The following is a 51,861-nucleotide window of genomic DNA, read 5'->3' on the forward strand; positions in this document are numbered from 1 at the left end:
TGGCGGAACCGGAGGGAGCGAGGTTCTCAATGAAATCAGGCACTTAGGCGGCTCGTACCCTATGCCGTGCCATGGTTCGGCGCCGGCTGGCGCACGGGCGGGAATCCGAACGGCTGCGCTATTCTGCCGGCATGTTCTTCGCCGAAGTCACCCTCCTGATGCGCGAGGGCGAGCGCCTCAAGAAGCGGGACCGCGCGCCCGCGCAACGCGTCACCGTCACGATCTTGGAATCAGACCGCGACACGAACAATTCGAATCGGAACCTCACCCAAGCCAGCCTATATGTCAGCTACGGCACGGCCCAGAAGGCGGGTCGCGAAATCCTGATCGATCCGGTCATCCTGCCCTACGACGGGCCAGGGTTCCTCTGGTCGGGCATCGAGCCGCACGCCGTGACGATCGACGGCGAACTGCGGGTCTTCGAGCACCGGCAGGTCTGGCACGTGCTGCCGGTCGAGAAGCGGCCGGGGGAGTAGGCCCGCTCAGCGCGGCCACGCCTCCAGCAGCCCGGCGCGCTTCGAGCGCTCGCACCCATAGGCGCCTATCCATCCCGCCGCCCAGCTGGCCAGGTCCTGCGCCGTGGCCGCGGGCGCCAGATCAGCCGGGGTTTCGCACTCCGTCGCCAGCGCCACAGGAGGCGGGTCGATCTTTGCGGGCGCACTCGGCCGCGTCGTTGAGCAGCCGCACAGCAGCAGGAGGCACAGGGCAGCGGGAAAGGTCTTGCGCGGCATGGTCGAGCTCCTTGACGGTGCGGGTGATGAAGCGGTCGCGGTAGACCGTGCGCACCGCCTGCTGCTCCTCGGCCTGCCGGGCGCGGCCGCGGTTGGTCTCGCGCTGGTATTCGGCGAGCGCCTGATACTCGGCCTGCGAGCGGGCGTAGCCCGCGGCGTCAGCCGCCGAGATCTTCCCGCGCACCCAGAAGAAGGCCCCGGCCACCAGCAGCGCCAGCGCGATGAGGCGCCAGTTCTTGAGCAGCAGGGTCAGCCAGGTCACGCGACCCCCAGGGCGGCGCGGGCCTTGAGCGTCAGTACCTGCACCTCGGCGAGGCCGTTGCGCCCACCGTTCACGCGCTGGCGGATGGCGGTCGTCTCGCCGAGCATGCTGTCGGGGATGCGGTCTTCCCACCAGGCGATGCAGGCTTCGAGCGCATAGCGCTTCTGGCTCAGCAGGTCGGGAATGCCGACGAGGTTCTGACCCACGAGATCGCCCACGCGCAGGTAGTTCTGACGGCCGGTGATCTGGATGGGCGAGCGGCCGCGGTAGGTCCAGCCGTCGTCCGGCAGGATGTTCCCCAGGTGCTTGCGGCCCCACTCGCCGCCGTAGACGATGTTCGCGATCGCGCGCTGGTCGGCGGCCTGCTTTCCGTTGATGCGGCCGAACTGTCGCGCCTGCGCGGGCGTGATGCGGTGCGCACCGAACACCGCGACCAGCCGATCGGCCGCATAGTTCAGGCTCTCCTCCATCTGCTCGAGCATGGCGCTCTCGTGCAGGATGTTGGGCAGGAAGTCGGCGAGGTCATCCTCGTCCTGGCTGAAGGTGTCGGCGCGCACCTCGTCGGCGAACACCTGGCCCCACAGTTCGGCCGTAGGTGGGGCCACGCCGCATGCGCGCAGCACGGCGGTCCATTCCGGCGCGCTGCGCTTCATCGGCGCGCCCTCCATCCGGTGAGCCGATCCAGCAGGAGCGCGCAGCGCACGCGCAGCCGGAGCCATGCGAGTTCCGCGCGCTGCCGCCGGGTCAGACCTTCGAGCGGCGCGTGGTCGGTGGCCGTCTGCGGCGGGTGGTCGCCGCGCCAGGCGTTGCTGCTGGTGAGCAGCATCACGAGGATCAAGGTAGTGGTCGCGAGGGTTGCGTAACCGGGCCACTCGCCGATCATCGGCCGCAGCGAAGAGAACATGAGCACGCCGACGCCCAGCGCGTATTCCAGCTTCACCCGCATCAGGGTGTTGCGGCCCATGGTGTTGAGCCGGCAGATGCAGATCACGATGCTGGGCACGCTCAAGGCGAGGTTCACCAGAGCCAGCAGGTGCTGCTTGCTATCCATGACCGCCCCCGCCCTTGAGCTTAATGAGCACGTCGACGAAGGCGCTGACCTTCCGGCCGGCCCAGAGCGCGAGCGCGCCCCAGTCGTTGCCCACGAGACCGATCGCGAAGCTGACCGGGGCAAGCAGGCTGCGCTCGGTCAGGCCTGGGTGCAGCTGGGCGATGCCGTATGCGCACGCGGCGCCCAGGATCACGGCCACGCCGCAGACCCGCGCGAAGTAGCCGACGGCGCGCAGCCGCGTGGTCTTCTCCTGGCGGATGAGCGCGAACGACGCGCCGACCGAGGCCGCGGCGATCATGAGCATGTACGGGCCGACGGCCGCGGCGACGTCGGCGCTGAAAATCCACGCTGCGATGAAGACAAAGAAGCCGACAGCGTCGAGGACGGGGGAAGGCTGCCCGTTCACAGCGCGTTGAACCGCTTGTAGACCCCGACCGCAAGCGACCCCGCGGGGATGCCGCTGACTTCTGCGCCGGTGTCGTTGCGCGCGTACACCGTGACGGTGTCCGGCGCTGTCACTTCACCCCAGACGTTCAGCATCAGGATGTTCTGGTCGAAGGACACTCGCACGAAATCCCCGATGGCCGCCCCGGCCGCCGTCACTGTCGTCGACGCTACGGCGCCGGCCGCCAGAGTGGGGATCGTGTGCGCCTTCCGCCCGTAAGAGTCGAACGACGGATGCAGCACCCAGATGGTCAGGGGCTGCTGCGCGAAATTGCGCACCGATGCTGTCGGGTTGACCAGCAACACTGTCACCACACCGGCTGCAGAAACATAGGACCGCAGGATGAGACCCTGCAATGCGCCGGTGCTGGTGACGACGAACATCGCGTCGACGAAGTCGCCGACGTTGGCGCCATGCACCGGCACATCAAACTTCTGCGTGGCGCCTGCCGCAACGCTCGTCGGATCCCAGAGCAGGACTCGCTTGATGCGGACATCACTGGGCAGGTACTGCCGGTAGCGCACGCGGCCAGCACCGAGAGCCACATCGGCGCCGGTCTTGTTCGTGATCGCTGCAGTACCGCTCGAAAATCCCGATGCCCGGTAGCCACTGAGCATCAACCCGTTGAGCGGCTGCGAATAGGAGAGCAAGAAGGGCTCGCCGAACGGCAGCGGGAAGTTGGTGAGCGAGAAGGATTCGAACGAGTCGTTCGTCACCGCGAGCGCGGCCCTGGGCAAGCTGCGGACCCGGAACACTGCGTTCTGAATCGGTGTCGCCGCCGCATACGTGGGCTCTTCCCAGTCGATCAGGCCATCGGTGTTGTCGCCGACGCTGATGAGGCCGTTCACACTGCCCTGCACCTTCGGTCGCACGAAATGCAAGTCGGAGACGCGCGAGTTGTCTTCGAGCCGAATGCTCGCCGACGTCGCCATCGTGCTGGCATGGTTAAAGAGGCTCAGATCCTCGACGACGAATCCGCGCGTGGGGGAGGTCGCAGAAGTGCCTTCTTTGAACGCGAACACGCGCTGGCCGCCGGCGCCCTCGTGTGCATTGCAGACCAGCTTCGGCGCAATCAACTGAATGTTGGCCCCCGAATGCACTTCAACGCAGGCGGCTCCGTCGCTGCCATTCGCGCGCCCCGACCCCACGCCGATCTCGGCCATGAAGTTGAGCAAGGTGATGTCTTGCACGTTCCGCTCGTCAGCCAGCACCGAAGTGCCGAAGCGCAGCGGCGCGTCCATGCCGTACATGCGAACGAGGTGGAAGTAGCTCTCGATGCATCCCTCGAGCCAGAGGCCGCAGGGAATTGGGATGCCGCCGGGGATCGGAACACCGCCGGTGTCTTGCTGGACGGCTCCCCGGAACTCGATGTCCCAGATGAGCATGCCCTTGCTATAGGAAAGCCCACCGCCCGACTCGAATTTCCACACGGCCTCCGTCGGGCGGCCGTGGATGGTTCCGCGCAGGTGCTCGACGCAATCGGCCGTCGAGCCGTTCTCCACCCAGAAATAGGTCTTGCAGAACGTGCCCGGCGCCATCTCCAGATTGAACCCGCTGAACCGGCGACCTCGGCGGAAAGTCCCGAGGTTCCCCGTGTCGCGCCGGCCCGATGCGAGCTCCAGAGCGTTGATCGAAGTGTCGTTCCCAACCCATCGGAGCGTGGCAGTGTTCATGCCTTCGCTGAAAAATCCCTGCCCCGTGGTCATCGTTTTGATGGTCGTGTTGTGCAGGTAGATGCCGTCGGGCACAGACACGTTTTTGCCCGTGTTCAGCGCCGCCTGGATCGCCACCCCATCCAGCTCGTCGGTCAGAGCGGCAGCATTCGCATAGACAACCTGCGCCAGCGCCAGCGAGGGAAAGAAGGCCGAGAGTGGGTGACTTAGGCCGTCGCCGATGGCTCCGAAGTCCTTGACGCTGATCTGCTCGCTGAGCTTGGCGAAGAGGAGCCGATATACCGCACTCGCATAGTTCAGCTTGTAGCCGACCATGTTCGAGCCGCTGCTGGCGACAAGATCCGCACCGCTGACACCTTGGATCAGGCGAAACTTTGACGCCTCGAAGACGCCGCTGGTGACAAAGGGGATCTCGTTCTGGATCGGCGCGTAGGTCTGGCCGTTGTAGCTCACCGTCTGATTCGGGGCCGACATGCTCAGGCCAGGGCCGTACGGGACCGGCGGGAGATACCCCAGGCCCGCCAGCACTGCCCGAGCGTTGCTATCGATCGCCGCTCGCTGAGCAGCTGCGGCCTGTTCGGTCTGTGTGAGCAGCTGCGCGCCGTCGGCACTGAAGCCGTCCAAAATCGCGTCACCCTCGGTCTGGATCTCATCAAGCCTAGCATTGGCCTGGTCCGAGAAGTGGATCGAGATGTTCACCACCTCGTCACGGGCCACCTGCACATCGTGCGCGTTCTGGACGAATTCCTGCAGGAAAAAGCGGGGGTCGGTGTCGCTGGAGACGGGAACCTTGACGGTTCGCAGGCTCTGCTCGACGAGCTGCTGCACCTGAATGGTGGTCCGGTCCAGCGTCTGTTCGATGACGTTTGGGTTGAACCGCCCCACGTTCGTGATGTCCGTCACCTGGTCGTAAGGCGTCGCGCCCACCACGGTCAACTTCCAGCCCGTTGGCAGTACGGGCGGCCCCACATAGGTCACCGTGCCGCCGGGCGCCGCGTCCTGATCGGCATTCAAGATCACCGTGTAGTCGGAATCGAGCACCAGGTCGGTTTCGATGCCGATGTCGCTGGTCCGCACGACGGCAAGGTCGGTCTTCGCGAAGACCTTGAAGTCGAAGGGGAAACTGGTGGTGACGCCGTTCCCGTCGAACGGCCCGGCTTTTCGAGAGGTGTCGGCTACGGTCATTGCTTGGATTCCGGGCTGGGTGTTCCTGTGACCAGCCCGCGCGCGGCGTCCACGGGTCCGGTGGGCGCGATTCTGTTTTCCTGCAGCCCGGCTATGTACCCCACCGGCCTCGCGATGGCGGTGGCCGGCAGGCCCGTGGTGAGGGTGATGAGCGTGGCAACGTCGCGCACAGCGGTGCGCGCGCTGCCCTCGCCGATCATGGCCTTGTAGACCTCCCTCGGCGCCTTGACCGCGCTCTCGATCATCGATACCGCAGGCGACGTGCTGATGCGGTCGTCGTACGGCTTGCTGTTGAACGTGTTGATGACCGCGTTCGCTGCCTGCCCGACGCCCGGCACCATGGCCAGGCCGGCCCGCACGTTGCCCATGAGCAGCACGGCCGAGAGCCAGTCGTCGATCGTGCTGCCGTCATCGTCCTCGTCGTCGGGGCCGCCCTTGAAGGACTGCGAGATCAGTTCGGCCACCATGTTGGGCACGAAAAAGCCCAGCACGAAGATGTAGAGGCCGCGGCCCATGCCGCGCCGCAGGCCCAGCTCGTTGTAGGTGCGGCCGAACTCGGTGCCCAGCAGGTTGGCCTGCATGTTGAAGTAGCCGGCGAACTGCGTGAACATCCGCACGAAGGCATTACCGGTCTCGATGCGCGACACGTCCTCCGGCAGCGTGGAGCCCTGCGTCTCGCGCACCGCCGAATCGGCCAGCCGGATGGCGTTCTTCACGTCGTGGCCCTGCTCCAGCGCCTGGTTGTAGGCACCGTTCCACACGATCGGGCTCAGGAAGTTGTCGACCGCCGATTGCATGAAGTAGGCGTGCTGGGCCGTCCAGTTCTGCGCCTTCTCGTAGACGCCCGGGTTCAGCAGGATCTGGTTGATCGCGTCCGTCATCTGCGCGACCTCGGCGTCCATGCGGTTCGCCATGTAGGTTGAGGCAGCCGCCACCGTCTTGGCGGTCTGCCGCGGCGAGATGATCGAGTCGGCCAGGGCGCTCATGAGGTACCGCGGCTTCACCTTGACCGCGGCGATGCTCAAGCCGGTGATCTGCTGCGCGGTGTTCGACACGTTGGCGAACATGGCGGCCAGGCCGGCGCGCTGGCGGGCCTTGCTGAAAAAACGCATCAGGCCGTTGTCGCCCGGCACCTTCTGCTCGACCGTCTGGCGTGCCGCGCGGTTGAGCCACGGCGTGAGGAGGCCATCGAAGGCCTGGGGGTCCACGCGGTGCAGCGGCTCGGAAACGTCCTTGCTGCCCAAGATCTTGCGCACGTCTCGCACCGGCTGCTCCATGTGGGAGAACAGCAGCACCTTGTCGATGTGCGACGACAGCGTGCGCAGGTCGAGCAGCAGCGGCTTGTTGTACTCGACGCGCGCCTTGGTGAAGCCCTTCGCCGTCGACGGGAAGGCATAGGCGAGGGTCTGGTTCTCATCTTCCTGCAGCGAGCGCGTGGCGGCGTCCTTCACCACCTCGGCGTCGGTCATGGCCGGCACGTATCCGCCGGCGTAGGTGCCGAACTTGTTGGTGAAGCTGTCGGCCGTCACCTCGTCGAAGTAGCGCCCGAACACGTCGCGGTGCGCCTTCTGCGCCAGCGCCTTGGTCTCCTCGAGAAGGTTCCAGACGCCCTGGGCGAAGTCGAAATCGGTCTTCGTCAGCACGCCCTGGTCGATCATCCGGTTCACGAACGCATCCCAGCGCCGCGTGTCGAGCTCGCCGGTGATCTCGTTCTCGGTGGCCCAGCCGCGGCCGAGCAGGAGCTTGCGCTTGTTGCTGGCGTTGCCGGTGTGCAGGATGGCGTGCAGGATCTCGGCCTTGCCGCTGCCGCCGCGCGAGAAGCCGAAGGTGTAGCCCAGCTCGGGGGCGTCGATGCGGGCCTCGCCGAGGTCGAGGGTGTCGAGCAGCTCGCGGTACCGGCGGATGTACTTGGCCTTGTCGGCGCGGTACCGGTCGGCGGCTTCCTTCACCGGCTGCCAGATGTACTTGCGGAATGGGCCCATGGCCTCCGTTCCGTCCTTGAGGCCGGCCCAGGACTCGACCCGACGCAGTGCCGCGCGCACGGTCTGGATCCGCGTCAGGCGCCGCTCGGCGTCCGTGACCGCCTGCCCCTCGCCGGCGACGCGCGCCGGCACGCCGATCTGCTGCAGACGGGCGACGAGATCGCCCTGGATTTGCGTGCGCTCCACGAGCCGGCCATCGACCTCAATCTGGCGCGAGCGCCGCGCCATGTACCAGAGGCCTTTGATTTCCTCGGCGAGGCCGCGGAATTCCTCGACCGTCATCTCCTTCACCGGCTTGGCGCTGGCGGTCAGCGCGTCGACCTTGTCGCGCAGCACGGCGTACATGCCCGGGTCGTCCTGCGCCATGGTCTCGAGGTAGCGCTGCGCCGGCTCGCCCTTCGTGCCGATGCCGTACTCGGCCAGGATGGCGCGGGCGGCCTGCACGGTGCCTACGTCGCGCGTCTCGCCGATCTTCTTGATGCTGCGGCCGATGATCTTCTTGAACAGCTCATTGGCTGCCGTGACCTCGGCCTGCGCGTCGTAGGCCGCGCGCGCCGCGTAGTTATTCACCAGCTGGTTGCGCTTGTGCATGGCCGCCTCGGCCGTGTTGCCGAGCGACTGCTGCGCGAGCTTGGCGCTGCGCGCCTCCGCGGCCGCGTAGGTCTTCGGCCGCAGGTCCTTGAGCCTGACCCGCGCCACCACGCTCTCGGCATACTCGCGCGCCGCGCGCGCCATGACGTCGACCGTGCCGCCGGTGTAGAGGCTGTCGCTCGTCTCGCGCACGGTGGTGGCCCTGGCCAGCGCCTTGAGCTCCGTCGCGATCACGCGGGCGCGCACTTGGTTGTGGATGGCTTCGTCGGCCGCACGCTCCAGCGCCTGCCGGCTGGCGATGTCGCCGTGCTGCTCGAGCATGCGCTGGTCGGTCAGCTCGTCAATGACCTGGGCCGGCGGGTCGGCCGCAGCGAGCGAGGCGATCAGCGCCTGGCCGGACTCGTAGCCGAACAGGTCGGCCACGATGTCGGGGTGCATTCCCTCTTTCTCGCTGGTCATCCGGCGGCGTGCCAGCGTCTCGGCCGAGAACTCGTCGATCTCCTTCACCAGCGAGGTCCGCAGGCGTCCGGATTCCTGCACAGTGTCGATGTCCTCGGCGGCGCGTGTGCCCGGCGCGACCTTGTCCTGCTTGCCGGTGAGAAACTGCCACGCCTGATACACCGGCCGCGCCATGACCTCGCGCTGCGCCTCGCTGCGGATCTCCAGCCGGATGGCGGCGACCTCCTGCTGGCGCGCCTTCAAGGCCCGGTCGCGCGCGCGGCTCATCCACTTCATGTCCTTGAGCAGCCGGGCGTCGAGCTCGGCGTCGGCCGCATCCGTGGCGCGCTGGCCGAGCGCCTGGTAGTCGGCGTATTCCTCGGGCGTCATGCCGGCCTGCTCGGACGTCTGGAACAGCGGGCCCATGTTGCGCGCGTCCTGCGCCTGCTGGATGGCCTCGTCGCTGGCCAGCATGCGGCTCATCACCGCGCGCACGTCGTCGGTGAGGTCGGCGTTCAGGTTCGCCAGCGCCTTGTAGATCGACACGAGCCACGCGCGAAAGCGCTGGAACAGCGCCGCGAGATCCTGGCTGGGCGCGACGCCCTCCATCGCGTAGCGCTCGAAGCCGCGGGCGAAGGTCTCGTGGTACTCGCGCTTCTCTTCGAGGCTCATGGCCTGCCACTCGGTGAGCGGCGATCGGTCGGGCGAACCGGTGATGCCGAACCACGCGAGCAGCGCGTCCATGTCGGCGACGATCTGGCGCTCGCCTTCGGTCACGGTGTCGCCGTCGGCGATGCGGCCCTGGATGCGCGCGGCGAGATCGCTCTGCACCTCGAGGAAGAAGTGCCCGCTCTCGTGGATGAACGTCGAGAGGTCGGCGCCCTCCAGCAGCGCGATCACGCTCGGCGCCTGGGTGATGTCGGCGCCGAAGTTGAGCGCGCCGCGCGCGCCTTGGTTCACGGTGTTCGGGGGGCGCTCGGCCGGCGCGGTGGCGGCGGGCGTATTGCCTGCGCCGACGTTCCCCATCAGCGCGCCGACCGCGCGCTCCACGGCCCCGCGCACGCGCGCGACGATGGTCTGCTCGCCGGGCGCTTCGTCCTGATCGAGCCGCTGCCGGCCGGCGGGCTCCTGAGACGACACCCCCAGCTGGTAGCGCTGCATCATCTCGTCGGGCGTCATGCCGGCGCGCTGCGCCTGCGTGGCGTAGAAGTTGCCCAGCAGCGTGGCGTAGGCGGTGTTCACCTCCGGGCGGAACTTGCCGGCGGCATCGAGCTGGGTCTGGAACTGGTCGCGGATCTGGTCGGCCTGCTGCTGGAACAGCGCGCGGCTGTCGGCGCGGGAAAGCTCGGTCTCCACCTCCTGCCGGATCGCATCGCCGCGCTGCTCGATGAATGCGGCCGCCTCGGCGCGGCTCATGGACTCGGGCGTGGCGCGCAGGTGGTCGACGAGCGTCGCGCTGATGTCGGCGGGCGCGGCCAGCAGCTCCGACACCGGGATGCGCAGATCGGCGCCGGGCACAAAGTTCTCGGCCTGCATCTGCTCGGTGACGCTGGGCGCCATGGCCTGCAGTTCGGCCATCGTCACGCCCGACTGGTTGAGCGTGTTCGCCAGCTGCTCCGCGCTGATGTAGAGCTCGTTCGGCACGTCGCCGCCATCGGCCACCTGTTCGACGAAGGCCTTGAAGGTCTCCGGGTCCCGCGCGCGCACCTTGCTGGCCTCGACCGCCTGCGCCAGTTGCTCGACACGTGCAGCCGTGGCTTCCGCCGCCCTGCCCTCGGCGACGCGCTGGCGCACCGTTGTGGCCGCGATGCTGGCGACCTCGGCGGGCGCGGTGAAGGCCTCGCCCACGAACTCGGCCAGGATGTTGCCCGGGTCGAGCTTCTGGCCCGCGGCCACCTGCCCGCTTGCCTCACCCGCGGCGCCGAGCGCACCCTGGATCGGCACCTGCGCGGCGACGTTCGCCAGCTCGCGCGCCACCGGCTGCGCCGCCAGGCGAGTGGCCGCTGCGCGCGGCAGCGCCAGCTTGCTCGCCACGCCTCCGCTGACGGCATCCACGCTGCCCACGACCGCCGCGTGCGCCATGGCCTGGGCCGCGACGCTGCGCATCAGCTTCTCGTCCTTCACGGCAGCCGCCAGCGCAGCCTCGTTGGAGACATCCACACCGGCGCGCGTAAGCGCCTCGACGATGCTGCTGCCGTAGTCGGTGGCGAAGGAGCCCGCGCCCAGCGTCGTTGCCGCAGCGGGCGGACCACCGATGAAGCCAGCCGGGATCGCGGCGATCAGGCCGGGCGCGTTGGCGACAAGGCTCTCGGGGCCGATGCTCGCAATGAACTGCACGGGTGCCTGCAGGAAGGCGCTGAACGCCTGGCTGAAGGTTTCGGCCTTCATGACCTCGCCGACCACGTCCGGCGCGGGGATCGCCTGGCGCTCGCGCTGTGTGCGCGCGATGGTCGTGATGTTGCCGGCGAGCGGCGCCGTGATCGACGCGCGGAAGGTGGCGCGCTGCTCGGGCGTCATGTAGGCGACACCCAGGGGGTCGTCTGCAGCCAGGACGGTGCGCGGGTCCGCGCCGGCATCGATCTGCCCGGCCACTCGGTCGAACTGCTCAAGCGAATTCACGTTCGACCGCAGCGCGGTGGCGGCACCGAACTGCTGCAGACCCGGCCAGCCGCGGCGGAAGCTGTTGGCCAGCGTCTCGATCAGGCTCATGTTGCCGGTGTCGTCGTGCGCGATTGCTGCGTTCACCGGGTCCATCAGGAAGCCGGCCGTGACCGGGTTCATGCGCGCCAGGGCGCTGGTGTCGATCTGCGCGAGTGCGGCCTGCTGCTTGCTGAAATCGGGCAGCGCCTGCGCCGTGTCGAACGGCACGCCGATCGTGGCGGCCGTGCGGCGCCAGTCGGCGGCCTGGTCGGGGTTCTGGCCCACCGCCGTCTCGAGCGAGGCGCGCAGGCTGGTTTCTGGCGTGGCGGCGGCGCCGCTCAGGTAGCGGTCCACGGCCGCGGCGGCGTCGAATTCATCAGCCATCAGAAACTTCCGGTTCGGGGGTCGCGCGGCGCTGCCGCAGAATTAGCTGCCCAGTAGGCGCCGAGCACATCGGCGTCGGTCGGGTTGTCGTTGCCGCGGGCCTTGAAGGCCTTGCGGATGCGGTCGGCCTGCTCGCTCGGGATGTCGCTGACCTTCATGCTCAGCTGCGGCCCGGAGGCGCCGCCGCCCAGGCCGAAGAAGGTCTTGCGGAACGTCACGTTCTTCGCGAACAGCCCGTCGACGTGGGCCTGCACCTCGGCATCGTTGAACTTCTTGCCGGCCTGGCGCTGCGCGTCGATCAGCGACGAGTCGATGAAACGGCGGATGGCGCCGACCCGCTGGGCATCGGCGGTGCCGTCCTTCGGCGTCGGGTCGATGCCGATGCTGGCGAGCCGCTGATTGGCGACGCGGGAAACTGCGTTGTCGTTCAGATCGCCCGGCGCGTTGGCGCTCGCGCCCGAGAGCAGGTCCGCGCGCTTCTGCGTGAAGTGCGCGAAGTCGGCTTTCGACAGCCCATTGCGCAGCTGGAAAAACTGCGCATCCGACATGGTGGCCAGCGCCTGGGGGTTGGTCACCAACCGTAGATAGAGGCGGTCGTCCGTGGTGTCGTCGCCGAGCGAGATCTTCTTTCCGAAGCTCATGACCTCGTCGATCTTCTCGGGGGCGTGCTGCTGCAGCTGGGCGCGCATGTTGGCCGGCAGGTCGCTGTATCGGCCACCGTTCTGCGCCAGCGCCTGCATGGCGGCCGCGACGGTCTCGTCCTTGCGCTGCTCTATGGCCTTGTTCTGCGCCTCGAAGCGCTGCGCGACGGCATCCACTGCGGTCTTCACGGCCACCGGGCTCGCGTTCGGCCCGAGGCGCTCGCGGGCGGCTTGCTGCAGCTGGTCGAGGGTGGGACGCTGGGGCATGCCGCCGGCGGGCGCGTTGAGTTGCTGCAGCACGCTGGCCACGTAGTTGCGCGTCTCGGCGGGCGCGCTCGCGAGCCATGCGTCAGGGGCGACAGCTTCGCCCTTTCCTGCGTTCGCCTTGGCGGCCTTCACCGCCTTGTCGACATTGCCCTCGCCCCAGTTGTACGCGGCCGCGGCCTTGGCCACGTCCCCGTCGTACATCTTCACCAGCACGGCGAGCTTCTGTTGGCCAACCCGGCGCAGTTCGGCGGCCTGCTGCACAGGTGTGCCGCTCATGTCGGCCGGCTTGATGCCGTAGCCGGGGTCCGCGGCTGTCGACGGCATGACCTGCATGTCGCCCTGCGCGCGCTCGCCGCTGCGCGTGACCGGCCCCTGCAGCAGCTTGCCGTCGGCGCCGAACGTGCGGCCGCGGCTCTCGACGTTCTGGATGATGTTCGTGAGCCGATCGAAGTTCGTCGGGTTCACGGTCGACTGGGTGCTCTGCACGATCTGGTCGGCCACCGCGGCGCCCTGGCGCACGTCGTAGTCGCGCTGCAGCACGCCGTCGATCTGGATCATGTCGGACGCGGTCATCCGCTCGCCGTAGCGCTTGCGGTAGGCCATGGCGCCATTGATGTTGCCGGCCTCGAGCGCCGAGCGGATGGCGCCGAGGTGCGCGCCGCTCACTGCTTCCGCAGCCTTCTCCTGCGCCCAGGTGGCCGACTTGCCCAGCATCTGGGCGGTGCCGGGCACGAAGACCTTGGAATCGGGATCGACCCCGCCCATGATGCTGGCGCGGATGCGCGTCTCCTGCATCTCGACGTTGCGCGGGTCGGTGTAGTTCAGCACCAGCGCGTTGGCCGCGTTCTTGACCGTGCCCTCGCGCACCGAGAGGTTGTAGTCCTGCGCTTCCTTGCCCTCGTACTGCAGGGCGCTGCCCATGAACTGCGTGCGGATGTTGTTCGCTCGCATCTGGAACATCTGGCGCTGCCGCTCGTTGCCCAGCTCGCCGCCGATGCGCGAGAGCTCGCTGTCGAGCTTGCCGGTGTATTCGTCGGCCAGCGGCAGGCCGCTTTCTCGGTTCAGTGCGTCGTAGCCCTTGAACGCCGTGAAGCCCTCCTTCGGGTCATGCTGCAGGCGCAGAGCGATCTCGGTCGCCTTGTTCAGGGCGTCGTCGACGCGCAGCGCGTTGGCCTGCTCGACAGCCTCATAGCGAGCGCGCTCCAGCAGGTCGCCGCCCTGGCTAAGCGCCTGGCCCGCCTGCTGCATCTGGCGTGCGCCGATGGTCATCAGCCCAGCGGTGTTGGGGTTCTGGAGCTGGATGTTCGGCGCCGCGGTGGGGCCGACGTTGCGCTGGGTGACTCGTGCGATGGTTGCCATTCGTCAGTCCCCTGCGCCGCGGTTGCTGCGGAATGCCCAGGCCGAGAACCCGTCGGCGCTCGGCGCGGTGGTGTGCGACCCGCCGGAGTACCACGTGCGCGCTGCCTGCGTGGCGCTGGTGAGCAGGGAGGTGCCAGCGGACAGCCAGGGCCGGATCTCGTCGGCGCCGCGGCTGGCAGCCCTTGAGCGGTCGGTGGCCTGCCGCGCCTGCATGCGGTACCCCCAGGCCTCGCGCGCTGCGTTCTGCTGCAGCTGCGTGGCGTCGATCTCGGTGAGGTAGTCGGTGTCGGTGAGCACCTGCAGGGCCGAGCCGAAGCCCAGGTCGACACCGCTGGCGGCGAAGGCCGCGCGCTGCTGGCCCTTGATCTGCCCGCCGCGCCGCATGGCTTCCATCGCCGACATCTCGCCGCGCTCGACGGCATCCTCGGCTTGCCACTCCGACAGCTGTGCGTTGTTGGCTTCGACCTGGGCCTGCGCGCGCAGCGCAGACTGCTCGCCCTTGGCTTGGTTGTAGGCGCCCACCGCCTGCACGCCGGCGCCGAGGCCTTGAAAGAGTTGCCCGACTTCAATTCCCATCGTCTTTCACCATCGTGTAGCCCGCCAATCGGTAGCCCATGCGCTCGTAGGCGCGCACGGTCTGCTCTGCGTGGATCTCGGTGCTGACCCCGAGCACGGGGCCGGTGACACCCTGCTCGCGGGCCCAGCCTTCGAGCGCCGCCACCAGTCCCTTGAAGGCCTTGCCTCCGGCGAGTGACCCTCGCACTTCGGGCCTCACGTACATCGTCAGGTCGGTGAGGTATCGCTCCTCGGAGAACCAGCGCGAGGCGATGATGCCGACCGTCATCCCGGCGATGTACCCCCCCGCGTCGGCCACGAATGCACAGCCGGCGGGCACGAGCAGCGTGCCCTTGAGCTGCGCGAAGGCCTCGGTGAGCTTGCGCGGGCTGAACCCCATGCCCTGGTAGCGCGGGCTCTCGTCGTGCAGCGCGCGGCCCATCTCGATCATTGCGGGCAGGTCGGCGTCGGTGGCGCGGCGGATCAGCATCTCAGCCTCCCACCGCGACGTCGAGCGTCATGCCCAGCACCATCAGGCTCACCGGGTTCTGCTGCCGCACGCAGACCTGGCCATCGGTGTTCCATGACGGATCGGTGAGGATCTCGGCCTCGCCGGTGAACAGGTCGGGCGGGCTGCCGAAGGGCTCGGTGGTGCGGGTGCGGAACGGCCGCATGCGATCGAAGCTCGGGCCCGCCTCGAAGCCGTTGGACGACAGCACGCGCAGGTGCACGCTGTTCACGTTCTTCTGCGTGCCCTGCCCGGCCGCGGGCGCCTGCTGCATCGAGAACGGGAGCGTCTGGAATCGGGTGGTGTAGCCCAGGCCCACATGCACCTTGGAGGCCGGTGCTGCGAGCGTGACCTTGCCGTCTACCACGATCTGCACCGGCTCGACACCGCCGTCGGCCAGGATCGACACCTCCATGCCTTCGAGGTGGTGCAGGTTGCCGATCACGGTGGCCGGCGCGCCCGAGTAGGTGGCGCCGCTGTCGACGAAGAACTGATCGGCCGCGGTATCGAAGCGCCGCGTGTGCAGCCGCTCGACGTAGCGCAACTGCTGCGCGCCGATTTGGCGGCGCACGATCACGTACAGCACATCCTCGTCGCCCTCCGACACCGTGCAGCAGGACTCGAAGGCCCCCTGCGTCACGTGGCGGTGCCAAGCGCGGACCTCGTGCTCGGTCACGTAGGTCATGCCGAGCAGCACGCCGTCGCTGCGCACCGACCAGAGCAGCTGCAGCGGCGAGCGCGAAAACGCCATCTGCCGCACCGCGTAGTAGTCGAACAGGTGCGGAGCCAGGATGGACACGTCGGTCGTCTGGTAGCCCTGCTGCTGCCACGAAAACTCCAGCTCGCGGATGTGGCCGCCGCGGTCCTGCGGGAAGAGGATCGTCCGGTTCGTCACGACCGGCTGCACGTTCGACGCGCCGCTGTAGCCCTGCTGCTTCACGCTCACATTGCTGGGGCTGAGCGCGCCGCTGTCCGAGCTCAGGATCTTCCACTCGCCGCCAGAGGTGAGCAGGATGAGCTCGTTCATCGGCACGAGGTGGCGAATGCTGTTCGCCTCGCGCGAGACCACGCGCAGCGAGATGCTGTCGTCATCGCGCGCCGGCTGGCTGTAGCCCAGGTTCCGCTCGGTGCCCGAGCGCGTCATCCAGACCGTCTGCGGCGCATTGAAGGTGCCGGCGAACACGCGGCGCTGCTCGTGATAGCTGACGGCCTGGGGGAAATTTCCGTCGCCGAGGAACGGATTGATCTGTAGCGGCGGCGTGGTCGACGTGTCCGGCAGGATGTTGGCGTCCATGAAGATGCAGTCGGGCCCGGCGCGGCCGACGAACGCCAGGATGCCGTTCGTCAGGCGGTAGACGTTGTACGACCGCACGCCCGGCACGGCCGGCCAGCGCACGGTGTTGAAGTTGCCCGACTCGGAAAGGTCGTTCAGCGCGGTGGCCGTCGACGACGCGATCGACTCCTCCTTGCCCACCTCATCGACCGAGGTCACGGCGTAGCTGTAGGCGATGGTGCCCGCCCCCGTGGGGATCACCGAGACCCCGGTCGAGAACGGCGCCACGGCGGTGGCGCTGATGATGGGCGTCGGGCCGATGCCGCCATAGACCGGCACCGTCGGGTCGGGCTGGCGGTTGCCGTCGTCGATGAACTCGCTGCTCGAGGGCGACACGCCGAACCACTGCGGATTGCCGCCGACGTACTTGTAGATCAGGTACATCTGCGCGCCTGGCACGCTGCCCCAGGCCACCACGTTGAAGCGGCCCGGAATGCTCAGGTCGTTCATGCAGCTGGCCGGCAGCGACATGGTCCCGTACCGGTAGTCGCTCAGGATCGCAACCACCGAATACTGGTGCTCGATCGCGTTCGGCACGGCCACATTGCTCTGCGGCGGCGACAGCGACGAGGTGAACTGAATGGTCTGCAGTTCCCAGTTGGTGGCGCCCAGGCGGCGCAGCTCGCGCGGCGCGTAGTGCGGCGACGTGATGGTCATGACGTCGGCCGACTGCACATGATGCAGGGTGTCGAGCAGCGCGTGCGAGTACGGCGTGGCGACCTCGTACAGCCGCGAGGTGGTGCCACCGCCGGTGTAGGGGCCCATGCCCGCGGTGCTGATCAGGTTGCCGTCGAGGTCTTTCAGCGTGATCGTGGTGGCCGTGGGCACCGTGTTCACCATGAACCACCGGCTCGACAGATCCGGCATGCCGGGCATCTGCGACGTGAACAGCCAGTCGCCTGGATTGAGACCATGCGGCGCGCCGTAGGTGAGCACCGCCAGGCCGGCGACCGTGACGCCGAACACCTCCCACGGCGCTTCGAGCAGCGTGCCGCCCTGCGTGTGGAAGCGGATGTAGAAGTCGCCGAACTCGAGCGCGAAGGTCTGCTGCGTGCTGTACGAGAACGGCAGCAGGCGCGAGTTCTTGGCTGAGTCCTTCGTGCGGTTCACGTAGGCGAAACCTGGGCGGTTTTGCACCGGGCCCTGCGGCAGCACCCAGGCGTTTTCGAGCAGCGCGAGCCCGGTCTGGAACTTGTCGAGGTCCACGCGCGAGAACAGCTGCGGGGAGATCTCGCCGCCTGCAAACGAGCGGTTGAGGGTCTTGGCGCTCATTTGCGCAGATCCCAGCCGTTGAAGCGACCCAGGCCGCCCAGGCCCCACCGAGCGCGCACGCCCGACGGCACGAAGTCGCGGAACTGGTTCGCACGGCTGCCGGTGTTCGCGTCATCCGACTTGGCCGTGGCCGCCTCGATCAAGAACAGCTTGGTGTGCGCCTGCGCCACCTGCATGCCCTCCGACCCCTTGATGATCGCGCCGGCCAGCTTGGTGGCGAGCAGCCGGCCCAGCGCTGCCACGAAGAACGGCGTGAACCGCGTGGTGTCGGTGAGCGCGCGCGTGTAGCGCAGCGTGGCCTCGGGCACGTTGGTGTAGAGCACCTTCGTGCCGGTGCCGTTGGTCTCGACGATGTAGTCCTCGCTCGCCGCGTCATCGCATGCATGGTTCGGCAGCACCGCCCGCGGCTTGAGGCAGTCGGAGGGGATCTGGTAGGCGTAGCCCCAGGACGGGCGATCGTTCGCGAGCGTGGCCATGGGCAGGCGCTTCATGGCGAACGTCCACGGATGCATCTCGAGCATCTCGTCGCGGGCCATGGGGTAGAAGCGGCCGCACAGCTGCGCTTCGTTGCTGCCGTCGGACGGCGCGATCGCGATGACCTCGGCGCGCTGGCCGAGCAGGGAGAGCGCGAGATTGGAGATGTCGACTTCTGATGCCATGGTGGTCCCGGAAAGTAAAAAGGCCGCTCAGTGGCGGCCTTGGGTTGCTTTCTGCTGCCGCCTGCGCTCAGCGAGCGCGGCGCTTGCTGGCCTTTTCCTTGGCCTCCCAGTCGGGATCGCGGTCAGCGTCTTCGAACCAACTGGCCGGGTCTTCCGGGTAGGTCGGCAGGTTGCGGTCATTGGCGAAGACCTCGCCTTTTTCCTTGATGCCGCCGTACTCGCCCTTCACGCGGGCACGAACGATCTCGGCGTACTCGGTGGTGTCGGCGGTCGAACCGGGCCGCACTTGGCCGTTCTTGACGAGCAGCGGGTCAGCGGGCAGCTTCTTCACATCGACGCTTTCCAGCGGGCGGCTGGCGGCGTGCGGGTTGCTCGGTGCGGGCGTCGCGGCGGCGATGGCGTAGTCGTAGCCCATGTCGGGGCGCGACTCGCCGGGATTGCCGATCACCGGGCTGTTCACCGGGTCGCCGCCCGCGGCAGTGGCCGAGGCCTTGCCGTGAGGGTTGGCCGTGCCGCTCGCAGCGGTCTCGTACTGGGTGCCCGCGCCTTCCGGCGAGGTGGGCTCGGCGCCGGCGCGAGGCGCGGCGGTCTGGGTGTTCTTCGTAGCCATGGTCTGTTCTCCTGAGAGGTTGAATCCGACCGGCCCGGCATCAGCACGGGCCGGTGCTGACGATCACGAGCCGATCTTGAAGCCCGAGGCCAGGTACTGCTGGATGTCGGTGTCCAGCACCACGAAGGCGCTGGCGGTGCCTGCGGTCATCGCCGCGGTGCCGACGCGCCACACCACGCGGGTGTAGCGGCGCAGGTTGCCGGGGAAGCGCGCCGCGGCAATCGCCTTGTTCGCGCCGAGCGCGGCGAGGGCAAGCGCCGGCGACAGCACCATCACATCGGCGAACGTGGAGTTGTCCGCCGAGTCCTGCAGCACCGCCTGCAGCGTGCCCGCGCCGCCGGAGGTGAACAGCGCATTGGTCTTGCAGATGAGCCACAGGTCGCCAGCGCCGGGGCCGGAGTTGCCCGGGCCGTGGTCGTAGCTGTTGGACGAGGCGGTATCGCCCAGGGCCGTGACCGCTTGCGCGTTCGCATACATCGCTTGGTTGTCGAGGATCATGGTGATCTCCTGAATGGTTTTCGGTGGATCGCCTGGCTCAGACGATGCGGGCCTCGGTGTTGAGGATGCGGTCGACCGTGCGGATCGGCGTTCCGAAGAACGTCAGGTCCTGCTGCACGCCGCCCGGGCGCACGGCGCCGTACTGGTTCGCCGAGGCCTGGATGGCCAGGGCGTTCTGCGAGCGGTCGAGCGCGGCGACCTGCAGGAACGACTTCACCGTGCGGTTGGCGTAGAAGGCAGCGCGGCCCATGCCCGGGTTCGGGATCAGCGCCTGGGCGCGCACCATCAGCTTCACCAACGCGGTGGCCGCGGTCTGCGCCTGCGTGCCGGTCTGGCCGACGAGGTCCGACACGTCCACGTTGGCGATGCGCACCACATAGCGCCAATCGCGAACGGTCAGGCCAGCCTTCCACTTCCAGAGGTCGGCGTACGCGCGATAGCGGTTGTTGAGCTCGTCGAGAGCATCAATCTCGCCCAGGTCCTGGTGGTCAAGGCCCGCGGTCGAACCTTTGGGGTAGATGCCCGTCACCGTGTTCTCGCCCCAGACCACGAGCCAGATGCTGGTGTTGTCCGCACCGGTGCCGCCGGCGTCGATGATGTTGCCGCCGTTGCCGGCCGAGAGCAGGCTGTAGCGCGCAGCCAGACCGGTGAAGCGCTCGGGGTTCACCGTGGCGTCGCCGTAGATGATCGTCTCTGCCATGTTCTGGTTCATGGCTTCGAGGAACGGGCCCGACTCGGCCAGGCGCCATGCGGCGTTGTTGCCGTTCAGCTTGTAGGCCTCGATGTCGACCTCGGAGCGAGCCTCGAGCATGCCGATCGAATCGGTCACGCTGGCACGGGTCGCCTTGCTCGGCGGCACGCCCTGGTAGAGCTTGCGCCACACCGGCACCGGCAGGCCGGTGAGGATCGTGGTCTTGTGGCCCGTCGGCAGGTTGCCTTCAACGAACGTCATGTCCGTCAGCATCTCGTTGGTCTGCGACAGCAGGTTGATGGTGCGCGCCACCTTGCCGTCGGGGTCCATGCCCTGGGCGATGTCGAACAGCGTGACCGCGCCGGCCTTGGTCGGCAGCGTGGCGCCGATCAGCATGGCGCCCATCGCCGCTTCGTGCTGGCCGAAGTGGTAGAGCACGAAGCCGACGGCCATCGCGACGAGCGCGTGGAGGTGGTGGGAGCGAAAGATCGATTTCATGGTTTTTCCTTGGGGTGGCTCGTCGGTCACGACTTGCCGTAGAACACGTCGGCGTCTGCCTTGGTGCCGGGGGAAGCCCGGCCGGGCGTGACGTCGTCCTGGCTGATGGCCTTGCCCATGCGGTACAGCAGCCGCACCACTTCCGGGTTGGAACCCAGTCGCGACTCGGCAAGAAAGCTGTTCAGCTCGGGAGTGCCGAAGGTCTTCAAGGCCTTGGCCGCCACACCCATCACTTCCGCGTGCTGGTCGCCGCCGAGCTCGGGGTCTGCCTTGACGGCGGTCTCCCAGGCCTTGGCGTTGGCGTCCACGCGCTCGCGCAGGTCCGTCACGAACTTGCCGGCCAGTCGTTGCCCTTCCTTGGCGCCCAGCTCGGCCAGCTTCTGAGCCTTGGCCTGCGGCAGGTCCAGCTCTTTGGCCAACGGCGTGAGCGCTTCGAGGAATTCGCCGTCGAGCTGCGCGTCGCCTTCAAGGGTGAAGGGCTCGTACTCTTCGGGGGCGTGCTGGTCGGCTTCGCTCGCTGCCGGTTTCTCCTTGCTGTCTTCGCCGGTCTTCTCGCCATCCGCGGGGGCGGCGGCGGCCGGCTGTTCCTGATCTGCCGGCGCTTCGAGAGCGGCGTTCAGGAGGGTGGAGGCCTGCGCGGGTGCAGGTGTTGCTGCAGGTGCGGCCGCGGGCGTGGCTGCTGCGTCGGCCGGGGCCGGTGCTGCTGCTGGTGCTGCGGTTTCACTTGCTGGTGCTTGCGGGTCCATTGGCTTTGACTTCCTTGAACATCTCGGACATGCGATCAGGGCAGTGTTCGGAGATGCGGGCCATCAGCTTCAGACCGACGCTGCGCACGCCCTCAAGGAACGCGGTTCCATGGGTGTCGCCTGGCGCGTAGCTCTGCCGATAGATGCCGCAATCGCCAAGCAGGCCGTGGATCACACGGCGCCCGCGTTTGTCGCTCATCAGCCAGGTCAGGTCGTCGGCCGCCTGTGTCCGCGAGAGTTGGGCCTTTGCGGCTTTCTCCTCGCGGGTAGGTGTGTCGTGTCCCGGTGCTGGCATGGCCGCGAATTTATTGAGGGCGGGGATAGCCATGTACCCCCCTCGTCGTAAGCGAGATCGCTATTCCGCACTTGCCGCGCTCATCTTTCAGGCCTCCGCGGATACAACAAGCCTGCGCGCCAAAGAGTGCCGTGGGAGCGGTGCAGGTAGCCAGTGCGGCTTTTCTTCCGGGTGACGACCCCAGGCGAAAGGAGGAGAGGCCCCCGGTTATTCCTTGGCGCCGTAGAAGGCGTCGGCGTCCGACTTGCTCGGCGCCGTGAGTTCCATGTCGGTGATCTGCAGGTCGAGGCTCTGGGTCTTGTCGCCGTCCTGCTGCTGGCGCTGGCTGGTGCCGGTCACGACGCAGCGCGCCGACAGCGTGAATTCCTTGCCGACCTCGGGCGGGTTCGTGATGCCGAGGCGCTCGAGCAGTTCGGTCTCAAGGCAGAGCGATGTGCCCCAGCTGTACGCAGGCGCGTCGCCGGCCGCTACCTCGCCGGTGTACTCCTTGGCCTGCTTCTCGGTCATCTTCGTGGAGATCATGCGGCGCTCCCTGCGTTGGTGGGCGTGGCGCTGCCCTGGTTGGCGGCGAGCCAGGCGTCGAGCTCGCCCTTTTCCTTGAGCATCGACGAGATGCGCAGCGTGCTCGCTTCGGTCTGGCGCTGCGAGCCCAGCATGCGGTCGTTCTCGGTCGTCAGCTCCTGCTCGATGGCTCGGCGGCGCGCGGCCACCGCGTCGTAGATCGCGTTCATGGGATTCCTTTCACTGGATGGCGAATCCCCGAACCACTTGGCCCAGGGCGTTCTCGGGGGTGATTGGTGCCTGCGCCAGGGTCTTCGCGGTCTCTGCCGCCTCCTGGGCCTGCGCTGCCTGGGCAACCCGCTGCTGCGCCTGCTGGCGCGCCTGGCGGATGGTGGCGATGGCGTCCTTGTCGCGCATGATCTCGGCATCGACGCCCTCGTACTCGCCTCCTTTTTGGATCGCCTTGTCGGTGTCGAGGTTGTCCCATGCACTGGGGTCCTGCGTCGCCGCGGCAATGGCGGCCACCGCCGCCACCACACGATCGACGCCAGCCATCGCGGCTCGGCGCTGTGCCTGGGCCAGCACGCTGGTGTACTTGAAGTCGAGCGGCCGGCCTTCGAGTTCCTCGGGCAGCGGCGGCAGCAGGCCGAATTCGTCGAGCGCGTCGTAGGTGATGTCGATGAGCGGCGCGAGCAGCTCGTTCTGCTGGCGCTCCACCACCGGGCCCAGCATCAGCATCTTCTCTTCGTGCCGCTCCTGCACCTCGCGGTCGTTGCGCGGCTGGATGCCAGGCATGCGGTCCATCATCAGGAACACGTCGGCGTAGAAGGCGCTGTTGATCAGCTCGCGCACGTCCTGAATGTCGAGCAGCAGGTGGTCGAGGCGCAGATTCACGTTGAAGGCGCTCTCGACCTTGCCAGCGCTCACGCCGGCCGGGTCGTAGTAGGTGACGCCGCCGGGCAGGAAGTCGGCCTCGTTGTTCTTGATGGTCGACGGCACCAGCAGCGGCGGGTTGGTCATGAAGTCGATGCCCTGCATTTTGCGGAAGTGCTCGTGCTGCAGCTGCTTGATGCCGCCGAGTGCGCGCATGCCTGGGCAGGTGGTGCCGTAGATGTCGTTCCCTGTGACGGCCCAGCGCGGCGCGACCACGGGGAAGCGCTTGAAGCCGCCCTCGTGCAGCACCTTGTCGCTGCTGGCGCCCTCTTCGATCACGACATTGCGCCAGGCCATGTTCGCCTTGTCGAGCTTCGAGGGGTCGCGGTGCGTGCGCGGCTCGATCAGCTGCTGCACGCGCACCCAGCTGTCGATATCGTGCCGGTCCCAGGCGTTCTTGATGCTCGGCGACACGCGCGACCAGTCCCACGAATCCGACTTCTCGCGCAGCGGCGCGCCGCCGGCGATGTAGCCCTTCACGATCTGCCCGACGGTCATCTGCAGTTCGCGGCCCAGGGTGTCGACCTCGTTTTTGTCGTTGGTGCCGAGCACGTACTCGCCGATCGTGAGCGTGGTGTGGTGGATGATCGAGCGGTAGTCCGGCAGCACGATCGAGGCGGCCACGCCGAAGGCGCCCTGCTCCTCATACATGCTGTGCAGCGACCGGTAGGTGTTCGACTGCGCGAAGACCCGCAGGACCAACCGCGTCACCTTGTCGCACCAGAGGCTGACCGCAGCGCTCTCCATGAGCTCGGCATCAGCCGTCTCGATGCGCACCCATGGCCGCGACGGGCTGGTCTGGCCGTACTGCATGCCGGCGCCCAGGATGGTCAGCGCGCCGGTGGCGGTGTCGTCGAGGATGTCGTTCCGCCGTTCGCCGCGGTTTTCTTCCGTCGCGAAGAAGCGGCCGGCGCGCGGCAGCAGCACCTGCTGTATCTCGCGCCAATGCTCCATGTGCGAGAACCGCTCGGTCTTCATCGCGCTCATGCGCTTCTGGACGCGCTCGCGCGTGGTCAGGTTGATGGCCATGCGCTACTGTCCGAGCAGCGTGGAGCCGCCGAGGTTCAGGCCGCCGGTCACGCCCTGCGAGCCGGTGAGCAGCGTGCTTGAGTTGCCGGCCAGCGCGCCCATGGCGGCGATGCTGTTCTTGTTGAGGATCGCGTTTCGGTCCACCGCCTTCTCGGCCTGCACGCCGGGCGCCTTGTCCATGCTCTGGATCGGCTTGGGCTCCTCCTTCGGCTTCTTCGGCGCAGTGGCGGCGGCGAGCGCGGCGCTGGCGGCGGTGGTGATCAGGCCGGTGGTGACGGCGCTGGCTGTCGTCGCAGACAGCCCGGCGCTGACCAGTGCAGTTTCGATTCCCATGGGTCGGTTCCTTGCCGACCCGGAGGGTCAGCGACGCTTGAAATTGAGCGGATCGTAGGAACGGGCGGGCGGCCTATGTACCCCCCGCGGGCTGACCGGATAGGCGAAAGACAGCGCCAGGCCGTCGCCGCGGCCGGGTGACGGCAGGCCCCGGGCCTTCATGTCCTTCTTCGATTCGAGCTGGATCTTGCCGTCCGCCCGGAAGACCAGCTCGGGCCCGATCAGGTCCTGATACAGCACGTCGTCGGCGGGGTCGATCGCGCCGCCGGCCTTGAGCCACTGCCGCGCGCCATTCCACATCTCGGCACGCTTGTTGGCGCAGCCCGGGTCGGCCGACTCGCCGGCGAAGTAGACCAGCTGCCAGTTGCGGCCCATGGTCTTGCCACCGCTGTAGATGCCGGTGCCGTAGCCGGCGTCGATGAACACGGCGTCGGCGCCGAGCTCGTCTTCCCACCGCGCCAGCTTGGCCGCGATCACCATGTCGTTGTCGTTCTTCGGGATCGCCTCCAGCACCTTGAAGTACAGCCCTTGGCGCATGCTGATCGTCAGCTCGTCGTCTCCCTCCCACGCCGGATCGCAGGTCAGGATCTTGGGCGCGAACTTGTACTGGCTCTCGTCGAGGTGGCGCCCGCGCGCGGCGTCGACGTCGTCGGTGCTGATGAACTGCTTAGCCGACTGGGCGGGGAAGATGCCGCGGATGCGCACCTTCACGATGTCGCTGTCCTCGCCGTAGTTCTTCACCATGGCGTCGAGCACTTCCTTGTTGGTGCCCTCGACCGTGCGGCTGTCGATGTGCCGGGTGCGCCAGCGGGCGCGATCACGGCGGAAGCACTCGCGGAAGCGGCCGGTGTTCCGGGTTGGGTTGCCGAACACGATCCAGATGATCTCGGTGTTGGCGTCGGTCAGCACGCCCTCGGCGACCTCCCACACCTTATCGTCGATGGCCGAGGCTTCGTCCATGATCATGATGATCCGGCTGCCCTCGTTGTGCAGGCCGGCGAAGGCCTCGGTGTTCTGCTTGCTCCACGGGGTCGCATCGAGCCGCCACGACTTCTCGGCATCCGTGTCCGCGCTGTAGACCGACGTCGCCGTGGGCCTCCACCAATGCGCGTTCTCGGCCATGCGGAACCACTTGCCGATCTCAGGCATGGTCTTCGTCTTGAGCTGGCCATCGGTGTTGGCGGTCACGACGATGCGGGTATCGGGGCAGGTGCTCAACCCCCACTCGCAGATCATCGCGATCAGCGCCGACTTGCCGATGCCGTGGCCGGACGCGATCGCCACGAGGTAGGGGGTGTGCCGCGTCTCGGGGTTGGCCAGGTGCTCGCCCAGGCTCTGCAGTTCCTCGCGCTGCCACTCGCGCGGGCCCGGGTGCCGCTCGAGCGCGCTGCCCTTCTCTCCCCACGGAAACGACACCTCGACGTAGCCGAGCGGGTCGTGCTGGTACCGCAGCACCTCGTCGATGTCTTCGTCGATGTTCACTGCAGGATGGTCGGGTCGGCTGCGTTGATCACATCCGCCAGCAGCGCCAGTTGCACCGCGACGCGGCCCGGCTGCCCGTGTTGGCCGAGCCAGCGCGCGAAGTCGCCCTTCGCGATGGCGATCAACGCCTGGTCGCCCGGGCTCATCGCCTCGATGTGGCGCTCCCACTCATCCAGTTTCGCCAGCGCGCGATCGGCGTGCGTCGTCTCGGTGCTCATGTCGTTCCTTTGGTTTTGCGTTGGCGCATGCGCTCTTTCAGGCCGCGCAGCGTGACGTCTACTTGCATCTTGTCGATCAGGAAGCCGGCCACTTTGGCTTTGCCCATGGTCGCCTGGTTGGCCGCGGCCGGCTGCTTCTCGCTCAGCGCCAGGTCGCGGTTCTCGTCGAGCTCGGCCATGATGTCGTCGATCTTGAGATCGTGGCGCTTGCGGATCTTCTCGCGCAGCTGCTCGATGCGGCGGCGGATGTGCGGCTCCTTGAGGAGCTTCGACGCGGCGGCCCGCACCGAAGCGCGAGTCGTGCCGGGCCGCACGTCGTAGGCGAGCTGGTAGGCGTCCGGGCCTTCACCGGTCCCGCCCAGCTCGATGTAGTGCTGGCAGAAGGCCTCCTGCTTGAGGGTGAGTTTCTTCATGCTTTCACGACCCTGTTGACGGGAACGCCCCGCGTGCGGCCGCGGCAGATGGACCGCACCGTGTCGTAGGGGATCTCGAAGGTGTTGGCGAGCCAGGTGTAGCCCTTGCCCTGCTCGTGCAGCTCGAGCATCAGGTCGACCTCGTGGTCGGTCAGCACCGCCTTGGGATGCGACTCGCCGCGGCGGTTGCCCGACTCGGCATAGAGGATGAAGCGCCGGCGCGCGATGCGGGCCTCGGCGCGCATCTGCGGCGTGATCTGGATGAAGCCAGCGGCTTGGGTGCGTTTGTCTGTCATGGTCGAACCTCCACGATGCGCAGCACGCGGCTGCCGATGGTCACGGGCTGGCCGGCGCGCACGAACAGCGGGTTCGGCTCCCAGTCGATGACGACGGTGACGAGGCGCCAATTGCCTCGGCCTGGGGGGCGGCACAGGAGGGTCAAAGCTTGGCCTCCGTGAATTCGGGGTGGCTCGTGCCGTAGATGACGAGGTTCATGAACCGCTCGGTGTGCTGCCCCTCCCTCTTGCGCCAGGCATCACGCACGCGGCGTGTCGCCAGCACCTGCATGCCCATGAACTTCACCATCACGAGCCGTGGCGGGAAGGCGTACCGGAGCCGGCGGCGCGTGCGCATGTTCACAGCAGCGCTCCCTTCGACACGACGGCCGCAACGAACTTCCCGAGCCGGCACACGTTGCCGCCGCTGGTGGTGTGCGCCGCGCGCAGCTGCTCGGGCCGCGCCTGGCACTGGCCGTAGCCGTGCTGGGCGAGCGGGCCCGTGAGGCGCCAGTGAACGCAGGAACGGCAGTTTGCGATCTGGTGCAAGTTCATGCCGCGGCCCCGTTTTTCAACGCGGCCACGACTGCGGCGACGCATTCGCTGCAGGCGACGAGGCGCCCCTGCTGGCGACCGTTCTCTGCGGCGTGATCGATGCCTTGGAAGTGAAACTCCATGCCGACGTACTGGCCGCACCAGCTTTCGGTTTTCAGATCGACGTGGTCGTGCGCGATGCACACGACGTGTTCCGGGCGGGTTAGGTCGTCCATCGTCATGGCGCGTTCCCGGTCACGCCGCACGCGCCGAACAGCAGTGCGCCGCCCTTCCCCGATTCCTTCCCCGCGGCGCTTACAACGAGCATGGCGCACTTCCCGGGCACCGGGCCGAGGTCGACCATCTCCACGTCGATGAAGCCGCGCGCGCCGGCTACGACCGCGAAGACGGCCAGGAGTGGCCAGACGGGCCTAAAGCTGAACTTCATTTTCTCTCCTCGGGAAATAGAAGCCGAACCACTCCGAACGCCATCACCGCGACTCCACCGACGCCGATCGCGAATGCAGTAATGAAGGCGGGGGGTACGCGCCAATCACCACGGCTGAGCGAATCCATTACCCACGGCCCGATCCATAGGGCGCTCAGCGCCATCAGCGCGCCGGCGCCGATGATGTAGATCGCCTTCACGCCACCGCTCCCAGCAGGTCGCCCTGCACCACCTGCGCACCCAGCGGAGGCGGCGCGCCCACATGCCTGCAGCGACCGTAGTGCGCGATCAGCAGCGCCTCGGCCCGCCCGTCGTCCTTCACGCGCCGCAGGTCCGGCTCCAGCCCGTGGTAGAGCCGCGTCGCCATCGCGCGCGCGGCGTTCTTGTCGCTGTCGAGCGCGTAGTAGCGCTTCCACGCGATCGGGTACACCGGCACCACCTGCATGCGCAAGATCGCGAGCGTGGCGCAGATGCCGCCGAACAGCTCCATCATGGCGCCCTGCGACTGCATGCCGTTGCGTCTGCCGGTCGTGCCCTGCTCGGCGCGGGCGTGCAGCTGCTCGAGGTAGACGACCGCGTCCTCGTCGGCCGGGCAGTGCTTGCGCAGCAGCATGGCGAGCTGGTAGGCGTCGAGCTTGTTGCGCAGCTTCTCGCCGACGCGGACCGCCTTCACGGGCATGTCGAAGACGCTGGCGGTGCGGTCGCCGATGAAGGCGACGCCCCCGGTGACGCCGCTGTCGATTCCAACGAGGATCATGCGAATACTCCTTCGGCGCGTACTGCGGTGCGCACCATGCTGATTGCGAACGGGGGCACCGACGCATGCCGCGCGCCGAAGTCGAAGACGCTGGTGGCCGGGCGCGCGGCACGCTCAGTGCGCTCCTTCGCGCGGATGGCGTTGGCGCGACCCTGCGTGATGCCGAGCGCGAGGGCCACCTCGGCGCCGCTCTGCGGGCTCTCGATCAACCACTGCTTGAGCTCGGGCGTGAGCTTCCATGTCGACCGGCGCCCTTCCCGGTTCGCCTGCGTCTTCGCCGTGCTCACGGCCTTGCCCGAGCGCGCCAGGTGCAGGCCCCACGCCTTGCGCGTGCCGGCGATCACGTGGCCTGGCGCCACGCAGTCGTAGCTGTCGCAGCGCCGGTAGCAGACCCATCCGCCGCGCAGCGCTCGGCCCGGGTGCGCGAGCAACCAGGTGGCGCGCGTCGCCGTCACGTGCCCGATGCCGAACACCCAGAGCACATGCCGCTGGTCCTTGGGCAGCGCGCGGCCGCGCGCGGTGCGCAGGTGCCAGCACCCCGATTCCTCGTCGACCACGCACCGCTGGCGCAGGTCTTCGAGCGTGGCGATGCCGTCCAGCCGCGCGCCCTTGACGTGGCTCATGCAGCACCGCCTTCCGAATGAACCGATGTCAGCATCCGCTCACCTGCCAAGACGTAGGGTTGTTGAAGGGCCGGGCCGGCCGCGATCAGGCCCACGCGCACGCCGTAGGCGATCTCGGAGCGGCTGAGCGCCGTCTCGCCGGGCTCGGGTTCGCGCACCGCCTCGAGGCTGAGCGCCTGGCGGTTGCGGTGGGCGAAGGCGCTGGCAGCGGCGCGCCGCAGCTGGGCGCGGGATTGGGCTTTCATGGCTGGGTCTCCTCGGTGGTGTTGGCCTCGCGCAGCGCGTCGCGGGCCATGGCCAGGGCGGTGGGCGTGGCGATGTGCTGCCGGGTTTCGTGGCGGTGGATCAGGTCGCGAGCCCACTGGCGCGGGTCGCGTTGGCGCTGGGTCAGGGCGGGCCGCAGGGCGGCGATGAGGCGGTCGCGCGTCTCCCGGGCCGCGGGTTTCGGCGCGTCCAGCCGCTGCAGGTCGGGCTGAATGTCGGGGCCGCCCTTGGCGATGCGCAGGAAGTCCCCGACGTGGGGCGGCCGATCGGGAAGGTGGTTCAGCGCGTGCTCGATGAGCGCCGGGTGCCGTTCGTAGCCGTCCAGTTCGTCGGCCCAATCGGCCTTCACGACCGCGAGATCGAGGCCTTCCCAGCGCATGTCGAAGTCGCGGCCGTACCGCAGTTTCAGCTTCGAAAAAATGTATTCAACCCAGTCGGCGGGGAGTGACATCGGACACCTCGGCTTCGATGGTTTCGGGACGGTTGGGCGCGCTCGGCGGGCGGGCCGCGATGCTCGGGAAGTCGCGCTGCGCACGCTCGCGCATCGAGCGCTGGTAGGGGGTTTCGCCGCTGGGCTGCGGGCGTGTGCTGGCTGCGGGCAGCGCGCCCACCTTCGCGGCATCGCGTCGGCGTCCGGCGGCGGTGCGCAGGGCGTACACGAAGCCCTTGCCGCTGGCCGCGGCGTCGGCTGCGGCCGAGGCGAGTTCGCCGACCGTGATGCCGGCCTCGAGCAGCGCCAGCAGCTCGGGGTGCCCGGGGTTGGCATCCGCCATGCCGGCGCGCTTCATGGCCTTGCAGGCTTCGCCGGCCGAGGGTTTCCCCGGATCGGGGTCGGGGCCTCGCGCGTCCGTGCGCGGGGCGGTCGCTGTATTAATCCCTTCTCTTCTCTTCTCTTCTCTTGCGATCGGGGGGCGATGCTTTTCGACATCGGGGGGCGATCCCCCCGCGTTATCGGGGGGCGATTCGGGGGGCGATCCCGCCACGATCTTTGCGACGGCCTTTTTCTTGAACACCTTGGATTGCGGCGCGAGGTTGCGCAGGCACTGCAGCGCGAACAGGATTTGCCCGTGCGTGGTGGCCGTGTCGACCTCAATACCCCAGCGCGAGGCGTTGCCGATGGAGCCTGAAAAGCTGTTGACCAACTTCTCGACCCAGGCCTCGAGCGCCTTTTCGGCCACCACGGGGTGATAGAGGCGGCCGTCGGTGCACAGGACCCAGCCGCGCAGCGCCTGCGGCTTGACGCGCTTCCAGTTCGCGACCTGGGCCAGGTGGCCGAGCATGCGGTCGTTGTCGGGGAGGCTCGCGGCCGGCACCTGATGCCAGCTCTGCAGCCAGAGCGCCATGGCTGCGGCGCGCTCGTCGCCCTTGCCCAGCACCCATGTCTCGGAGGTAAGCAGGCGCTGCACGTCGACCGGGAGATAGGGGAAGTCGCGCAGGTCGCACTCGGCGGGAACGAGGGGTTCGGTCATGCCGTCACCGTCCTTTCGCAGCGGCGCGCGAGCTCGACGAGCCACACGGCCAGCGGCAGCGGGGTCGCTTCCCGCTCCGTTTTCGTGACGATCTTTAGGGTGCGTGGCACGCCGCGCTGCGGCTTGATGACGCCCGTGGGCTCGCCGGCAGGCGGTAGCTCGGGCAGGTCATCGGGGTGCACGCCCACGATGTAGAGCCACGTCAGCTTCTCGGCCTTGTGGCCCCAGTCGCATTGCCGGATCTGCGCCGTCCAGCCGCCGAAGCGATCGGGCGAGCGCCCGGGCAGCGGCAGGCCACAGCGCGCCCACAGGGTGGACTCGGCCGGGTGCTCGAGTACGCCACCATTGGCCTGCACCGCCTGCACCGCCTGCACCGCGAGCAGCAGCTCTTCCTCGGTCGCGTGCGAGAACTGGCGCAGCTTGCCCCAGCCGCGGCACGGCGGGTGCGCGACAACGGGGCAGCCGCCCTGCCAAGTGCGCGCGTCTCGGTCTTCGTCGTAGACGTCGCAGCCCGGCAGTGTCTTGTAGATGCTGTCCCGCCGTGCGAAGAGGATGGCGATAGTCATTCGCAGAGTCCATATGCCGAGCTGCAGGCAGTCGGCTCTTCAAGTTGAGCGAGCAGGTCACGCTGCCGGCCGCCGCGCGTGGTGCGCGCCCAGTCGACGATGTGCTCGATGGTTGAGGCTTGGCCGCTGTGCCCCTGCGTCCCCATGTGAAAGAACGAGACCGGGCTCCTGGGTCGGGTGACCTCTGAGACGAGGCGCTCCCACTCAGCGATGCGCTCGACATGCTCGGGAAAGCGATCGGCAATCGCCCGTAGCTCGGCTTTGCTGCAGTTGATGCAGGGCATGCAGCCCACGCGGCTCATGCCTTGGGTGTAGAGCGGGTTCGGCTGGATACCCGCAGCCCGATGCGCATCGAACACGTCGGCGACGTTCCAGCGCAGGATGGGCCTGTTGATGAAGAGGCCGCCGCCGACCACCTCGAAGGGCAGCGCACGGGCACGGCTCGGCGACTCGTCGGCACGCACGCCCTGCCAGCTCCAAACCGCCGAGCCAGTCTCGATGATGGCCATCGCGAACTCAGTGAGCGGGTTGCGCTTGAGGTACTCGGTGCAGAACTGGCGCTTGCGGCTGGGGAAGCCCCCCCGCACGAGGCAGAGGTCTAGGAAGGGGTTGCCCGTGGGGTGCAGCAGCTCCAGTGCACGCGCCGCGGCGCCCGGCGTCCAGTGGTACATGAACTTGCGCTTGCCGTAGACGGCCTCCTCGGGCTCTCCGGCGGCCAGGCGTGTCAGGTTGGCGCGCTTTGTCGCGAACTCGTCGGTGAAGTCCGCTTTCACCACCTCAACGGCTTTGCCGGTGGCGCGCGGCAGGTAGTCGAGCGCGTACTCGACGGTGCTCTCGTGCTCGTTGCCCGTGTCGGCGAACACCGCGCGCACGTTCTCGTGCCCGTGCAGCTCGAGCGCCATCAACAGCGTGGCGGTGCTGTCCTTGCCGCCGGAGACGGAAACCACGTGCATCACCGTCATGCCGAGACCTCCAGCGCAAGCATGTGCTGCACGGGGCGGCTCTCGATCGCGGCAGTCCACCGTGCGGCTTCGCGCCAGTCGTTCGCGTTGCGGCCCTGCTTGCGAGCTGCAAAGCTCCAGGCCATCGAGTCGGCGGAATGCAGCATCGATCGCACGAAGGGGTGCGCGAGCGCCGTCGTCTTGAGGCCGAAGCCGTGCAGCAGCAGGTCGGGGCGCGCTTGCTTGACCACCATCAGCACGGCCGCGACCTGATCCGGCGAGCCGTTCCGCTTGCAGACCGAGCCAACGCCGACCCATGCCCCGTGCTGCAGCCGCTCGCCGTACATCGCGATGTGGCGCACGTAGTCGGCCGGATCGAACCCCTGCAGCACCGGCAGGATGTAGACGCCGGCCGTGTCTTCGGCACGCAGCGCGTCGTAGCGCTCGACGGTCAGGCGCTGATGCTCCTCGACCGACAAGCCTGTGATCTTGATGATGAACGGCTCGCACATGAAGTCCTGGGCGGCCGCGGCCAGCAGCCGCCCGGAGCCGTTCGTGGCCCAGCGCCGGATCTCGGCCGCATAGCTTGCGACGTCGTGCCGGTAGCCGCCATGACGCGAAACCTCGGTGAAGGCGCCGCTGTCCATGATCCAGTCCCCCACGTTCATCGCAGCCTTGCGCGAGCGCAGCCGGTTCACGCTCACGAAAGCGCCGTCGAAGTGGCGCGCGTCGCTGGGCTGGTGCAGGCCGGTGAAGAACCTCATGCCGTGTCCCGCCCTACGCCTGCAGCCGCCCGTGCCGCTGCTCGTGCGCCGCGATCAGCGCGCGCGCCGCGGCCAGCTCGGCCGAGACCTTGTGCCGCAGGTTCATTATTCGTTTGGTTCATGGGGTTGGGTTTCCTGTGTGTCGCGAACCGAGACGTCACAGCCAAGCTGGTGGGCGATCCACTGCAGCGGCGCGATGCTCTTCGTCTCGCGCATGTACGAGACCAGGCGCGCTGCCCACTGGGCACCGACGTGCCGCATGAACTTGCTCATGTAGCCGTCGCTGATGCCCACGCGCTGCGCGATCTGGCTGTCGGTGTGCTGGCTGTGCCGGGCGGCCTCGCTCATGCACTGCGTGAAGGTCGACCGGTCGATTGCGTCACGCGAGAGCCGCTGGATTGGCTGATGGAAGTTCATGCCAGAGCCTTGAGCGCTTGCATCTCTTCGACCGAGGTCAGCTTTGCGTTGCCGGCGATCCACTGCGAGATCGCCGTGTTGCCGCACACCCACTCGAATCCACGGATGCCCCAGCCCGGCAGGTCGCGCTCGCGCTTGCTCTGCTCCAGATAGGTCGTGACGTGAGGGGCGTAGAGCCCGGCTTCGCTGGCGAGAAACGCCTTCGTCATGTTCCGCGCGCGGCGCATGTCCCAGCACAGGCGCACGGCCTCGCGGTAGGAGGTGCATTTCGCGACGAGACGCGGATCAACGACGCTGGGCGCGTCCAACCTGCAAAGCAGGCCCTTTAGCTGCAACTGTTCCATTGGTGCCTCAATAGAAAAATCAAAACGGATTACCTGTTGAATGACCCGTTGGCACGGGTCAAAACTAAAGGCATGTCGAATCCAAAAAACATGCCCTTTCTGACGTGCCCATCCACCCTTGCCGGTGCCTTGGGAGGCACCCCGCTGACACGCAGCGCGGATGGGGGGCACGTCAGAAAAAACACGTGGGCTCATGTGCATGACCTGGCCTTAGAGGCTGTCGCCGACCTGCTCGAGCACGCCGCACGCGGTGAGCACCATGACGAGCGCGAAGCACGCGACGATCGCGGCCATGGCGAGAAGGCAGAGAACGGTGGCCATCGCCTATTCGTCCCCGCGCTGCTCGAGCGCGTCTTCGTCGAAGGGGTCGACCAGCTGCGCGAGGGCCCAGCCGGCCAGGACGATCAGCACGCCGAGGGCGAAGGCGACGAGCACAAACTGCTCGGCGTCGGAAAAGGCATTCCAGAGGTCGGCCATGGGTCAGGCACCCTGCTCGGCCGCATTCGCGGCTGGGTCCGGCGCCTGCTCTTCGGCCAGCTCGGGCCAGATGCCGGCCCAGTCGTCCGGGCGCAGGTGCTTGCGCCCCACTTCGCCCTGGGTCAGCCGCTCGATCGCCACGCAATACACGGCGTCGATGAGCGTGCCCCGGGTCTTCCAGTTGCTGACGACGCTTTGCCCGACGCCCAGGGCGCCGGCCAGTTTGGTGATGCCGCCGCACATCTCGGCAGCCCGGGAAAGAGCTGCGACGTGCGGCGAAACGGTGGTGGCTTGTGACTGGTCCATCACGCAATTATCACCGCAGTGATAATAAAAGCAACACCCTAGTGATTCACCCTAGTGATGAAATCGCTGGCATGGAAGATGTACCGGCGCGCCTCAAGCGTTTGCGCAAGGCCGCTGGGCTGACGCAGACGGCGCTGGCGCGCGCGGCAGGCGTTGCTCAGAGCACGATCGGCAACATCGAGTCCGGCACCCGCGGCTACGGCGAGAGCCTGGTCAACATCGCCAGGACGCTGGGCGTCCCCCCTGAATACCTGCGCTGCGAGGCCGACAGCTACGCGAAACTCGACGCCGCCCTGCCCGTCACGGGTGAAGCACGCGCCGGCGCCGCATCGTCCCGCCCCGCCATCACCGAAGACCTTCTGCGCGCGCTCGGCGAGGCACTCGAGAAGACCACGCCTGAGAACCGGGAGAGTGCGGAGGCGATGCTCAAAGCCTTCATCGCGAACCCAAGCGCGAACGTTGACGTGGTGCCCCTTATCGCGAAGCGCTTATTGGGGGAGTCCCCGCTCCGCACCGGCACGGACAACCGGTGAAGCCCGACCAGGTTGTGCCGTCGGCGCGAATTTATCAATTCGTCCCCAAAGTGTTAACCAATGTTTCTAAAATGGAGTTCGGGAAGACCCGCGCTGCAGCCGCTCCAACCCCGATTTCTGACCGAACTAGACACCCGAGAGGCCGTACATGAAAACAGTTCTCATCGTTGCAGCGCTCGCGCTCGTCGGGTGCGCGGCCCCGGCCGACCGGATCACTGCTCCGTTCAATGATCTGGATGAGCACACCCGATACAGCATCAGTGAGAAGCCGGACGGGTTCCTCGTCGCCATCGCATACACGCGCTACCAGTTCCTCCCCAACAGCGGCCCGGTGACGCTCGACTGCCGCAAGCGCCTGCTCGCCACCGCGCAGGACACCGCGAGCAAGCGTGGCCGCCCGGTGCAGGAATTCGACGAGGAGCGTATCCAGCTGGGGGTGTCGCGCAACATCCTGACCGGCTCGAGCACCTGCCTGGCATCGCTGCCGGTGGTGTGGGTCAGGTAAAAGCCACCGCGGCATCCGGCTTCAATCCGGCTTCAGCCAATTAATTAGAAATTAGAGAGCAAAAATGGCGACTGTAAAAGGCGGGACTTTTGAGGACACGAAAGTCATAGTAGACGACAACGAATATATTGGAACGACCTTCCGAAATGCCACGGTGGTCTATCAAGGCCTCGGCCCAGTAACGTTCGACAGTTGCATCTTCGAAGGCTGTCAGTTCGCTTTTGATGGCCCCGCTGCCAACACGATGAAGTTCCTAAAGGTCTTCTATCACAGTGATGTTGCCGGAAAGGCCATCGTGGAAGCCACGTTCGACAACATCAGAAACGCCACCAGCCAAAGGCCACCACAATGACGAGGCCCGGCTTCTCGTTTGACGATGAAGAAATACGAGGCGCTCCAAGTTTCGACGCTGGCAGCGTTATCCGGAAAGCCATCATTAGCTCAAAGGGCGCGAGCCCCCTCGGGATCATGGCAATCGAGCCGAAGACTAGAATTGCTGCTCCCGCCCCTCAACGTCCGTCAGAAAGCAACGATCAGATGTCCATGACGCGCGAGGAAATGATGGCCCACTTGGACGCGCAGCAATCGCGCACCGAGGCAATCCTGGCCCGGCAGAACGCCGAGTCGGAAAGTCGCCTAGCCAAATTCGAGGCCCGCGTCGAGGGTGCGCTCGACCAGCTCAAGATGGACCGCCACGAGCAAAAGCAGGATATGAAGTCCACCAGGGCCGCCGTCTGGTCCGCGATGCTCGCAATCCTTCTTGCTTTGGTCGCCACCGTGTTTTCGGTCGCCAGCCTGAACTCCAGCGTTGTCGGCAATGTCGTGACCGCGTTCCAAGCAGGGCAGTCGCAGCCCGCGGCGAAGGCCAACGACAGCGGTGTTAGCGCCCCACCGGCCAGCTCCGCATCTCAGCCGCGCTGAGCCCACGCCCCTCCCACCGGCCCGCACTACGCGGGCTTTTTTTCGCCCAGTCGATCACACGCGAGAGATTAAATCACTCAAGTGTTGACTTGATAAATCACTAGAGTGATACTGTCGTCTCCAAAACAGGAGATGGACATGCAAACAGCAACCCAGAAGCTCTACCGCCGCGACTTCCGCCCTCTGCCGGCCCTGGTGCCCGATCTGGCTGTCGAACTCGCCGAGGTCAAGGGCTGGAAGGTCGGCCGCAACTTCTTCCCCGCGCCGGCCGACAAGACCTCGGACGTCGGCGACCGTGAATACGCCGTGCGCTGCGACGAGATCCGCACGCGGCAGTGGCGCGACCTCGACGCCTCGACCGTGGGCGACATCGCGCACGACGAGCGGCTCGCGGAGGCGCTGCGCGCGGGCGCCTCGCCGGCGGTGCTCGGGACTGTGCTGCTCGGGCTGGTGAACGAGCGCATCGAGGCCATCGTGCGGAGCAACGCGTGAGCGCCGCCGTTGAAGCCATGGCCGCCTACGCACTGGCCGCGGCCATTTCCCTGGGCCTGGCCCTGGTGTTGGATGCGTGGTGGTTCGCATGATCTTCGCGCCCACCAACCCCCAAAAGATCGCGGCGCAGCAGCTCTACGAAGCGCAGCGGATGCAGCTCGAGCACCGCGCCGCGGCCGAGTACCACGACACGATGGCCCGCATGTACGAGACGCGCATCGCGCGTCTCTCGGCTGCCGAGCCCATGGCGAAGGACAAGCCGTGAACCAGCACCACCCCGACGGCGCCTGGATGTGCTCGGCGCACGGCATGGACGACGAGCCGGCGCCGAAGCGCCGCGCGCCGATCTCGATCTTCACGCTGCTGGCGATCGTCTTCGGCGGCCCCTACGTCCTCGCGCTCGTCGTCTGGGCGCTGCACACCTACCTGAAAGGCTGACCATGGGTGCCATCGAAACCGACCTGCTGCCGTGTGAAGCCGCGGCCGAGCGGACCACCACCGGACTGCGCTTCGGACTGGACATCGAGGCCTACCACGGCGGCCCGGGCGTCTCGAAGTCGGGCCTCGACAACATCGAGCGTTCGCCGGCCATCTTCCACGCCCTGCACCTCGACCCACGCCGCCCGGCGCCGACGGCGAAGACCGGCCAGCTCGAAGGCGCGCTCGCGCACTGCGCGGTGTTGGAGCCCGACGAGTTCGCGCGGCGCTACATCGTGGGCCCGGCCGTGAACCGGAACACCAAGGTCTGGAAAGAATTCGTCGAGGCCACCGCGCTCACGGCGATCCAGCCCGATCAGTTCGAAGCCGCCATGCGCCAGGCTGAGAGCGTGCGCGCGCTGCCAGAGGTGTGCGAGGCCCTGCAGCGCGGCCACGCCGAGACCTCGGCCTACTGGATCGACCCGGCCACCGGCGAGCTTTGCCGCTGCCGCCCCGACTGGACGCACGAGCCGAACGACACCGCGGCCATCCTGCTCGACCTCAAGACCTGCGGCGACGCCAGCCCGGGCGAGTTCGCGCGCCAGATCGCGCGGAAGCGCTACCACGTGCAGGACGCCTTCTACAGCGACGGCTACGCCGCGGCCGCGCGCCGCGAGGTGCTCGCGTTCATATTCGTCGCGGTCGAGTCGCAGTGGCCCTATGCGGCCTCGGCCGTGATGCTCGACGACGCCAGCCGCGAAGCCGGCCGCGCCGCCTACCGCCGAAACCTGGCGACCTATTCCGAGTGCCGCAAGGCCAACCACTGGCCGGGATTCAGCTCGGCCATCGAGATCGTCAACCTGCCCGCATGGGCGCTCAACCAAGAAAAGGCATAGACCATGGCATCGACAACCCTCTCCGACGTGCGCGAAGGCAAGAAGCCGCAGAACCCCGTCGCAGCGTTCTCCGGCTTCCTCGACAAGCTCAAGCCGCAGCTCGCGATGGCGCTGCCGAAGCACATGAATGCCGACCGCATGGCGCGCCTGGCGCTGACCGCGTTCAGCACCACGCCGGCGCTGCAGCAGTGCACGCCGCAGAGCATCGCCGGCTGCATCATGACGGCCGCGCAGCTGGGCCTCGAGCCCGGCATCGGCGGCCAGGGCTACCTGATCCCCTACAAGACCACGTGCACCTTCGTGCCCGGCTGGAAGGGCCTCGTCGACCTCGTCTCGCGCAGCGGCCGCGCCACGGTGTGGACCGGCGCCGTCTTCGAGGGCGACGAGTTCGACTATCAGCTCGGCGACGCACCGTTCTGCCGCCACCGGCCCGGCGACAACGAAGGCAAGTTCACGCACGTCTACGCGATCGGCCGCGTGAAGGATGCGCAGATGCCCGTGATCGAGGTGTGGAGCCGCGGCAAGGTCGACAAGCACCTCAAGCAATACAACAAGGTCGGCGAGCGCCACTACGCGAAGGCCAGCGAAAACAACTTCGAGATGTACGCGCGCAAGGTGGCGCTGCTGCAGGTGCTCAAGTACATGCCGTCGAGCATCGAACTGCACAACGCCATGGAGGTGTCGCACGCCGCCGAGGAAGGCCGCGGCGCGATCATCGAAGGCGACTTCGTGACCGTGCAGGAGCACCAGGCGGCCGACGTCGACCAGAACACCGGCGAGATCCGCGGCCGCGGCGAGCGTGACCCTGCCGACGCGAATCCGCAGCTCACCTACGCGCAGTTGGCCGACCAGATCGCCAAGGCCACGAGCCGCGACACCGCCGACCTCGTGCTCGACACGTCGCGCCACCTGCCGGCCGATCAGCAGGCAGAGCTCGCGCAGCTGATCGACGCGAAGTTCGCGGCCTGACACCAGTTTCGGGCGAGCCTGGCCGGCTTCCATCCTCCTCCCCTCCCTTCCGGCCAGCGGCGCGAGCCAGCCCTTTTTCTTTTCTCAACCACTGGAGCCCTGACCCATGTCCTTCGAAATCGAATCCTTCGCCAAGTTCAAGATCACCGACGTGGTCGTCCTCTCGCAGAAGAACCGCGAGCCCAGCGACAACCCGGGCGCCGCGCTGCAGTTCTTGGGCACCGTGTCGAACGACATGCTCACCATGTTCGACGGCTCGCTGCGCAGCTTCCTCTACACGAAGTCGGCCGCCAGCAACGACGCCGACCAGGGGCGCCTCGATGTCGACATGAACGACATGCCGAACTGCACGCGCGCCGGGCAGAAGCTCGGGAAGCTGCACTGGGCCGACGAGCTCACCGGCTACGCGCTGGAGATCGACCACGGCATGGGCGGAAAGTCGAACCTGCAGCTCGAAGACTGCGAAATCTCGGGCTTCGAGTTCACCGCGAAGGAAGGCGGCTCGGTGATCCTGGGCTTCAAGCTCGAATCGCAGAACGTCTCCGAGAAGGTCTTCGGCAAGCTGGCCACGCTGAAGAACCGCGAGGTGCAGATCACGCTGCTCGCGCCCCAGGTCGAGCAGCCGCCGATCGACTGATGCCGTTCCCACCCGAGGGCGTCAGCACGACGCCCTGCCCCCTTCACGAGGTCGAGACCATGAACACCGCCCAACTCACTCCCCGCGCGCTCGATGTGATCGCTGATTCCGACGAATGCACCGCTCCCATCTTCCGCGATCCGGCTGTGCAGGAGAACTATCGCGATGCCTACGAAGGCGCTCGTGAGGACCTTCTCGATTGGAAGCGCCGCGCACTTGTCGCTGAAGCACTGGTCCGCAAGTTCATGCGCGAAGTGAACGGCCCAACTTTCATGGGCGAGCCTTCCGTCGCTGCCTCTACCGGAGAGCCAGCATGAGCAGTGCAACCCTCTACGAGCACGACGACGGCCGCTATGCGGTCGCCCCGGGCCAGGAGTCGCCCGACTTCACCCGCGGCGATCCGGCGTGGCACCGCGTCGGGCCTGTCGATGTCTGGTCTCTCTCCACCCCTCCCGCTGTGGTGCCAGCAGTGCCGAGCGATGCGGTAGCGATCATCGACCAATGGATGCACGTCCCGACGATGAAACTTCGCGCGGGCGAGATGACAGCGCAGGAAGTCAGAGCGGTTATCGGGGTACTCGGCGCAGTCAAGGCGGAAATCAACCGCTCCATCCCTCCCGCAGCTACACCGGCCGCCCCAAGTGAGGCCCGCACGGTCATCGGCTACACATGGACGCAGGCCGATGGAAAGCATCGCTCGGTGGGCGCGGCCCCGCACCCCACGAACGCACATAACGTCGAGCCGATCTACTACCCGTCCGCCCTCGCCCAGCCCGCTCCCGTGGCAGCGCCTGCGCCCATCGACATGGTGCTGTACTGCCCGAAGTGCGGCCTGCAGCACGTCGATGCTCCAAGCCCGACCGATGGGCAGAACCTCAAGATGTGGAGCAACCCGCCCCACCGCTCACACCTGTGCCGGCCCGAGGATGGCGGCTGCGGCCATATCTGGCGCCCCGCGGACGTACCCACGAACGGTGTTCACGCCGCGAAGACCACGGGCAAGGCCGACAGCCCCATCGCAGCGCCTGCGCCAGCTTCGGAAGCGGTGGCGTGGGAGTGCCGCAAGCGAGTGCCGAACAACCCCAAATGGAGCGAGTGGACGTCTTGCTCTGAAAGCGACCATGCAGCCATCCAAGCCAAGGCATTGCACTGGGGCATGGTGTACCAATCTCGCGCCCTCTACCTGGCCGCGCCCCCGCAGGCTGGAGCGGGGAAGGATGGGGCCCAATGAGCGCGCAATCGATCGTTTGGCGCATAGGCGGCAAGTACAACTGGAAGAACCAACCAGAGCGGCTTGTCTACCTTGGCCGTAACTGGAGCGGCAACGGCTTCTGGCATCAGTTCGCCAAGGTCGACGACCCGGGCGCGATCTGGTGCGAAGTTCTCGACGCAGACCTCGTGTGCTTCGAGGAAAGCGAGTCGGCCGCCATCGCCCAGGCTGGAGCGGGCAATCAGGGGGAGGTGGGGAATGGCTAAGGCACTGGGCTGCAACTACGAGGCGCCGACCTTCGGCGCTCACTACCCGGACGGCACCTGCATCGACGGCTTCATGTGGGACTTGGATTCCTGCGACGAGCCGGGCGGTGCTCTGTACTCGGGCGGCGACATTCCTTGCCCGTGGTGCAACGCGGCCGAGCACATCGAGTGGATGGATGAGCCCATCAGCGGCAATGCCCGCCAGCGTCGCGCGAGGCGTCGGGCACTCGTCGCGAAGCTCCGGGCGTGGGCCGAGGATCGGTCTTCGTTTCCGCCTGCTCGCCCGGCCTCGCAGCCTGTCGATAGCGTACAGGGAGGCGAGGGATGAAAGAAGCGCACGACCACAAGCGCGTCACACCCGCGGGCCGCGCCGCTGGCGAGCAACTGGTGCGCCTCACCGAACCCGTGATCGCCAAGCTGGCGGCCGAGGGCGACGACGACGAGCTCTGCAGATCCTGCGCCTTCCGCGCTGGCACGGTGCCGAACGGCTGTCCGCAGACGCTCGCCGACGTCATCAAGTGCGTTGTCGAGCAGAAGCCTTTCTACTGCCACGTCCACAAGAACGCCCGCGGCGAGGCTCGCATCTGCCATGGCTGGTTCGCTGCGCGCTGGGCAATCGGCGACAAGCCGCCCGGCGTTGTGCCTTGGGAGTTCTCGCCGCCGGACGAGGAGCTAGCGCCGTGACCACCGCCACCTTCAACCGCCAGGCCGGCGCCATCGCGCGCGCCATGGCCGCCGTGCGGGCCCAGCACTGCCAGCCGCCCACCTTCCGGCCCGCGGCGCCCGTGCGCGGCAGCATGCGATGTGCCGCGTGCGGCGGCCTTCTGAATTTCACAGCCTCCGCTGTCGACGGCCGGACCTCCGGCCGCTGCTCGAGCGCGGGGTGCATCCGTTGGAGCGAATGACCATGACCACCACCACCGAACAGAAGATCCTCGTCGACGCCGAAGAGGCTGCCGCTCTTTTCTCCATGGGCAAGTCCACGTTCTGGCGCGAGGTCCGCAACAAGAACGTGCCGCCGCCGGTGAAGCTCGGCAGCCTTACGCGCTGGCGCCTGGAAGACCTGCGGCGCTGTGCTGCTGGTCTAGCCAGTCAGCCCACCACTGCATCAGCTGACGACGCTTAGGCAGGTACTGCGCGCGGTTGTACGCCGCGCGCACGTCGTCCACCTCCTGATGGTGCAACTGGCGCTCGATCACGTCCTTGTCGAAGCCGGAATGCTCGTTCAGCACCGATGACGCCAGCGCGCGGAAGCCGTGCGCAGTCATGCGTCCCCGGTAGCCCAACCGGTAGAGCGCGAACAGGAAGGTGTTCTCGGAAAGCGGATGCCGCGGGCGCAGCGGGGAATCCAGCACCAGGGCACGCTCGCCCGTCAGCCGCCGGAGGTCTTCCACGATGGCCCGGGCCTGGCGGGACATGGGCACCACGTGCGGCAATGCCGCCTTCGCTTCGCCCTTCACGCGCGCCGGCGGCACCACCCAGATCGCGCCGTCTTCCTTGAATTCGTCCCAGCGCATGCCGCGCAGTTCGCCCACCCGCACGAAGGTATAGGCCAGCAGGCGCAAGCCCAGGCGGGTGATCTCCTCGTCGTAGTCGTCGATCGCGCGCATCAGCTGGCCGGCCTCCTCGGGTGGGATGCTAGCCATGGGCTTCTTGACCTTGCGGGATTGCAGCACGCGCGTGAGGCCGGCGGCCCCGTGCTGCTCGATGTAGCCCAGGTCCGCGGCGTGGTCGAAGACCGCCGTGATGCGCCCGGCCACCCGGTGCGCCGTCTCCACCTTGCCACCCTCCTGCGCCGCCCGTACCACGGCCACGAGTTTCGTTCGTGGTATCGACGCGATCGGCATGTCGCCGATGAGCGGGAAGGCAAAGCGCTCGAGGGTGTTCTCGACCTGGGTTTGGTGCTTGCCGTTGGACAGGCTCGGCAGCTTCACCTTCAGCCATTCCGTCGTGACGCTCCTGAAGGTGTGGATCTTCTGGGGAGCGGCGGCCGGCGTGCCGGGCGCGCTGGGCTGGTCACGGGCCGCGGCGTGGGCCTTTCGAGCTTCGGCCAGGGTCATGCCCGGCATGCGCCCGTAGGTGCGCGTCTTCTGCTTGCCGTCGAGTTGGTAGTTCGCCCGCCAGCTCTTGCCACCGGCCGGCGAGACGAACAGATAGAGCCCGTGGCCGTCCGCCAGCTTGTAGGCCTTCTCTCGGGGTTTGGCAGCTTCCACTGCCCGCGCTGTCAAAGTCATGGTATCGCCCAGGTTCATGCCACGGCCGATACCACGAAATGCACGTGCATTCAGCGGACCCGGCGTAGCCACACCGGCGCGATTGTGCACGGATTCCCCAATGAAAAAGCCCCGACGCTGATCCAGCGCGGGGCTTTCTGGTTTCGTCGGAGACGATCCTTGGCGGAACCGGAGGGATTCGAACCCTCGATGAGGCTCTACACCCCATACTCCCTTAGCAGGGGAGCACCTTCGGCCACTCGGTCACAGTTCCTGAAAGAAGCCGAGATTATGCCACCATCAGGCGGCCGGTTGATCGAGATCGAAGGCTTTATGCAGCGCGCGGACTGCAAGTTCCATGTATTTCTCGTCGATCACGACCGAGGTCTTGATCTCGCTGGTCGAGATCATCTGGATGTTGATGCCCTCTTCGCTCAGCACGCGGAACATCTTGCTGGCCACGCCGACGTGGCTTCGCATGCCGATGCCCACGATGCTGACCTTGCAGATCTTGGTGTCGCCGACGATCTCGGTGGCACCCAGCGAGGGCATGACCTTGGCCTGCAGCAGGTCGATGGTCTTCGCGTAGTCGTTGCGATGCACGGTGAAGCTGAAGTCGGTGCGGCCATCCTTGCTCAGGTTCTGGATGATCACGTCGACCTCGATGTTGGCATCGGCCACGGCCCCGAGGATGTGGTACGCGATGCCCGGCTTGTCGGGCACGCCGAGCACCGAGATCTTGGCTTCGTCGCGGTTGAAAGCGATGCCGGATACAACGGCTTGTTCCATGTTTTCGTCTTCCTCGAAAGTGATCAGCGTGCCTGACTTGGCTTCTTCATTGATGTCGATGTCCCAGGGCGTGAAGCTCGAAAGCACGCGCAGCGGGACCTTGTACTTGCCGGCGAACTCCACCGAGCGGATCTGCAGAACCTTGGAGCCCAGGCTCGCCATCTCGAGCATCTCCTCGAAGCTCACGGTCGTGAGGCGGCGCGCATCGGGCTCGACGCGCGGATCGGTGGTGTAGACGCCGTCCACGTCGGTGTAGATCAGGCACTCGTGTGCCTTCATGGCGGCGGCCACGGCCACGGCCGAGGTGTCGCTGCCGCCGCGGCCCAGCGTGGTGATGTTGCCCGCGTCGTCCACGCCCTGGAAGCCGGTGATGACGACGACCTTGCCGGCATCGAGGTCGGCGCGCACGCGTGCGTCGTCGATGCTTTCGATGCGGGCCTTGGTGTACGAGTTGTCGGTGCGCACCGACACCTGCCAGCCCGCATAGCTCACGGCCTCGACGCCCTCGGCCTGCAGTGCGATGGCCAGCAGCGCGGACGAGGCCTGCTCGCCGGTGGCGGCGAGCATGTCGAGCTCGCGGCCATGGGCCGCGCCCGGCTTGCTCGGGGCCAGTTCCTTGGCCAAGCCGAGCAGGCGATTGGTTTCGCCGCTCATGGCACTCGGGACCACGATCATCTGGTGGCCGGCGCGCGCCCACTTGGCGACGCGCTTGGCGACATTCTTGATGCGCTCGGTCGAGCCCATCGACGTACCGCCGTATTTGTGAACGATCAATGCCATGGGTGAATTCAGAGAAAAGAAAGAAGCCGCCCCACCCGACCCTTGCCGGTGTGCGGGCGCGCGCCCTGCAAGCCGTCAGCGCGAAGCCTCGGGCGAGGGCCGGAAATTGTACCAATGCAGCCGATCGTCCCGCCGCTCGATGAAGCCCGTGCCCACCTTGAGATGGATCCGGTGGCCGCGCGTGGTGCATGCGCGAACCTGGTCGAGCAACTGCTCGAGCTGCGCGGCGCTCGGCGTGGCGCCATGCGCCTGCAGCAGCCAGTGCCGCAGCAGGTTGGCCTGGCGCGCGCGCGGCAGTGCCTGCAGGCCCGCGATGCGGGGTGGGTCTCCCGCCGCGGCCAGGTCCTGCGCGGCCAGGTCGCCGAGCAGCTGTTGCGCCTGCGCTGCGTGGCCGATGCTGCGCGCGAAGGTGCTGCGGAACTGCGGAAAGGCCCGTTCGAGCGCCGGCAGCAGCACGGCGCGGATGCGGTTGCGCGTGTAGCGCTCGTCGCCATTGGTCGGGTCCTCGATCCAGGGCAGATTGACGCCCCGGAGCCACGCTCGAATGTCCGTGCCGGGCACGGACAGCAGCGGCCGGTAGATCTCGAGGCCGTGGCGCTGCGCGCGTGCAGGCATTGCTGCCAGGCCCGGAAGCCCCGCGCCTCGCGACAGCGCGAGCAGCAGGGTCTCGACCTGGTCGTCGGCATGGTGGCCAAGCGCCAGCGCGCGGACCGGGCCCGGTGCCGCCACCTCGCGGGCGATGGCCGCGAAGGCCGCGTAGCGGGCACGGCGTGCGCTGTCTTCGGGGCTGTCGCCGCTCGCATGCCGCGCATCGACGCGGCGCACCACGAGCGGCACGCCGAGGCGTTCGCAAATGGCTGCGCAATGCCGCTCGAATTCATCGGCGGCGGCTTGCAGCCCGTGGTGCACGTGAAAGGCGACCACCTGGCCCGGCCAGGCGGAGGCACAGGCCGCGAGCAGCGCCGTCGAATCGGCGCCGCCGCTGAAGCCCACCGCCAGCGGCAGGTGCGCCGGCTCGAACGCGGCCATGGCGCGTTCGAAGGCTTCGTTCATGGGGCGGAGGGTGGCCGGGGGCTTTTACCTGCCGGCGTCGGCCTTGGTGTCGTTGTAGCGCCCGTAGCTTTGCAGGCGCTCGTAGCGGCGGTCGAGCAGTTCCTTGGGCTTCAGGTCGCTGACCTGGCGGAACGCATCGTTGAGCGCGCGCTTCAGGAAGGCGGCCATCTGGCGGTGGTCGCGGTGCGCCCCGCCGACTGGCTCGTTCACGATCTTGTCGACGAGGCCGAGGGCCTTGAGCCGGTGCGCCGTGATGCCGAGCGCATCGGCGGCTTCCTGGGCCTTGTCGCTGGTCTTCCAGAGGATCGATGCGCAGCCTTCGGGGCTGATCACCGAATAGACCGAGTACTGCAGCATCAGGACCTGGTCGCCCACCGAGATGGCGAGCGCACCGCCCGAGCCGCCTTCGCCGATGATGGTGACGATGATCGGCACTTCGAGCTGCGCCATCTCGTAGATGTTGCGACCGATCGCTTCGGACTGGCCGCGCTCCTCGGCATCGATGCCGGGGTAGGCGCCGGGCGTGTCGACGAAGGTGAAGACCGGCAGCTTGAACTTCTCGGCCGTCTTCATGAGGCGCAGCGCCTTGCGGTAGCCCTCGGGCTTGCTCATGCCGAAGTTGCGCGCCGTGCGCTCCTTGGTGTCGCGGCCCTTCTGGTGGCCGAGCACCATGCAGGGCGTGCCGTTGAAGCGCGCGAGCCCGCCCACGATCGACAGGTCGTCGGAGAAGTGCCTGTCGCCGTGCAGTTCGACGAAGTCGGTGAAGATCTCGTTGACGTAGTCGAGCGTGTAGGGCCGCTCCTGATGCCGTGCGATCTTGGTGATCTGCCAGGGCGTCAGGTCGCTGTAGATGTCCTTGGTGAGTTGCTGGCTCTTCTTGCCGAGCTGGTCGATCTCTTCGGAGATATCGACCGCGGATTCGGTCTGTACATAGCGCAGTTCTTCGATCTTGGTTTCGAGCTCCGCGATGGGCTGCTCGAAGTCGAGGAAGGTTCGTTTTGCCAACGTCTTCTCCTGTTGTTCAATACGCGACTGGCACGGGATCCAGCGATCGCCAAATATACCAAGTCGCCACGCTGCAAAAAGGCGCCCAGGCCACGGCGACGTCGCGGGCGTCGCTGCGGCTCACGGGATCGCCCGAGAAGTAGTTCACGCTGATGCCGTTGAGCAGGCCCAGGTCGTCCACCGGCAGCACGTTGGGGCGCATCAGGTGGAAGATAAGGAACATCTCGGCGGTCCAGCGGCTGATGCCGCGGATCGCCACGAGCTCGTCGACGATGAGCTCGTCCGACATGTCCTTCCACGCGTCGACGTGCACCGCGCCCGAATCGAAGTGGATCGCGAGGTCGACCAGGTATTCGATCTTGCGCGCCGAGAGCCCCGCCGCGCGCATGTCGTCGACCTTGACCTTGAGCACGTTGGCCGGGGTCAGCTTGCGCGGCAATGCGGCAAAGCGATCCCAGACCGACTGCGCGGACTTCACCGAGATCTGCTGGCCGACGATGCTGCGCGCGAGCGTGGTGAACGCATCGCCGCGCGACTCGAGGCAGGCGTCGCCGAACTTCGGTATCAGGCGCTTCATCACCCGGTCCTTCTTGGCCAGGTGCTTGCAGGCCTCTTCCCAGTAGTCGGGCGTGTAGATCTGTACCACTGCCGACTTCCTGGACGCAGGCATGGGGTTGGTGGTCCCGTTCACTGCGCGGCGGCCCAGGTGGTGCCGGTCGGCGAATCCTTGAGCACGATGCCCTGCGCGAGAAGGTCGCTGCGGATGCGGTCGGCCTCGGCGAAGTTCTTCGCGGCCTTGGCGGCGGCGCGTGCGTCGATCAGCGACTGGATGGTGGCTTCGTCGAGCGTGGTGCCTGCCTGGAGAAATGCCTTCGGATCGCCTTGCAGCAGCCCCAATGTGCCGGCCAGCGCCTTGAGGAGGCCCGCGGACTCGGCGGACTTCGTGCGGTTGACTTCGCCGGCCAGCTCGAACAGCACGGCGATGGCCTCGGGCGTGCCGAAATCCTCGTCCATCGCCGCCTTGAAGCGCGCTGCATGGGGTTGCGCCCAGTCGATGGACACGGTGGCAGGCGCCACCAGATCGAGGGCGGTGTACAGCCGCTTGAGCGAGTTGCGCGCATCGTCCAGATGCGCATCGCTGTAGTTGAGCGCGCTGCGGTAGTGCGTGCGCACGAGGAAGAAGCGCAGGCTTTCCGCGTCGTACTTCTGCAGCACTTCGCGGATCGTGAAGAAGTTGCCCAGGCTCTTGGACATCTTCTCGTTGTCTACGCGAACAAAGCCGTTGTGCACCCAGAAGCGCGCAAGCGGCTTGCCGTTGGCACCTTCGCTCTGCGCGATTTCGTTCTCGTGGTGCGGAAACTGCAGGTCTGCCCCGCCGCCGTGGATGTCGAAGGTCTCGCCGAGCGTGGCGCAGCTCATGGCCGAGCATTCGATGTGCCAACCCGGGCGGCCCATGCCAAAAGGGCTTTCCCACTTGGCATCGTCGGGCTCGTTCGGCTTGGCGGACTTCCACAACACGAAATCGAGCGGATCCTGCTTGCCGTCGAGCACCGCCACGCGTTCGCCCGCGTGCAGTTCGTCGAGCGACTTGCCCGAGAGCTTGCCGTAGCCCGGGAACTTGCGCACCGCGTAGTTCACGTCGCCGTTGTCGGAACGGTAGGCGAGGCCCTTCTGCTCCAACGTTTCGATGATGCCGACCATCTGCGGCACGTATTCGGTGGCGCGCGGCTCGATGGTGGGCGGTTCGATGCGAAGCGCGCCGATGTCTTCGTGCATGGCCGCGACCACCTCGTCGGTCAGCGCGCGGATGGAGATGCCACGCTGGACCGCACGGGCAATGATCTTGTCGTCGATGTCGGTGATGTTGCGCACATAGGTCACGGCATAGTCGCTCGCGCGCAGCCAGCGCTGCACCACGTCGAACGCCATCATCATGCGGGCGTGTCCGATGTGGCAGAGGTCATAGACCGTCATGCCGCACACGTACATGCGCACCTGGCCCGGTTGCAATGGGGAGAACTCCTCCAGTTCACGCGAGAGCGTGTTGTAGATGCGCAGACTCATGAGGTTCGAAAAGCGTCGCTTCGCGCACGTACGGCACGGGCGAACGACGGGGTATTTCAGGGGTGGCGGGGCAGTGGCTGCGAGGGGATGGAGATGGCCCCTCGGCTACAATCATCGCAGTATAAACGGCTGCCTGCCGTGTGCATGCCGGGTGTTTTCGAGGCCCGCGTTCCCCAACCCTGCCCCGAGGCTTCATGAAGCACGTCGCGTTCTCCAGACTCACCGCCATCGCCTTCGCATTGCTCATCGGGCTGTGCAGCGTTGCCGCGCACGCCAACGACTACGACGAAGTGAATCAGCTGCTGCGGCAGGGCAAGTCGAGCGAGGCGCTGGCCAAGGCCGACGCCTACATTGCCGGCAAGCCGCGCGATCCGCAGATGCGCTTCTTGCGCGGCGTGATCCTCACCGAGCAGAAGAAGCAGAACGAGGCGATCACCGCGTTCACGCAGCTCACGCAAGATTTCCCCGAACTGCCCGAGCCCTACAACAACCTCGCTGCGCTCTATGCCGCGCAGAGCAAGTTCGGCCAGGCACGCGCCGCACTCGAGCAGGCGCTCAGGCTCAACCCCAATTACGCCACGGCGCACGAGAACCTCGGCGACGTCTATGCGCGCCTTGCAGCGCAGGAGTACATCCGCGCGCAGCAGTTCGCGAGCACCACCACCAGCGTCGCGCCGAAGCTGGCGCTGATCCGCCAGATCTTCACGCCCAAGGCCGAAGCCGAGGCCGCAGCGCTGCCGGCTGCGCCGCCCGAAGCCCGCAAGCCGGTTGGCCGCGTGAGCAAGTAGCCTGCAGCCGTGCCGATTGCACCGCGACAGCGTCGCTGATCCCGATTCGCGCCCCCATCTCTTGTCCATGGAGCCTTCCTTGAACGTCCAAGCCTTTTCCCTGTCCGTTCGCTTCAGCCGCCGCGGCGCCCTTGTGCTCGCCGCAGCGATGGCCTTCGCCGGTGCCGCTCACGCGCAGCAGGCTGCTCCGCGCGTGAAGCTCGCCACCACGGCCGGCGACATCGTGCTCGAAATCGATCCGGCCAAGTCGCCCAAGACCGTCGAGAACTTCCTGCAGTACGTCAAGGACAAGCATTACGACGGCACCGTGTTCCATCGCGTGATCGACGGCTTCATGATCCAGGGCGGCGGCTTTACGCCCGATATGCAACAAAAGCCAACACGCGCGTCGATCCCGCTCGAGGCCTCCAACGGCCTGAAGAACGACCGCTACACCATCGCGATGGCGCGCACCGGCAACCCCAATTCGGCCACCTCGCAGTTCTTCATCAACGTGAAGAACAACGACTCGCTCAATGCTCCCAATCCCGACGGCCATGGCTACGCCGTGTTCGGCAAGGTGGTGAGCGGCACCGACGTGGTCGACAAGATCCGCACCGTACAAACCGGTAACAAGGGCGGCATGCAGAACGTGCCGCTCGAACCGATCATCATCAAGTCGGCCACGCTGCTGGCGAAGTAATTTCCAAGCATCCGAAGAAAGAAGGAATCCCCATGACCAATCCCAAAGTCGAACTGCACATCAAGAACCATGGCGTGATCACGCTCGAACTCGACAGCGCCAAGGCGCCGAAGTCGGCCGAGAACTTCGTCAACTACGTGAAGAACGGCCACTACGACAACACGGTGTTCCACCGCGTGATTCCCGGCTTCATGGTGCAAGGCGGCGGCTTCGAGCCCGGCATGAAGCAAAAGCCCACGGGCGCCGAGATCGAGAACGAAGCCAACAACGGCCTCAAGAACGACAACTACACGGTGGCCATGGCCCGCACGAGCGCGCCGCACTCGGCCACCGCCCAGTTCTTCATCAACATCGCCGACAACGGTTTCCTGAACCACACCGCACCGTCCGCCCAGGGCTGGGGTTATGCGGTGTTCGGCAAGGTCACCGGCGGTACCGACGTGGTCGACAAGATCAAGGCCGTGAAGACGGGCCGCAAGGGCTTCCACGACGACGTGCCCCTCGAGGACGTGGTGATCGAGAAGGCCGTGCTCGTTTCGGAATAACGCAAAACAAGCGGGCACACGGCATGGGCATGGCGGCGAAACCGGCGTTCAAGGAGCTCATCGCCCCGCCCGCCTGGCGCACTGTCGACCTGCTCTCCGACCTGCACCTGCAGGCCGGCGAGCCCGCCACCTTCGAAGCCTGGCGCGGCTACCTCGAGACCACGCCGGCCGATGCGCTGATCATCCTCGGCGACCTGTTCGAGGTGTGGGTCGGCGACGACTGCGCCGCCCTGCCCGGCTTCGAGGCCGATTGCGCCGAGCTGCTGCGCCGCACGGCCGAGCGGCTGCCGGTGTATGTGATGCACGGCAATCGCGACTTCCTCATCGGTCCGGCGCTCGCCGCTCAGTGCGGCTTCACGCTGCTCGATGATCCGACAGTGCTGGTGCTGCACGGCGAGCGATGGCTGCTGAGCCATGGCGATGCGCTGTGCCTCGACGACACCGACTACCTGCGCTTTCGCGCCCAGGTGCGCACGCCCGAATGGCAGGCCGCGTTCCTTGCGCGGCCACTGGCCGAGCGGCGGGCGCTCGCACGGTCGATGCGCGCGCAAAGCGAGGACCGCAAGCGCGATCCCGCGGCACTCTGGGCCGACGTGGACGCGGGTGCTGCGCGCGAATGGCTGCAGCAGGCCCGCGCGCGCACGCTGGTGCATGGTCACACGCACCAGCCGGCCGATCATGATCTGGG

70 protein-coding genes and 1 tRNA gene (1 of these 71 only partly in view) are annotated in these 51,861 nt (G+C 67.2%); 22 read left to right on the forward strand and 49 right to left on the reverse strand.

Annotated features, from left to right (window positions below):
- Nucleotides 1-131 precede the first annotated feature (131 nt).
- A complete protein-coding gene (locus tag AC3A6J_RS18265; protein ID WP_487861392.1) occupies nt 132-476 on the forward strand; it encodes a hypothetical protein in 345 nt (114 codons plus the stop codon).
- 121 nt (nt 477-597) lie between these two features.
- Here AC3A6J_RS18265 and AC3A6J_RS18270 read toward each other — a convergent pair whose 3' ends face one another.
- From AC3A6J_RS18270 to AC3A6J_RS18475, 42 genes are all read right to left on the reverse strand, one after another.
- On the reverse strand, nt 598-993 hold the full coding sequence (locus tag AC3A6J_RS18270; protein WP_487861393.1) for a hypothetical protein: 396 nt from the start codon (nt 991-993) through the stop codon (nt 598-600).
- The gene (locus tag AC3A6J_RS18275) at nt 990-1,646 is read right to left on the reverse strand and encodes a glycoside hydrolase family 19 protein (RefSeq protein ID WP_487861394.1); all 657 of its coding nucleotides are present in this window, start codon (nt 1,644-1,646) and stop codon (nt 990-992) included. The genes AC3A6J_RS18270 and AC3A6J_RS18275 overlap by 4 nt, the downstream gene beginning before the upstream one ends.
- On the reverse strand, nt 1,643-2,044 hold the full coding sequence (locus AC3A6J_RS18280; protein WP_487861395.1) for a hypothetical protein: 402 nt from the start codon (nt 2,042-2,044) through the stop codon (nt 1,643-1,645). Before AC3A6J_RS18280 ends, AC3A6J_RS18275 begins: the two co-directional genes overlap by 4 nt.
- A complete protein-coding gene (locus AC3A6J_RS18285) occupies nt 2,037-2,450 on the reverse strand; it encodes a hypothetical protein (protein ID WP_487861396.1) in 414 nt (137 codons plus the stop codon). The genes AC3A6J_RS18280 and AC3A6J_RS18285 overlap by 8 nt, the downstream gene beginning before the upstream one ends.
- Nucleotides 2,447-5,347 (reverse strand): hypothetical protein, encoded by a 2,901-nt coding sequence (locus tag AC3A6J_RS18290; RefSeq protein WP_487861397.1) that lies wholly within the window; start codon nt 5,345-5,347, stop codon nt 2,447-2,449. Before AC3A6J_RS18290 ends, AC3A6J_RS18285 begins: the two co-directional genes overlap by 4 nt.
- A complete protein-coding gene (locus AC3A6J_RS18295) occupies nt 5,344-11,382 on the reverse strand; it encodes a hypothetical protein (protein WP_487861398.1) in 6,039 nt (2,012 codons plus the stop codon). Before AC3A6J_RS18295 ends, AC3A6J_RS18290 begins: the two co-directional genes overlap by 4 nt.
- The gene (locus AC3A6J_RS18300; protein ID WP_487861399.1) at nt 11,382-13,649 is read right to left on the reverse strand and encodes a transglycosylase SLT domain-containing protein; all 2,268 of its coding nucleotides are present in this window, start codon (nt 13,647-13,649) and stop codon (nt 11,382-11,384) included. Before AC3A6J_RS18300 ends, AC3A6J_RS18295 begins: the two co-directional genes overlap by 1 nt.
- Before the next feature lie 3 nt (nt 13,650-13,652).
- Nucleotides 13,653-14,225 carry a virion core protein, T7 gp14 family gene (locus tag AC3A6J_RS18305; protein ID WP_487861400.1) on the reverse strand — a complete coding sequence of 191 codons (573 nt, stop codon included), beginning with the start codon at nt 14,223-14,225 and terminating at the stop codon, nt 13,653-13,655.
- Nucleotides 14,215-14,694, reverse strand: coding sequence for an N-acetyltransferase family protein (locus AC3A6J_RS18310; protein ID WP_487861401.1), 480 nt, complete (start codon nt 14,692-14,694; stop codon nt 14,215-14,217). The genes AC3A6J_RS18305 and AC3A6J_RS18310 overlap by 11 nt, the downstream gene beginning before the upstream one ends.
- Nucleotide 14,695: 1 nt before the next feature.
- Complete coding sequence (locus AC3A6J_RS18315; protein ID WP_487861402.1) at nt 14,696-17,317, reverse strand: phage nozzle protein; 2,622 nt, start codon at nt 17,315-17,317, stop codon at nt 14,696-14,698.
- Nucleotides 17,314-17,976, reverse strand: a complete 663-nt coding sequence (locus AC3A6J_RS18320; protein ID WP_487861403.1) for a phage connector family protein — start codon at nt 17,974-17,976, stop codon at nt 17,314-17,316. Before AC3A6J_RS18320 ends, AC3A6J_RS18315 begins: the two co-directional genes overlap by 4 nt.
- Nucleotides 17,977-18,043: 67 nt before the next feature.
- Nucleotides 18,044-18,586 carry a hypothetical protein gene (locus AC3A6J_RS18325; RefSeq protein WP_487861404.1) on the reverse strand — a complete coding sequence of 181 codons (543 nt, stop codon included), beginning with the start codon at nt 18,584-18,586 and terminating at the stop codon, nt 18,044-18,046.
- Nucleotides 18,587-18,649: 63 nt separating this feature from the next.
- A complete protein-coding gene (locus AC3A6J_RS18330) occupies nt 18,650-19,084 on the reverse strand; it encodes a Bbp16 family capsid cement protein (protein WP_487861405.1) in 435 nt (144 codons plus the stop codon).
- A gap of 37 nt (nt 19,085-19,121) precedes the next feature.
- Nucleotides 19,122-20,171, reverse strand: coding sequence for a major capsid protein (locus AC3A6J_RS18335; RefSeq protein WP_487861655.1), 1,050 nt, complete (start codon nt 20,169-20,171; stop codon nt 19,122-19,124).
- A 128-nt stretch (nt 20,172-20,299) separates the two neighbouring features.
- Nucleotides 20,300-21,019 (reverse strand): hypothetical protein, encoded by a 720-nt coding sequence (locus AC3A6J_RS18340; protein WP_487861406.1) that lies wholly within the window; start codon nt 21,017-21,019, stop codon nt 20,300-20,302.
- A complete protein-coding gene (locus AC3A6J_RS18345; protein ID WP_487861407.1) occupies nt 20,994-21,347 on the reverse strand; it encodes a Bbp19 family protein in 354 nt (117 codons plus the stop codon). Before AC3A6J_RS18345 ends, AC3A6J_RS18340 begins: the two co-directional genes overlap by 26 nt.
- A 174-nt stretch (nt 21,348-21,521) precedes the next feature.
- Entirely contained in the window at nt 21,522-21,836 is a 315-nt protein-coding gene (gp10, locus tag AC3A6J_RS18350; RefSeq protein WP_487861408.1) for a capsid staple protein, read from the reverse strand.
- A complete protein-coding gene (locus AC3A6J_RS18355) occupies nt 21,833-22,045 on the reverse strand; it encodes a hypothetical protein (RefSeq protein ID WP_487861409.1) in 213 nt (70 codons plus the stop codon). The genes gp10 and AC3A6J_RS18355 overlap by 4 nt, the downstream gene beginning before the upstream one ends.
- Nucleotides 22,046-22,055: 10 nt before the next feature.
- The gene (locus tag AC3A6J_RS18360; protein WP_487861410.1) at nt 22,056-23,777 is read right to left on the reverse strand and encodes a portal protein; all 1,722 of its coding nucleotides are present in this window, start codon (nt 23,775-23,777) and stop codon (nt 22,056-22,058) included.
- A gap of 3 nt (nt 23,778-23,780) precedes the next feature.
- A complete protein-coding gene (locus tag AC3A6J_RS18365; protein ID WP_487861411.1) occupies nt 23,781-24,110 on the reverse strand; it encodes a hypothetical protein in 330 nt (109 codons plus the stop codon).
- Nucleotides 24,111-24,137: 27 nt separating this feature from the next.
- Nucleotides 24,138-25,592 carry a terminase gene (locus AC3A6J_RS18370; RefSeq protein ID WP_487861412.1) on the reverse strand — a complete coding sequence of 485 codons (1,455 nt, stop codon included), beginning with the start codon at nt 25,590-25,592 and terminating at the stop codon, nt 24,138-24,140.
- Nucleotides 25,589-25,810: a hypothetical protein gene (locus AC3A6J_RS18375; protein ID WP_487861413.1), complete on the reverse strand. Its 222-nt coding sequence runs from the start codon at nt 25,808-25,810 to the stop codon at nt 25,589-25,591. Before AC3A6J_RS18375 ends, AC3A6J_RS18370 begins: the two co-directional genes overlap by 4 nt.
- The gene (locus tag AC3A6J_RS18380; RefSeq protein ID WP_487861414.1) at nt 25,807-26,223 is read right to left on the reverse strand and encodes a terminase small subunit; all 417 of its coding nucleotides are present in this window, start codon (nt 26,221-26,223) and stop codon (nt 25,807-25,809) included. The genes AC3A6J_RS18375 and AC3A6J_RS18380 overlap by 4 nt, the downstream gene beginning before the upstream one ends.
- Nucleotides 26,220-26,519 carry a hypothetical protein gene (locus AC3A6J_RS18385; protein ID WP_487861415.1) on the reverse strand — a complete coding sequence of 100 codons (300 nt, stop codon included), beginning with the start codon at nt 26,517-26,519 and terminating at the stop codon, nt 26,220-26,222. Before AC3A6J_RS18385 ends, AC3A6J_RS18380 begins: the two co-directional genes overlap by 4 nt.
- A complete protein-coding gene (locus AC3A6J_RS18390) occupies nt 26,516-26,665 on the reverse strand; it encodes a hypothetical protein (RefSeq protein ID WP_487861416.1) in 150 nt (49 codons plus the stop codon). The genes AC3A6J_RS18385 and AC3A6J_RS18390 overlap by 4 nt, the downstream gene beginning before the upstream one ends.
- Entirely contained in the window at nt 26,662-26,862 is a 201-nt protein-coding gene (locus AC3A6J_RS18395) for a hypothetical protein (protein ID WP_487861417.1), read from the reverse strand. Before AC3A6J_RS18395 ends, AC3A6J_RS18390 begins: the two co-directional genes overlap by 4 nt.
- A complete protein-coding gene (locus AC3A6J_RS18400) occupies nt 26,859-27,053 on the reverse strand; it encodes a hypothetical protein (RefSeq protein WP_487861418.1) in 195 nt (64 codons plus the stop codon). Before AC3A6J_RS18400 ends, AC3A6J_RS18395 begins: the two co-directional genes overlap by 4 nt.
- Nucleotides 27,050-27,274: a hypothetical protein gene (locus AC3A6J_RS18405; RefSeq protein ID WP_487861419.1), complete on the reverse strand. Its 225-nt coding sequence runs from the start codon at nt 27,272-27,274 to the stop codon at nt 27,050-27,052. Before AC3A6J_RS18405 ends, AC3A6J_RS18400 begins: the two co-directional genes overlap by 4 nt.
- Nucleotides 27,271-27,480, reverse strand: coding sequence for a hypothetical protein (locus tag AC3A6J_RS18410; protein WP_487861420.1), 210 nt, complete (start codon nt 27,478-27,480; stop codon nt 27,271-27,273). Before AC3A6J_RS18410 ends, AC3A6J_RS18405 begins: the two co-directional genes overlap by 4 nt.
- Complete coding sequence (locus AC3A6J_RS18415) at nt 27,477-27,680, reverse strand: hypothetical protein (protein ID WP_487861421.1); 204 nt, start codon at nt 27,678-27,680, stop codon at nt 27,477-27,479. The genes AC3A6J_RS18410 and AC3A6J_RS18415 overlap by 4 nt, the downstream gene beginning before the upstream one ends.
- On the reverse strand, nt 27,677-28,237 hold the full coding sequence (locus AC3A6J_RS18420) for a hypothetical protein (RefSeq protein WP_487861422.1): 561 nt from the start codon (nt 28,235-28,237) through the stop codon (nt 27,677-27,679). Before AC3A6J_RS18420 ends, AC3A6J_RS18415 begins: the two co-directional genes overlap by 4 nt.
- Nucleotides 28,234-28,860, reverse strand: coding sequence for a hypothetical protein (locus tag AC3A6J_RS18425; protein ID WP_487861423.1), 627 nt, complete (start codon nt 28,858-28,860; stop codon nt 28,234-28,236). The genes AC3A6J_RS18420 and AC3A6J_RS18425 overlap by 4 nt, the downstream gene beginning before the upstream one ends.
- Nucleotides 28,857-29,105 carry a hypothetical protein gene (locus AC3A6J_RS18430; protein WP_487861424.1) on the reverse strand — a complete coding sequence of 83 codons (249 nt, stop codon included), beginning with the start codon at nt 29,103-29,105 and terminating at the stop codon, nt 28,857-28,859. The genes AC3A6J_RS18425 and AC3A6J_RS18430 overlap by 4 nt, the downstream gene beginning before the upstream one ends.
- Nucleotides 29,102-29,575, reverse strand: coding sequence for a hypothetical protein (locus tag AC3A6J_RS18435; RefSeq protein WP_487861425.1), 474 nt, complete (start codon nt 29,573-29,575; stop codon nt 29,102-29,104). The genes AC3A6J_RS18430 and AC3A6J_RS18435 overlap by 4 nt, the downstream gene beginning before the upstream one ends.
- On the reverse strand, nt 29,550-30,593 hold the full coding sequence (locus AC3A6J_RS18440; protein WP_487861426.1) for a hypothetical protein: 1,044 nt from the start codon (nt 30,591-30,593) through the stop codon (nt 29,550-29,552). The genes AC3A6J_RS18435 and AC3A6J_RS18440 overlap by 26 nt, the downstream gene beginning before the upstream one ends.
- Nucleotides 30,590-31,159, reverse strand: coding sequence for a hypothetical protein (locus tag AC3A6J_RS18445; protein ID WP_487861427.1), 570 nt, complete (start codon nt 31,157-31,159; stop codon nt 30,590-30,592). Before AC3A6J_RS18445 ends, AC3A6J_RS18440 begins: the two co-directional genes overlap by 4 nt.
- A complete protein-coding gene (locus tag AC3A6J_RS18450) occupies nt 31,156-32,121 on the reverse strand; it encodes a phosphoadenosine phosphosulfate reductase domain-containing protein (protein ID WP_487861428.1) in 966 nt (321 codons plus the stop codon). Before AC3A6J_RS18450 ends, AC3A6J_RS18445 begins: the two co-directional genes overlap by 4 nt.
- Entirely contained in the window at nt 32,118-32,864 is a 747-nt protein-coding gene (locus AC3A6J_RS18455) for a deazapurine DNA modification protein DpdA family protein (protein ID WP_487861429.1), read from the reverse strand. The genes AC3A6J_RS18450 and AC3A6J_RS18455 overlap by 4 nt, the downstream gene beginning before the upstream one ends.
- Nucleotides 32,865-32,969: 105 nt before the next feature.
- Nucleotides 32,970-33,281, reverse strand: a complete 312-nt coding sequence (locus AC3A6J_RS18460; protein WP_487861430.1) for a hypothetical protein — start codon at nt 33,279-33,281, stop codon at nt 32,970-32,972.
- Nucleotides 33,278-33,625 (reverse strand): hypothetical protein, encoded by a 348-nt coding sequence (locus AC3A6J_RS18465; RefSeq protein ID WP_487861431.1) that lies wholly within the window; start codon nt 33,623-33,625, stop codon nt 33,278-33,280. Before AC3A6J_RS18465 ends, AC3A6J_RS18460 begins: the two co-directional genes overlap by 4 nt.
- Before the next feature lie 324 nt (nt 33,626-33,949).
- Entirely contained in the window at nt 33,950-34,102 is a 153-nt protein-coding gene (locus AC3A6J_RS18470) for a hypothetical protein (RefSeq protein ID WP_487861432.1), read from the reverse strand.
- Nucleotides 34,103-34,105: 3 nt separating this feature from the next.
- Complete coding sequence (locus tag AC3A6J_RS18475) at nt 34,106-34,408, reverse strand: YdaS family helix-turn-helix protein (protein WP_487861433.1); 303 nt, start codon at nt 34,406-34,408, stop codon at nt 34,106-34,108.
- Nucleotides 34,409-34,479: 71 nt separating this feature from the next.
- Here AC3A6J_RS18475 and AC3A6J_RS18480 point away from each other — a divergent pair, with 71 nt between their 5' ends.
- The 17 genes from AC3A6J_RS18480 to AC3A6J_RS18560 all read left to right on the forward strand — a co-directional run bounded on the left by AC3A6J_RS18480 (nt 34,480) and on the right by AC3A6J_RS18560 (nt 42,380).
- Complete coding sequence (locus tag AC3A6J_RS18480) at nt 34,480-34,941, forward strand: helix-turn-helix domain-containing protein (protein WP_487861434.1); 462 nt, start codon at nt 34,480-34,482, stop codon at nt 34,939-34,941.
- Nucleotides 34,942-35,089: 148 nt separating this feature from the next.
- Entirely contained in the window at nt 35,090-35,446 is a 357-nt protein-coding gene (locus AC3A6J_RS18485) for a hypothetical protein (protein WP_487861435.1), read from the forward strand.
- 64 nt (nt 35,447-35,510) lie between these two features.
- Nucleotides 35,511-35,798, forward strand: a complete 288-nt coding sequence (locus tag AC3A6J_RS18490; protein WP_487861436.1) for a hypothetical protein — start codon at nt 35,511-35,513, stop codon at nt 35,796-35,798.
- Between the two features lie 191 nt (nt 35,799-35,989).
- Nucleotides 35,990-36,367: a hypothetical protein gene (locus AC3A6J_RS18495; protein WP_487861437.1), complete on the forward strand. Its 378-nt coding sequence runs from the start codon at nt 35,990-35,992 to the stop codon at nt 36,365-36,367.
- A 138-nt stretch (nt 36,368-36,505) separates the two neighbouring features.
- Nucleotides 36,506-36,859, forward strand: a complete 354-nt coding sequence (locus AC3A6J_RS18500; protein ID WP_487861438.1) for a hypothetical protein — start codon at nt 36,506-36,508, stop codon at nt 36,857-36,859.
- A gap of 88 nt (nt 36,860-36,947) precedes the next feature.
- Nucleotides 36,948-37,124 carry a hypothetical protein gene (locus tag AC3A6J_RS18505; RefSeq protein WP_487861439.1) on the forward strand — a complete coding sequence of 59 codons (177 nt, stop codon included), beginning with the start codon at nt 36,948-36,950 and terminating at the stop codon, nt 37,122-37,124.
- The gene (locus AC3A6J_RS18510; protein WP_487861440.1) at nt 37,121-37,297 is read left to right on the forward strand and encodes a hypothetical protein; all 177 of its coding nucleotides are present in this window, start codon (nt 37,121-37,123) and stop codon (nt 37,295-37,297) included. Before AC3A6J_RS18505 ends, AC3A6J_RS18510 begins: the two co-directional genes overlap by 4 nt.
- Before the next feature lie 2 nt (nt 37,298-37,299).
- Nucleotides 37,300-38,172, forward strand: coding sequence for a PD-(D/E)XK nuclease-like domain-containing protein (locus AC3A6J_RS18515; RefSeq protein ID WP_487861441.1), 873 nt, complete (start codon nt 37,300-37,302; stop codon nt 38,170-38,172).
- A gap of 3 nt (nt 38,173-38,175) precedes the next feature.
- Complete coding sequence (locus AC3A6J_RS18520; RefSeq protein WP_487861442.1) at nt 38,176-39,141, forward strand: recombinase RecT; 966 nt, start codon at nt 38,176-38,178, stop codon at nt 39,139-39,141.
- Nucleotides 39,142-39,247: 106 nt separating this feature from the next.
- Nucleotides 39,248-39,778, forward strand: coding sequence for a hypothetical protein (locus AC3A6J_RS18525; protein ID WP_487861443.1), 531 nt, complete (start codon nt 39,248-39,250; stop codon nt 39,776-39,778).
- A 59-nt stretch (nt 39,779-39,837) separates the two neighbouring features.
- Entirely contained in the window at nt 39,838-40,095 is a 258-nt protein-coding gene (locus tag AC3A6J_RS18530) for a hypothetical protein (protein WP_487861444.1), read from the forward strand.
- On the forward strand, nt 40,092-41,009 hold the full coding sequence (locus AC3A6J_RS18535; RefSeq protein ID WP_487861445.1) for a hypothetical protein: 918 nt from the start codon (nt 40,092-40,094) through the stop codon (nt 41,007-41,009). The genes AC3A6J_RS18530 and AC3A6J_RS18535 overlap by 4 nt, the downstream gene beginning before the upstream one ends.
- The gene (locus AC3A6J_RS18540; protein WP_487861446.1) at nt 41,006-41,254 is read left to right on the forward strand and encodes a hypothetical protein; all 249 of its coding nucleotides are present in this window, start codon (nt 41,006-41,008) and stop codon (nt 41,252-41,254) included. The genes AC3A6J_RS18535 and AC3A6J_RS18540 overlap by 4 nt, the downstream gene beginning before the upstream one ends.
- Entirely contained in the window at nt 41,247-41,582 is a 336-nt protein-coding gene (locus AC3A6J_RS18545) for a hypothetical protein (protein ID WP_487861447.1), read from the forward strand. The genes AC3A6J_RS18540 and AC3A6J_RS18545 overlap by 8 nt, the downstream gene beginning before the upstream one ends.
- A complete protein-coding gene (locus tag AC3A6J_RS18550; RefSeq protein WP_487861448.1) occupies nt 41,579-41,938 on the forward strand; it encodes a hypothetical protein in 360 nt (119 codons plus the stop codon). The genes AC3A6J_RS18545 and AC3A6J_RS18550 overlap by 4 nt, the downstream gene beginning before the upstream one ends.
- Nucleotides 41,935-42,159: a hypothetical protein gene (locus tag AC3A6J_RS18555; protein ID WP_487861449.1), complete on the forward strand. Its 225-nt coding sequence runs from the start codon at nt 41,935-41,937 to the stop codon at nt 42,157-42,159. The genes AC3A6J_RS18550 and AC3A6J_RS18555 overlap by 4 nt, the downstream gene beginning before the upstream one ends.
- 2 nt (nt 42,160-42,161) lie before the next feature.
- On the forward strand, nt 42,162-42,380 hold the full coding sequence (locus AC3A6J_RS18560; protein WP_487861450.1) for a helix-turn-helix transcriptional regulator: 219 nt from the start codon (nt 42,162-42,164) through the stop codon (nt 42,378-42,380).
- Here AC3A6J_RS18560 and AC3A6J_RS18565 read toward each other — a convergent pair.
- The 7 genes from AC3A6J_RS18565 to cysS form a co-directional block, all read right to left on the reverse strand.
- Complete coding sequence (locus AC3A6J_RS18565) at nt 42,295-43,506, reverse strand: tyrosine-type recombinase/integrase (protein WP_487861451.1); 1,212 nt, start codon at nt 43,504-43,506, stop codon at nt 42,295-42,297. The two genes, AC3A6J_RS18560 and AC3A6J_RS18565, sit on opposite strands and share 86 nt — an antisense overlap.
- Nucleotides 43,507-43,648: 142 nt before the next feature.
- Nucleotides 43,649-43,741, reverse strand: a tRNA-Ser gene (locus tag AC3A6J_RS18570).
- A 26-nt stretch (nt 43,742-43,767) separates the two neighbouring features.
- Complete coding sequence (locus tag AC3A6J_RS18575; RefSeq protein ID WP_487861452.1) at nt 43,768-45,036, reverse strand: aspartate kinase; 1,269 nt, start codon at nt 45,034-45,036, stop codon at nt 43,768-43,770.
- A 75-nt stretch (nt 45,037-45,111) separates the two neighbouring features.
- Nucleotides 45,112-46,089, reverse strand: a complete 978-nt coding sequence (tilS, locus tag AC3A6J_RS18580) for a tRNA lysidine(34) synthetase TilS (RefSeq protein WP_487861453.1) — start codon at nt 46,087-46,089, stop codon at nt 45,112-45,114.
- 24 nt (nt 46,090-46,113) lie between these two features.
- On the reverse strand, nt 46,114-47,094 hold the full coding sequence (locus tag AC3A6J_RS18585; protein ID WP_487861454.1) for an acetyl-CoA carboxylase carboxyltransferase subunit alpha: 981 nt from the start codon (nt 47,092-47,094) through the stop codon (nt 46,114-46,116).
- Between the two features lie 16 nt (nt 47,095-47,110).
- Entirely contained in the window at nt 47,111-47,764 is a 654-nt protein-coding gene (locus AC3A6J_RS18590) for a DNA-3-methyladenine glycosylase family protein (RefSeq protein WP_487861455.1), read from the reverse strand.
- Nucleotides 47,765-47,781: 17 nt separating this feature from the next.
- The gene (gene cysS / locus AC3A6J_RS18595) at nt 47,782-49,158 is read right to left on the reverse strand and encodes a cysteine--tRNA ligase (protein WP_487861456.1); all 1,377 of its coding nucleotides are present in this window, start codon (nt 49,156-49,158) and stop codon (nt 47,782-47,784) included.
- A gap of 194 nt (nt 49,159-49,352) precedes the next feature.
- Here cysS and AC3A6J_RS18600 point away from each other — a divergent pair, with 194 nt between their 5' ends.
- The 4 genes from AC3A6J_RS18600 to AC3A6J_RS18615 all read left to right on the forward strand — a co-directional run.
- Entirely contained in the window at nt 49,353-49,946 is a 594-nt protein-coding gene (locus AC3A6J_RS18600; protein WP_487861457.1) for a tetratricopeptide repeat protein, read from the forward strand.
- Between the two features lie 67 nt (nt 49,947-50,013).
- Nucleotides 50,014-50,628, forward strand: a complete 615-nt coding sequence (locus AC3A6J_RS18605; protein ID WP_487861458.1) for a peptidylprolyl isomerase — start codon at nt 50,014-50,016, stop codon at nt 50,626-50,628.
- Between the two features lie 32 nt (nt 50,629-50,660).
- Nucleotides 50,661-51,173 carry a peptidylprolyl isomerase gene (locus AC3A6J_RS18610; protein WP_487861459.1) on the forward strand — a complete coding sequence of 171 codons (513 nt, stop codon included), beginning with the start codon at nt 50,661-50,663 and terminating at the stop codon, nt 51,171-51,173.
- Nucleotides 51,174-51,202: 29 nt separating this feature from the next.
- Nucleotides 51,203-51,861, forward strand: partial view of a UDP-2,3-diacylglucosamine diphosphatase gene (locus tag AC3A6J_RS18615; RefSeq protein WP_487861460.1) — the 5' portion only. Its footprint extends 112 nt past the window's final position; 659 of the gene's 771 nt are visible here — the first part of the coding sequence; it begins with the start codon at nt 51,203-51,205; the stop codon falls past the right edge of the window.

This window comes from Variovorax sp. Soil_C_39, from assembly GCF_057656815.1.

Bases quoted from the DNA above. Each gene is read 5' to 3' on its own strand.
- AC3A6J_RS18265 (WP_487861392.1), top strand. From the start codon at position 132: ATGTTCTTCGCCGAAGTCACCCTCCTGATGCGCGAGGGCGAGCGCCTC.
- AC3A6J_RS18485 (WP_487861435.1), top strand. From the start codon at position 35,090: ATGAAAACAGTTCTCATCGTTGCAGCGCTCGCGCTCGTCGGGTGCGCG.
- AC3A6J_RS18600 (WP_487861457.1), top strand. From the start codon at position 49,353: ATGAAGCACGTCGCGTTCTCCAGACTCACCGCCATCGCCTTCGCATTG.
- AC3A6J_RS18305 (WP_487861400.1), bottom strand. From the start codon at position 14,225: ATGGGAATTGAAGTCGGGCAACTCTTTCAAGGCCTCGGCGCCGGCGTG.
- AC3A6J_RS18330 (WP_487861405.1), bottom strand. From the start codon at position 19,084: ATGATCCTCGACAACCAAGCGATGTATGCGAACGCGCAAGCGGTCACG.
- AC3A6J_RS18405 (WP_487861419.1), bottom strand. From the start codon at position 27,274: ATGACGATGGACGACCTAACCCGCCCGGAACACGTCGTGTGCATCGCG.
- AC3A6J_RS18300 (WP_487861399.1), bottom strand. From the start codon at position 13,649: ATGGCAACCATCGCACGAGTCACCCAGCGCAACGTCGGCCCCACCGCG.
- AC3A6J_RS18425 (WP_487861423.1), bottom strand. From the start codon at position 28,860: ATGAGCCACGTCAAGGGCGCGCGGCTGGACGGCATCGCCACGCTCGAA.
- AC3A6J_RS18540 (WP_487861446.1), top strand. From the start codon at position 41,006: ATGAGCGCGCAATCGATCGTTTGGCGCATAGGCGGCAAGTACAACTGG.
- AC3A6J_RS18605 (WP_487861458.1), top strand. From the start codon at position 50,014: ATGGAGCCTTCCTTGAACGTCCAAGCCTTTTCCCTGTCCGTTCGCTTC.
- AC3A6J_RS18420 (WP_487861422.1), bottom strand. From the start codon at position 28,237: ATGATCCTCGTTGGAATCGACAGCGGCGTCACCGGGGGCGTCGCCTTC.
- tilS (WP_487861453.1), bottom strand. From the start codon at position 46,089: ATGAACGAAGCCTTCGAACGCGCCATGGCCGCGTTCGAGCCGGCGCAC.
- AC3A6J_RS18455 (WP_487861429.1), bottom strand. From the start codon at position 32,864: ATGAGGTTCTTCACCGGCCTGCACCAGCCCAGCGACGCGCGCCACTTC.
- AC3A6J_RS18385 (WP_487861415.1), bottom strand. From the start codon at position 26,519: ATGACAGACAAACGCACCCAAGCCGCTGGCTTCATCCAGATCACGCCG.
- AC3A6J_RS18445 (WP_487861427.1), bottom strand. From the start codon at position 31,159: ATGACTATCGCCATCCTCTTCGCACGGCGGGACAGCATCTACAAGACA.
- AC3A6J_RS18275 (WP_487861394.1), bottom strand. From the start codon at position 1,646: ATGAAGCGCAGCGCGCCGGAATGGACCGCCGTGCTGCGCGCATGCGGC.
- cysS (WP_487861456.1), bottom strand. From the start codon at position 49,158: ATGAGTCTGCGCATCTACAACACGCTCTCGCGTGAACTGGAGGAGTTC.
- AC3A6J_RS18505 (WP_487861439.1), top strand. From the start codon at position 36,948: ATGATCTTCGCGCCCACCAACCCCCAAAAGATCGCGGCGCAGCAGCTC.
- AC3A6J_RS18365 (WP_487861411.1), bottom strand. From the start codon at position 24,110: ATGGGAATCGAAACTGCACTGGTCAGCGCCGGGCTGTCTGCGACGACA.
- AC3A6J_RS18325 (WP_487861404.1), bottom strand. From the start codon at position 18,586: ATGGCTACGAAGAACACCCAGACCGCCGCGCCTCGCGCCGGCGCCGAG.
- AC3A6J_RS18355 (WP_487861409.1), bottom strand. From the start codon at position 22,045: ATGAACGCGATCTACGACGCGGTGGCCGCGCGCCGCCGAGCCATCGAG.
- AC3A6J_RS18320 (WP_487861403.1), bottom strand. From the start codon at position 17,976: ATGGCATCAGAAGTCGACATCTCCAATCTCGCGCTCTCCCTGCTCGGC.
- AC3A6J_RS18440 (WP_487861426.1), bottom strand. From the start codon at position 30,593: ATGACCGAACCCCTCGTTCCCGCCGAGTGCGACCTGCGCGACTTCCCC.
- AC3A6J_RS18475 (WP_487861433.1), bottom strand. From the start codon at position 34,408: ATGGACCAGTCACAAGCCACCACCGTTTCGCCGCACGTCGCAGCTCTT.
- AC3A6J_RS18375 (WP_487861413.1), bottom strand. From the start codon at position 25,810: ATGAGCACCGAGACGACGCACGCCGATCGCGCGCTGGCGAAACTGGAT.
- AC3A6J_RS18500 (WP_487861438.1), top strand. From the start codon at position 36,506: ATGCAAACAGCAACCCAGAAGCTCTACCGCCGCGACTTCCGCCCTCTG.
- AC3A6J_RS18515 (WP_487861441.1), top strand. From the start codon at position 37,300: ATGGGTGCCATCGAAACCGACCTGCTGCCGTGTGAAGCCGCGGCCGAG.
- AC3A6J_RS18545 (WP_487861447.1), top strand. From the start codon at position 41,247: ATGGCTAAGGCACTGGGCTGCAACTACGAGGCGCCGACCTTCGGCGCT.
- AC3A6J_RS18410 (WP_487861420.1), bottom strand. From the start codon at position 27,480: ATGAAGTTCAGCTTTAGGCCCGTCTGGCCACTCCTGGCCGTCTTCGCG.
- AC3A6J_RS18435 (WP_487861425.1), bottom strand. From the start codon at position 29,575: ATGTCACTCCCCGCCGACTGGGTTGAATACATTTTTTCGAAGCTGAAA.
- AC3A6J_RS18495 (WP_487861437.1), top strand. From the start codon at position 35,990: ATGACGCGCGAGGAAATGATGGCCCACTTGGACGCGCAGCAATCGCGC.
- AC3A6J_RS18610 (WP_487861459.1), top strand. From the start codon at position 50,661: ATGACCAATCCCAAAGTCGAACTGCACATCAAGAACCATGGCGTGATC.
- AC3A6J_RS18310 (WP_487861401.1), bottom strand. From the start codon at position 14,694: ATGCTGATCCGCCGCGCCACCGACGCCGACCTGCCCGCAATGATCGAG.
- AC3A6J_RS18590 (WP_487861455.1), bottom strand. From the start codon at position 47,764: ATGCCTGCGTCCAGGAAGTCGGCAGTGGTACAGATCTACACGCCCGAC.
- gp10 (WP_487861408.1), bottom strand. From the start codon at position 21,836: ATGATCTCCACGAAGATGACCGAGAAGCAGGCCAAGGAGTACACCGGC.
- AC3A6J_RS18290 (WP_487861397.1), bottom strand. From the start codon at position 5,347: ATGACCGTAGCCGACACCTCTCGAAAAGCCGGGCCGTTCGACGGGAAC.
- AC3A6J_RS18470 (WP_487861432.1), bottom strand. From the start codon at position 34,102: ATGGCCGACCTCTGGAATGCCTTTTCCGACGCCGAGCAGTTTGTGCTC.
- AC3A6J_RS18295 (WP_487861398.1), bottom strand. From the start codon at position 11,382: ATGGCTGATGAATTCGACGCCGCCGCGGCCGTGGACCGCTACCTGAGC.
- AC3A6J_RS18450 (WP_487861428.1), bottom strand. From the start codon at position 32,121: ATGACGGTGATGCACGTGGTTTCCGTCTCCGGCGGCAAGGACAGCACC.
- AC3A6J_RS18525 (WP_487861443.1), top strand. From the start codon at position 39,248: ATGTCCTTCGAAATCGAATCCTTCGCCAAGTTCAAGATCACCGACGTG.
- AC3A6J_RS18520 (WP_487861442.1), top strand. From the start codon at position 38,176: ATGGCATCGACAACCCTCTCCGACGTGCGCGAAGGCAAGAAGCCGCAG.
- AC3A6J_RS18465 (WP_487861431.1), bottom strand. From the start codon at position 33,625: ATGGAACAGTTGCAGCTAAAGGGCCTGCTTTGCAGGTTGGACGCGCCC.
- AC3A6J_RS18335 (WP_487861655.1), bottom strand. From the start codon at position 20,171: ATGCTGATCGGCGCCACGCTGCCGACCAAGGCCGGCGCGGTCACGCTG.
- AC3A6J_RS18360 (WP_487861410.1), bottom strand. From the start codon at position 23,777: ATGGCCATCAACCTGACCACGCGCGAGCGCGTCCAGAAGCGCATGAGC.
- AC3A6J_RS18490 (WP_487861436.1), top strand. From the start codon at position 35,511: ATGGCGACTGTAAAAGGCGGGACTTTTGAGGACACGAAAGTCATAGTA.
- AC3A6J_RS18380 (WP_487861414.1), bottom strand. From the start codon at position 26,223: ATGAAGAAACTCACCCTCAAGCAGGAGGCCTTCTGCCAGCACTACATC.
- AC3A6J_RS18400 (WP_487861418.1), bottom strand. From the start codon at position 27,053: ATGAACTTGCACCAGATCGCAAACTGCCGTTCCTGCGTTCACTGGCGC.
- AC3A6J_RS18315 (WP_487861402.1), bottom strand. From the start codon at position 17,317: ATGAGCGCCAAGACCCTCAACCGCTCGTTTGCAGGCGGCGAGATCTCC.
- AC3A6J_RS18550 (WP_487861448.1), top strand. From the start codon at position 41,579: ATGAAAGAAGCGCACGACCACAAGCGCGTCACACCCGCGGGCCGCGCC.
- AC3A6J_RS18535 (WP_487861445.1), top strand. From the start codon at position 40,092: ATGAGCAGTGCAACCCTCTACGAGCACGACGACGGCCGCTATGCGGTC.
- AC3A6J_RS18560 (WP_487861450.1), top strand. From the start codon at position 42,162: ATGACCACCACCACCGAACAGAAGATCCTCGTCGACGCCGAAGAGGCT.
- AC3A6J_RS18480 (WP_487861434.1), top strand. From the start codon at position 34,480: ATGGAAGATGTACCGGCGCGCCTCAAGCGTTTGCGCAAGGCCGCTGGG.
- AC3A6J_RS18345 (WP_487861407.1), bottom strand. From the start codon at position 21,347: ATGGCTATCCCCGCCCTCAATAAATTCGCGGCCATGCCAGCACCGGGA.
- AC3A6J_RS18280 (WP_487861395.1), bottom strand. From the start codon at position 2,044: ATGGATAGCAAGCAGCACCTGCTGGCTCTGGTGAACCTCGCCTTGAGC.
- AC3A6J_RS18530 (WP_487861444.1), top strand. From the start codon at position 39,838: ATGAACACCGCCCAACTCACTCCCCGCGCGCTCGATGTGATCGCTGAT.
- AC3A6J_RS18460 (WP_487861430.1), bottom strand. From the start codon at position 33,281: ATGAACTTCCATCAGCCAATCCAGCGGCTCTCGCGTGACGCAATCGAC.
- AC3A6J_RS18340 (WP_487861406.1), bottom strand. From the start codon at position 21,019: ATGGACCCGCAAGCACCAGCAAGTGAAACCGCAGCACCAGCAGCAGCA.
- AC3A6J_RS18575 (WP_487861452.1), bottom strand. From the start codon at position 45,036: ATGGCATTGATCGTTCACAAATACGGCGGTACGTCGATGGGCTCGACC.
- AC3A6J_RS18430 (WP_487861424.1), bottom strand. From the start codon at position 29,105: ATGAAAGCCCAATCCCGCGCCCAGCTGCGGCGCGCCGCTGCCAGCGCC.
- AC3A6J_RS18565 (WP_487861451.1), bottom strand. From the start codon at position 43,506: ATGAACCTGGGCGATACCATGACTTTGACAGCGCGGGCAGTGGAAGCT.